We start from the raw sequence: 55,906 nt of genomic DNA, 5'->3' as shown, positions 1-55,906 counted from the left end.
GCTGCAGGGCCGCCTGGTCCGCGTGCTGCCGGACTACCAGACGGACACGCCCTACTTTTCCGCGGTGTATCCGACGTCTCATCGCCTGACCGCCAAGGTCAAACTGTTCCTGGACCTGCTGTCCTCGACATTCTCCATGGAGCCCGAATGGGACAGACGCCTGGGACTGTCGCCCGACACCGAAACCACCCCTGCCCTGGCAAGTTGCTGAATCCATTCTCACCTCCCCGGCAACGACACTGCAGGATCGACCTGCAGTGTCCCTCCACCGCGCGTTGTCTCCCTTTACCGCGCTGCAGTCGCCGATACCCTTGCCGGCAGCGGCTGCGACTTGGCTGAAGGGAACAGGAAGTACGCCAGCGCCGGCAACAGGATCAGTGCGCCGAGCATGTTCCAGATGAACATGAACGCCAGCAGCACCCCCATGTCCGCCTGAAACTTGATGGGCGAGAAATACCAGGTGGCAACCGCGATACCCAGGGTCGCGCCGGTCAGCACCACTATCTTGCCGGTGAACATCAAGGCACGGTAATAGGCCTCGGAAAGGCTGGCGCCCTCACGCAGATACCGCAGCATCACCGTCATGATGTACAGCGCGTAGTCCACCCCGATCCCCACACCCAGGGCGATCACCGGCAAGGTTGCCACCTTGACGCCGATGTTCAGCCAGACCATCAGCGCCTCGCAAAGCACCGACGTCAGCATCAGTGGCAGGACCGCGCAGAGCACCGCGCGCCATGAGCGGAACGTCACCAGGCTGATGAGGATGACGGCGGCGTAGACCAGCCACAGCATCTTGCGATTGGCTTCCTTGACCACCATGTTGGTCGCGGCTTCGATCCCGGCGTTTCCTGCGGCATTGAGGAAGCGGTAGCTTGTGGAGTCGTTGCGTTTGGCAAACGACTCGACGACATTGACCACATCGGTCAGCGTATCTGCCCTGTGGTCGCGCAAATAAACGTACACACTCAGCAGGTCGCAGTTCTGGTTGAACATCTCCCGCGGCGCACGGGTGATGATGGCGTTGAGCATGTCCTGGTTACGCGGGATTTCGTACCAGCGCAGGCTGCCTTCGTTCATCGCGCTGGCGGCGCCCTTGGCCAGGCCGGCCAGGGACTTGGTGCCCTCGACGCCAGGCAGTTGCGACAGCTCGAATTCCAGACGATCGACGGCGCGCACCGTGTCATAAAGCGCGCAGGCGAATTGCGGGGTCTTGACCATCACCACGTAGACATCGCTGCTGGCCGAGTAATGGCTGACGACGAAGGCGTTGTCCTGGTTATAGCGAGAATCGGCACGCAGCTCCGGCGCACCGGGACTGGTATCGCCGATCTTCAATTGACTGCCAACACCGACACCGACCAGCGCCAGGGCAATGCCGGCCAGCAACGCGACGGCGGCCCAGCGACGGTGCGTGAAATGATCCAGGAAGGCCCAGACCGCATGCTTGCTCAGGTAGAGGTCGGCAAGGTCGGTGGAAGCCACCGCCGCCGCTCTCTGCGCGGCCTTCTCGCTGACGCCGATGAACGACAACAGCACCGGAAGCAACATCAGATTGGTGACAATCAGGATGGTGACGCCGATGCTGGCACAGATCGCCAGGTCCTGGATCACCGGGATGTCGATCACCATCAGCACCGCAAAGCCCACGACGTCACAGACCAGCGCCGAAAGTCCCACCAGAAACAACCGGCGAAACGTCAGCCTGGCGGCCAACTGGCGGCTGATCCCGCGCCCGATGTCCTGGGTGATGCCGTTCATCTTCTGCGCGCCGTGGCTCAAGCCCACGGCGAACACCAGAAACGGCACCAGCACCAGATAAGGGTCTAGGACAAAACCCAGGCTGGCGAGCGCGCCCAGCAACCAGACCACCGCCACCAGCGAACAACTGAGCACCACCAGCGCGCTGCGAATACAGCGTGTATAGCCGATGAGAATGACCAGGCAAATCGCAGCGGCGACCAGAAAGAACACCATGACCTGACGCATGCCCTCGATCAGGTCCCCCACCAGTTTGGCGAACCCGGTGATGTGAATGTCGATCCGGGCCGAGGTGTACTGGGTTCTGAGCGCTTCCAGGCGCTGGGACAGGGCCTGATAGTCGATGGGCGCCGCATCGCTGGCACGCTGTTCCTGAAGCGGGACGAGGATGATGCTGGACTTGAAGTCGTCGGCGATGAGCTGGCCGATCTCACCGGATCGTTCGATGTTCTGCCTGACCTGGGCCAGGCTGCGCGCCGAGCCGTCGTAGTCATCGGGCATCACCGGTCCGCCGTCCAGGCCATCCTCGGTCACGGCTGTCCAGCGCACCGCCGGGGTCCAGATCGACTTCATGTACGGCCGATCCACTGCCGGGAGCAGGAACAGTTCATCGGTCAGCTTCTTCACGGTGTCCAGATAGCCGGGATCGAAAATCGACCCCTCCCTGGCCTCCACCACCACCCGCAGCGTGTTCCCCGCGCCAGCCAGTTGCGAGCGGTTCTGCAGGTAGTTGACGATGTAGGGATGGCCGCTGGGGAGCATCTTCTCGAACGCCGCGTTGAGCTCCAGGCCCATGGACTTGTAGCCGAACCAGCACGTCGCAAGCACGCAGGCCAGCAGGAAGAGCCCGCGATGACCGAACAGCAAACGCTCGACCCATGACCCTCGTTGAGCCATCACGTCAACGTCGTCTGCGGCGACCTCATGGTGCGCATTCATAGTTCATTCTCTTTGTTCATGACGAGGGTATCCAGGCGCTTGACGCCTCGCAGGCCAGTCACCACCAGCACTCCATCGGTGGCTTGCACCAGGTCGGTGATGGGGGACCCATCGAGGTCGCGGCTCGGCAGCGGCGCAAAATGCTCGCCATGATCGAGGCTGCGCAGTAGCCGCCCCGCCTCACTGGCGAGCACAAGGCTGCCGTCCTGCAGTTCCCTGCCCGCCGTGAGGCTGCTGCTTTCACGGGTGGCGACCGCGTTCCATTTAAGGGCGTCGGTGCTGCGATAGAGGTTGCCTTTGAGCCCGAACACCAGTGCCTGGCCGGAGCCCAGCTCAAGTGCGCCGAACCAGGTGCCGTGGTAGGGCATCGGGACCTGCCTGAAGGGCGCCCCTAGTCCACTCGCGCGCAGGACAGTGCCCTGCTCTCCAACGATGGTCACGTCTTGGTCGCCTTGAACGATCCGGTAAAGGTGCAGGCCGGCGCGATTGTCCAGCTCGCTGGTCACCGAACGCCAATGCGCCCCGGCATCCTCGGTGAGCATCGCCATCCCGTAGGCGCCCACTGCCAGGCCGTGCTGAGCATCGGAGAAATGCACATCCAGAAACGGCTTGTCGGCGCCATCGGCGACCCACCGCCGGGCGATGTCCAGGTGTCGCTGCGCACCTTCGGCGCCCTGCGCAATTTGATCCTGCGCCGCCTGCTGCTCCAGCCCGGCAGCCAGGTTGCCGTCCAGCTGGCGCTCCCACGTCTCGCCGCCATCGGCACTGTGCAGGATTACCCCGCCATGCCCCACGGCCCAGCCGTCATGGGCATCGACGAAGTCCACCGCCGTCAGCGCAACGCTGCTGGGCACCGAGCGCGCCTGCCGCCAGGTGCGGGCCATGTCATCGGACAGCAGGACGATGCCCCGCTCGCCGACGGCCACCAGGCGCTGATCCGCGCGGGTGATGGCCAGTAGAACCGACTGTTGGGCGTGTTGATCGGGTGCTGCCGGTGTGTCCAAGAGGTCCGTCGAGGCACTGCACGCGAGATCGCACACAGCGCCGGCGAGCACGCACGACAAACCGATGTGTCGGAGCGTCGTCCGCACATTATGAAATTTGAGACTGGTCATCGCTTGATTCCACCGCTCGGTTGGCAAGCGGCCCGCTGACCGGGCCGCGGTCTTCGTGATTCAGCGCACGCCTTCGGCAGCAACTGCGTCACCGGTGAAGTAGGACTCAGGCTTGAGCGGCACCACCCGGAAGTTTTCGCCGTTGAATGCCTGCACGTTACTGACCGTGCCCGCCTGCAGGTTGAACACCGCGACCGGTTTGACCAAGACCGCCGGCACCGACGGCACCACGAACGGCAACACTTGCGAAGTGCGCCACAGCTTGCCCTCGGCGTCATAGCCGTCGAGCAGGGTCAGCAGCCAGGTGTCCTCATCGAAGTAGAACGTGCGCTTGGGCACCGCATGGCGTTTGCCGCTGGCCAGCGTCGCTTCCACGACCCACACCCGGTGCAGTTCCCAACGCAGGGTATCGGGGTTCAAATGGTGAGGCGCAAACGCCTTGTCAGCCGCTGCGGTCACCTGGCCATTGGTGTTGTAGGGGACGTAGATTTCTTTCTTGCCGGCGATTTTCCAGTCGTAGCGATCAGGCATGCCGAAGAAGCCCTGCACTTCGTCGAAGTAGTTGGCGCCGGAGGCCACGAAGTCAGGGGTGTCGTAGGCCACGGTGGGTGCGCGCCGTACTCGCCGCTGTCCGACCAGATACTGCCAGGCCTGGCGTGACTGTTGCGGATCGACGCTGTCGCGAATCACCAGCGTTTCACCGGCCTTGAACGGCGGCGCCGTGGTGCTGAAACGCTGCAGGAAATATTCCTTGGACCAGTTCTGCGCCGAACCCTTCTGGTAGTAGTACGGGTACTGCCAGGCGTTGTCGTTGCGCGTCGCCAGGGTCTGCCCGCCGTCGCTGGTCAGCACCACGTTCTTGAAGCCGTATTCCACCGCCTCGGGTTCAACCCGCAGCAGGAAATTCCAGATCACCTCCAGACCACTCTTGGGCACAGGGAAGGGAATGCCGCCAAAGCAGCCCTCCACCGACTGGCCGTTTTGGGTCAGCTTGCAGTTCTGCGCATTGAGCGCGGTGTTCTTGTACACATAGTCCGGCGCAGAGGCAGTGCGGTGGGTTGGATAGACATCCAGACGGAAGCTTTGCGGGTACTTCTGCAGCAGCGCACGCGTACCCTCGGAGAGCTTGTCGCTGTACTTGGCCATGTTCTCTGCGGTGATTTTCACCACCGGTTTTTCAGTGGAAAACAGGTCACCGGGAATGAAGTTATTCCCCGCCGCCGGGGTTTGTCGGGTGCCGCCGTCCCATGCCGGGATACTGCCGTCGGCGTTGCCGGCTTTCTCCCCACCCAGGGGCGTCAACGCGGCCCCCAGACTCGCCGCTTCCTGCGCACCGACCGCCGCCCAGACCGGCGCGCCTGTCACCAGGCTCGCCACGAGTGAAAAACCAAGGAATGTCTTGTTGTTCATTGTTCTTATCCTTTCGGGTTTAGAAAGTGCGCTGCAACGACACGGAAACGAAATCACGGTCGGCGTAAACCTGATCGCCTGACAGGGCGTTGGATGAATCGACGATCCCGCCCGCGCTGCCGTAGTAGTGGGTAAAGCTGATGCCGCCGCGCCAGGTTTTGCGGTAATCGAACTGCAAGCCCAGGCTTACATCGCCACCGCCTTCCGGCGAGAAGCCGGTGCCCAGCACTGCGGTGTTGCCGTTGATGCCGTAGCCGATACCTATGGGCACGCTCATGTCCACGCCCGGCAGAACCTGGAAATATTCGGGGGTGAACAGCACTCGCAGCGAACTCGCGTTGCGGGTGACGTTGGGGTCCAGTTGGTCGCGGTTTTTATCGACGCTGGTGATGCGGTTGTAGGCCAGCTCACCGAGCAGCGTTGCGCCGTCCCAGAGCGAGTTTCCGGGCGCGACGCTGATCGCCGAGATTTGCGCGTGGAAGGTGTTGCCCACTGGATACAACGGGTCGTGATCGCCGTCGCCTCTTCCGCTGAGGTCCAGCACCACGTTGCCGGTGGCGGCCAGCGGCGTGTTGCGTCGCACCGACGCTTCGGCCGCGACGTTGGTCTCGCCGACCAGGGTGCTGATGCTGGCACCGAAGGTTCTGATGCCCTCGCCGTAGACAAGCTCGTAATCGCCTTGCTCGGGGCGCAGGTAGAACTGCGGAAACCTGTCATGGTAACGAGCGGCGTAGAGGCCGTACTCGAAGTCACCGAACTGCATCTTGACCTCGAAACCATACTGTCCGGAATCGGAGGCATCGATGTCCTTGCCGCGCCGCAGTGCCTGCCCGGGTCCGATGAAGAACTGCTCGCCGCCTTCATCGACAAAGTCGGCGTAACTGAAGTAACTACCGGCCCCCGGCAGGCGTGCAGGCTCCCAGCGGTACTGGTAATAAGCGCCCAGCGTCAGGTTCTGGTTGACCAGCAGCGTGCCGCCCACCTGATTGACCGGTCGGATGATTTCCTTGAACGTGGAGTTGGGCACCGACAGCAACTTGATGATGTCGACCGGCGACTGCGCAACCGCGATGCCGTTGCCGCCGAAGAACAGGCTTTCACCGTAGACCTGGCTGTAGCGCCCTCCCCTGAGCGACAACGACATGTCTCCAAGGGCAAACTTGCCATAGGCGAAGGCGTCGAGCAGTTCGCCGTCCCGGCCCTGCAGATCCCGGGTGTCATGGGTGAACTGATCGTTGCGCACGGACGAGCTGTTGACCGTGTCGCTGTGGTTGTCGTTACCCCGGTTGTAAACATCGTCGTACCAGGCCGCCCCGCTGAGCCGCACGCCATAGGTGTGCCGATAACTCATGTCCAGTTCGGAGAGAAGATCCAGGCGATCAGAAATCAATCCGCGATTGAAGTTGTTGTCGCCGTCATCGAGGTTCGGGTTGTAGGAAGGCCGAACAGCGTGGTCCTGATTCTCCACGCGCCAGGCGGCGCTGTATTTGAGCGTGTTGTCCCACGCCACGGAGAAATCGGTACTGCCGGTATCAATCTGGAAAGCCTGCGCTGACGGGATGCTCTGAATGCCGAACACAGCAGCCGCCACGGCAACGTGCATGTAACATAACGAGGGTCTTGCGGGTACAACGCTGATGTTCGCTTTCACGTTCATAGAGTAACCCTGACTTATAATTTTTATTGTTTGGACACTCGGAAACTTTCTCACTGCCTGAAAGTTTCAGACGAGACAGTACTGCGGTCGCTTTATAGAAAAATCCTTAACGTATTCTTTAACCATCTGATCTTGAATCGAGCGCAACAGCATCCGCTTATGTAGGAGCGCGCTTGCCCGCGACTGCGATAGTTCAGTCAATGACGGTGTGCCTTGAACACCGCCGTCGCGGGCAAGCGCGCGCCTACAGACAATCACGCAGGGCTGTCCGCACAGCCATGCTGCACGCTCGATGGTTACTGCTGCTTATTACGAGTTACAACACTCAGAGGGCGAACGTCATGCACTCACGGCTTCACGCTCTGCAGTATGTTGCAATGGCTTGATCACCCGTCGGCCATTGAGCCTTTCGAAGTCGAGCAAGATTTCGCGCATGACTTTAAGGTCCTTGCCCGCGTGATCGAACATTGCGTTATCACGGGCCCGTTGCGCAGGGTCGCTTTCTTTCATCCAGGTGAAGTTGGCGGTTGCGGTGGGCGAGGTGAACTCGAGGAACACTTTGCGCCGGTCAACCGAATACTCATCCAGCACTTTGCTGGAAGCGCCTTCATTGATGACCGCAATCAACGCCTCGGCCAGATGCTCGGCATCGAGCACACCACCGGACAGCCCCAGCCCGCCCATCGGGTTGGTGGCATGGGCCGCATCACCGGCCAGGATCACCCGACCACGACGGAACTCAGCCGCGCAGCGCTGGTGGACCCGGTACGGGTTGAGGTAGTCGACCCGGTATTGATCCGGCGTCGGCGCGCCGGGCAACAGGCGCTTGAAGCGCTCCGGCAGGCGGCGGCGGACTTCGGCTTCGGAGATGTCCGGGTCTTCGCCGTAGCACACGCGCCACAGTCCGGTCTTGTCGAGCTGAACGACCACGGCCCAGTCCACCGGGTCGTGCACGAAGTTGGCCCGGGAATACCCGTGCAGGGAGAAGTCGTAGAACACGTTGGTGGCAACCAGGCGTTCGCCCCAGGTAATCCCGTCGAACGTCAGCCCGATCTTGCCGCGCACGGTGCTGCGTGCGCCGTCGGTGGCCGCCACCCACTTCGCCCGCAAACGCGCCTTGCCGGCCGGACCGCTGGTTTCCATGGTCACGTAGTCGTCGTCCTGCTCGATCTCCTCGACCTTGTGATTCCAGCGGATTTCGACGTTGGTCAGCTTGCGCAGATGCTCCACGATCACATTGGACACATGGTTCTGCGCCAGCAACAGCATGTAAGGGTAATCGGTGTCCTGCGCCAGAACGGCCCAGTCCATCTTCGCGATCAGTTCGCCGTTACCGTGACGGTAGGCGAAGTCCGGGCACCACACGGCGCGTTTGCGAATGTCGTCGAGCAAACCGAAACGGTCCAGTGCAGCAGCGGTGGGTGGCATGTAGGCGACTGCCCGTGGCGAGGGTGAAACGCCTGATTCGGACTCCAGGACAACTACCCGCACACCGGCCTTGCCAAGTTTCAATGCGGTGAGCAGCCCGACCGGGCCTCCGCCGACAACTACCACGCCCTCTATTGTTTCCATCGTGTGTCTCCTATCACGGCCCATTTGCTGGGAAGGCGCCTGATCCTTCTTGTTTGAAGCTATTAATCAGGCGAGTGACTTCAGACTAATCACCCGACATTGGAGAGGCAATACAGCGACGTTTGGCAAACGCGAACAGACTGATCGGGTTTTGAGAGGACATCGACTTCATCCTGCATGAGATGCCCAACTTAATAGTTCATGAAACCAGCCACTTAGCTCATTCCTGGCGCGTTATTAACACTCAGAACTCTGCCCATTATGTCCGGCGGCGATCGTTCGCCTTTTACAATCACCACGTTTGCGAATCGACAACCTGCTTAGTGTTGTTTTGTCCTCTTGCCCTGCTCATGCTGCATTGAGCAATCGGTAAGTTTTATGACTCGTTGATTGCAGTTTCTTCTAACAATGACGTTTTCAGGAAATTCACATGACCACTAAAATCCAGATCGTTTTCTACAGCTCGTACGGGCACATCTACAAGATGGCCGAAGCCATCGCCGCTGGCGCCCGTTCGGTCGGGGATGTTGAGGTCACACTGCTGCAGGTTCCGGAACTGATGCCGGAAGAAGTCCTGGTGAAAAGTGGCATCAAGGGCTATCGCGCCGCCTTCGCCTCCATCCCTTTCGCGACGCCGGAAAAGCTGGCAGAAGCGGACGCCATCATCTTCGGCACCCCGACCCGCTTCGGCAACATGTGCTCGCAAATGCGTAACTTCCTCGACCAGACCGGCGGCCTGTGGATGTCCGGCGGACTGATCGGCAAAGTGGGCAGCGTGTTCACCAGCACCGCCTCCCAGCACGGCGGCCAGGAAACCACCATCACCAGCTTCCACACCACCCTGCTGCACCACGGGATGGTCATCGTCGGCGTTCCGTACTCCGAGCAAGGACTGGTCAACATGAGCGAAATTTCCGGTGGTACCCCATACGGTTCCTCGACGCTGGCAGGCCCTGACGGTTCTCGCCAGCCAAGCGAAAACGAACTGCAGATCGCGCGCTTCCAGGGCGAGCACGTCGCGGGCATCGCCAAGCGCCTGAAGCAAAACCTCAACTGATTCACTGCGGTGTGCCGCCAGGCCGAGGGGCACCGATCACACAGAGACAACCACGTTCTCACTCACGGGAAGTGGTTGTCCCCCTCCCCCCGCAGGGCACTTCGGCTTGATGTTCACACCGTGAAAAGACAGAGGCCCGACCGGCAAGGCGTCCCAACGGAACCTTGCGGGTCAGGCCTCTGTTTTACGCAATGCGCTCAGTCCTGGACGTCCATCACCACGCTGCCCGCCTCTACGCGAACCTGCACAGAATCCAGCCGCGCGCCCTGACAAGGGCCTTCCACACACATGCCGTCTTCAAAACGAAACATGGCACTGTGATGGGCGCACATCAGGACTTTGCCGCGGTAGGTACAGAAGGTTTGCGGCCGATAGTTCAGGGGCACCGAGAAGTGTGGGCATCGATTCAGGTACACCCACACCGATTGCGCCTGGCGAACGGCAACCAGCCCCGAGGGATGGAGCTGGGCGTGATCCGGCAGCCCCAGGGCGCCGCCATCGGCAATGTCTTCAAGCTGACATAGCGTGATGGTGTTCATACAGAATCCCGCAGAGCCGGGTTGCCCAGGCTCCAGTTCCAGGGGCGAATTTCAATCCGCGAGAACAGCCCGGCCTGGACGTAGGGATCATCCTGCAAGAAGGCTTCGACCTCAGGCAAGCTGGCGGCTTCAATCACCAGCAGCGTGCCATTCATTGCAGCGCCGGCATCATTCAATGTCGGGCCACCCAGGCGCACCACCACGTGATGCATGCCCGGGGCTCGCAGATGCGCCCGGTGGGTTGGCCGCAGCTTCTCACGCAGCGCCTGGGAGCCTTCGTTGTCAGTGGCGAAAACGGCGAAAAACTGTCCCATGACTCAGGCGGCCTCCAGGACAAAATCGTAGTACGCGCGCTTGTACGGATAGGCCATGTCCAGCCCTGCTGCATCCTCGTCGTGGGCGGGGCGATCTTCATAGGTCACCTGCAACGACCCTTTGACGCCGAACACGGCATCGGAACCCAGGTATGGGTCATCACTGTTGAACAGGTGCGTGACCAGCTTGCGATAGCCCGGCGCCTGAATCATGAAATGCAGATGGGCGGGTCGCCAGGCATGACGATTGGCCGCATCCAGCATCTCGCCCACGGGGCCATCGGTGGGAATCGGGTAGCACACCGGCACTGTGGTCTGAATGGCGAAGCAGCCGTCGTTATCGCTGCGGTAGCGCCCGCGCAGGTTGCCGAACGGCTGATCCGGATCTTGCCCGGAGTACATGCCGTTGTCTGCGGTTTGCCAGACGTCGAGAACCGCCCCGACCACTGGCCGGCCCAGCACATCGAGCACCCGGCCATGCACCAGTGCCGGTACGCCGTCGGTCAACGCCATGTTCTCGCCGTAACTGCGATCGGGCATGCCCTCGATGAAGAACGGGCCGAACACCGTTGTCTCGGTGGCGTTGGTGCTCTGCCGATGATTGATCGCATCCACCAGCATCGACACCCCCAGGGTGTCCGACAGCAGGATGAATTCCTGACGCACCTTGCCATCGCACTTCTGTCCGGTCTCGGTCAGAAAACGAATGCCCTCGAACCACTCCTGTTCGGTCAGCTCGACCTCGCTGACGAAGTCGTGCAAGTGGCGCACCAGGCTTTGCATGATCTGTTTGAAACGCGGGTTGGGGCTGGTCTCGAAACTGCTGACAGCCTGTTCGGAGATCAAGGCTTCCACGGCTTTGTAATGATCGGTCATTGTTGTTATTCCGATGGGATTGGGGAAAGCAAAACGCCGGGGCACTGAGTGCTCCGGCGTCGTTTTTCAAGCGGGTGACCAACCGTTCCAGGCCCGCGTCAGCAGCGCCTCGATGGGCGCCTGTTCAAACGGTCTGGGGTTGTAGTACGGGCTGGCGCAGGCGATCTGGGCGGCCTCGGCAGGGCCATCCTTGGGCATTCCCAGCTCTGCCAGCGACAGAGGAATGCCCAGCCTTTCGTTCAACGCAAACAGCAACTGGCCAACGTCCCTGGCCTCGTCACCACCGAGCGCGCGGGCGGCACGTTGCAGGGGCTGCGCCGCCGCCTCGCAGTTGTAGTGCGCCGCGTGCGGCAGCACGATTGCATGGGCCTGAGCGTGGGGCAGGTTGAAGGTACCGCCCAGCGTATGGCAAAGCTTGTGGTGCAAGGCCATGCCCACCGAGCCCAGGCAGATGCCCGCAAGCCAGGCACCGTAGAGGGCCTGGCCTCGCGCCTCGGGATGCTCAGGGTCCTGGACGATCAGTGGCAACGAGGCGGCCAGTGCCCGGATCGACTCTTCGGCCATGAAGCCGATGATGGGATTGGCGTCCTGGGCGTACAGCGCCTCGACCGCATGGGCCATGGCATTCATCCCCGAGCATGCGGACACCTGCGCCGGCAGCGACAGGGTCAGTTGCGGATCGTAGATGACTGTCTTGGGCAACACGCGGATGTCACGCCCGGTGCGTTTCAGTCGATCTTCAGTGAGCCCGTAGATGGGCGTCATTTCCGAGCCGGCATAGGTGGTCGGCACCGCCAGGATCGGCAGGCCCGAGTCCATGGCGATCGCCTTGCCCAGGCCGATGGTCGAGCCTCCACCGACGGCGACGCAGCAGTCGGCGCCCAGCCGGACAGCCTCGATCCGGGCCGCCTGCGCGACTTCGATCGGCACATGCATCACCGCGTTCGGATACACACCCGCCGAGCGCGAACCCAACAGGGCTGCAACCTGCTCGCCCAGGTCCTGTTGCTCCGGCGTGGTCAGAATCAACGCACGTCGCGCACCCAGCCGGTCGATTTCCTGCGCCAGTTCAGACAGCTTGCCCCAGCCGAACACTACGCGCGTCGGCAGGCTTTGGTAGACAAATGGATTCATGGCCGGCCTCAGCGTTTGAAATGAGCGGGAATGGTGGCGTCGACGTTGACCCACACCGAGCGCGCCTCGGTGTAGTCATGCATCGCTTCGAAGCCCATCTCACGGCCATACCCCGACCGCCCTACACCGCCGAACGGGCTGCCTGGACTGACGCGCTTGTAGCAGTTGATCCAGCACATCCCGGCGTGGATCGAATCGGCCATCTTGTGGGCCCGCGCAAGGTTCTGCGTCCACAGACCGCTGCCCAGGCCGTACTCCGTCGAGTTGGCAATCGCCAGCGCTTCTTCGTCGGTTTCAAACCGCAGCACCGTCACGAACGGCCCGAACACTTCTTCCTGGGAGACACGGTCCCCGGGCGCCGCCTCGACCACGGTCGGTTCGACATAGAACCCGCTCGCCAATGCAGGATCGGCAGGCGCCTTGCCACCGGTAAGAACACGGCCGCCCTGCTCGCGGCAGATGTCCACGTACGCCAGCACGCGGTCACGGTGCAGGGCCGAAGTCAGCGGGCCCATTTCGGTGTCCGGGTTCATCGGGTCGCCCAGGCGAATCGACCGCGCCAGGGTGATGAAACGCTCCAGGAACGCGTCAGCGATGTCCTTGTGCAGGATCAGACGCGAACCTGCGATACAGGCCTGGCCCTGATTGTGAAAGATGGCCCAGGCCGCGCCATTGACCGCCGCGTCGAGGTTGGCGTCGGCGAACACGATGTTCGCGCCCTTGCCTCCCAGTTCCAGTTGAACACGCTTGAGGTTGCCCTGGGACGCCTCGACAACGCGGCGACCGGTCGCAGTGGACCCGGTGAAGGCGATCTTGCCGACATCTGGATGCTCGGCCAGACGCTGACCGGCAGTGTGGCCGTAACCGGGCACGATGTTGACCACGCCGTCTGGAAAGCCGACTTCTTTCATCAGCTCGGCGATGCGCAGGGTCGACAACGGGGTGATTTCAGAAGGCTTGAGCACCACGGTATTGCCGGCAGCCAGTGCCGGGCCCATCTTCCAGCTGGTGAACATCAGCGGAAAGTTCCACGGCACGATCTGCCCGACCACGCCCACGGGCTTTCGCTGCACGTAGTTGAGAAAGCCTGGATCGACAGGAATGACCGAGCCTTCGACCTTGTCGGCCATGCCGCCGAAGTAACGGAAACAGGCAGCCGTGCGTGGCACATCGAGCCCGCGCGAGTCGCGGATCGGGTGACCGGTGTCGAGGGATTCAAGTTGCGCCAGCTCTTCGGCGCACTCTTCGATCTTGTCGGCAAGTTTCAGCAACAACCGCCCACGCTGCGCTGCCCCCATCGCCGCCCAGGCCGGAAACGCCCGCTTGGCGGCATCCACCGCCAGGTCAACGTCCACCGCCTCAGCCGCGGCGATCCTGGTAATGAGCGAGCCATCGTGCGGTGAAACCACATCGATCGTGCCGCCGTCCACGGCGTCCACGAATCGACCATCGATAAACAGCTGGTTGTGCATGGTGCATTCCTCGCGCCGCATGACCTGCACGGCGCTTGCAACTGACTGGAAACGGGCCTGACCCGGTCAGGCCCGACAAGGCTTAGAACTCGATCGGGTACGGCGTGAGTTCACCGCTCTCGTAGCGCTCTGGCAGGTTGGGCGTGGCGTTTTCCCAGACCATCAACATCGAGCGTTTGGTCGAGTAACCCTGGTGGCGGATATCGGCCGGCATGGCGCAGATGTCACCAGGACGCATGGTGATGCGCGCACGCGGATTGCCCTCGTCCTTGTCGGCGACGTCCCAGACGATGTCATCGGACATTTGCAGGAACCACTCGACCCGATCGTTACCGTGGAACACCGGCAGCATGAATTCTTCGGTGGTCGGGCAGAACAGGCTGGCCTTGCAGACCGAAGTCACGGAAGGGTTCCAGGTCACGTCGGAGCGCGACAGGTACTTGAACAGGCTGAAGGCATGCAACTGGCCTTCGAAACCTTCAGCCGTGTGAATCTGCGGCTCATCCTGACTGACATCGGCGAAGTGACGGTTGATGTCCAGATCGTTGCGCAGCGGCGAATCATCCGGCATGCCAGGCATGCGTTTGGTGGCGATGCGGAAACGCTCGATGGCTTCGAGGTTTTCACCGTTCTTGCGCCCGAAGGCGGTGCCGGTTTCCTGTGGCGCGGCGAACGGGTCGAAGGTGCAGTTCACCCAGTCGCGCAGCATGGCCTTGAACGTCGCCATGATCAGCGGAGTTTCGAAGTTCTCGGTGTAGTTGACCCCGGCCTCTTTCAACACGCCGTTGAAGGTACCGGCGTACAGATCGACCCTGCCGTAGTAGTTGCGGGTACCGATGACGTTGTCGAAGTTGACCCAACCATAGAAAAAGCCCCAGGCCACGTCACGCATCAGCGCACGCAGAAAGATGTCGGCCGGGATCAGGTGCGAACGGGTTTCGCCCTTGGCGGGCCAGGTGATGCGGGCGAAATACTCATCGCGCGACAGTTCGAAAGCACCGAGCCGGTAGGAGCGATACCCGGTGACCGGATGGGGTGCGCTTGCGCTGACTTCGTCGTCAGCGAACGATGGTGCCTCAACGGCGGTTTCCAGCATGGCCATGGAAAATTCCTCTTGTTCTGGGTAGGGATGAGTGGCGATCAACGAATCACTTGAGGCAGATGTCTGCCCATTTCTCGACCGACAGCGGACCTTTGATGGTCTGCTGCAACAGCACACCCGGGCGGCTGGATTCAAAGCGGTACGCGGTGCCGGCAGGCAGCAGGCACTGATGGCCGCGTTTGAGCAGCACGTATCCCATGGGCTTGCCGACCGGCACTTCACCCGCCAGGCGAGTGCCCTCGCCGTCCACCTGAGGCGTATCCAGCTTGAGGAAGTCGACGCGCACCTCACCGTCCATCACGATGGCGAATTCGTCATGAGCGGCGGTGAACCAGGGCGACTGACCTTCAGCGCGCAGGGTTTCGATCACATAGCCAAGGTTCAGGCCCACCACGACTTTCTGGTAGGGAGGGGATTTTTCAGCCACTTCGAAGATGTTCGAAAATGCATAGTGGCGGGCTTCACCACTGATAATTTCCACCGACCCTTTGGTGTAGTTTTCCAGCGAGCCGAAGACCGTCTTGATTGCAGCAGTACTCATCGCGTTCACCGCACTTGTTGTTATTGAGGTGAAGCCACGGTACGGCGATGACTGACCGGGAACAATTACGCAGGGGCCGACAACAGTGTTTGCGAAACGCGAACACTGTTCGCCGACGAGCCTGGTTCAAACAATCCAGCCGCGCTCCAGCAACGGTCGATCCCAACTGGGTTCATCAGCAAAATGCTCGACCAGAAACTCAATGAGGGTGCGCACTTTCAGGGCCCGTCGCTGAGTGGCCGGGAACACGGCGGAGAAGTTGAACGAAGACAGGTGGTACTCGGGCAGTACGGGAATAAGTCGCCCCGCCAGCAGGTCATCGCTGGCCACCAGCGTCGGCAGGCAAACAATGCACACGCCCGTCTCGGCATAATCACGCAACAAGTGGACCGAGTTGGAACGCATATGCCCCGGCAGGCTGAGATTCAATTGTTCGCCCTCGTGAGTGAACACCCAGCGGTTGCGCGAGGGGTAACCTGCGTACATCGCGATCTTGTGGTTCAGTAAATCGTCGGGATGGCGAGGCACACCAAATTCGGCGGCATATTGCGGGGACATGCAGAACAACCGGCGAACGGAAAACAGCTTGCGCTCGATCAGGGTTTCACTCAGCGGCGGAAACATCTGGAAGGCGACATCGAAGCCTTCCTCGATGGGATCGACCACCCGGTCATTGACCACCACATCGATCTCGATATCGGGGTACAGGCGGTTGAACTCGGCCATCATCCGGCCAAAGTGCCCGATGGCAAAGCCTGGAAGCATCTGGATCCGCAACTTTCCGGTGGGCTTGGCGCGCAGCTCGCGCATGTGCTCGGTCAGTGAGTTGAAGTTGGCGACCATGTCCGAGCATTCCTTGTAATAGGTCTCCCCGACGTCGGACAGGCGCACATGTCGCGTGCTGCGATGAAACAGCGGTGCATTGATGAACTGTTCCAACTGCTGAATGCGATGTGAAATAACCGAGCGGGTCACGCCCAATTGCAATGCAGCCTTAGCGAAATTGCCGGTCTCGGCAACCCGCACAAAGGCTTCGACACTGAGTAAACGATCCATGGCAGGGTCCTGGATTTATCTTATTGTTCTCAAAGAATGAGGGTAAACCGCAGCCGGCCTGATTAGCCATAGCGACAAAGGTCCCAGGTAACAGGGGATGATTAGGGGAACGCCGTTAAACCTGCCCTCTATCAATATCGCGAACCTGGTGTTTGTATTTTGCAAACCTCCCCGCACTTTGCGCCAAGTCACGCCAATGTCGCGCATTTACTAAGTCGTGATCCTTCTGATCAATTAATTAGATAACTTCGTTCGAATTATTTGGCTTTTCCGGTGAGTTCGGGCCGATGTTCATTAGCGGACCGATGAGCCTGAGCTCGTTCGAATACCCTCGGAGGCCGGAACATGATTGAACTACGTCCGTTTAGAAAGTTGGGTGGAGGGAACCACGGATGGCTGGATACGCGCCACCATTTCTCATTCGCCGACTATCAGGATCCCAAGCGCATGAACTGGGGGCGGATGAGAGTCTGGAACGATGACACCATCGCCCCGCAAACAGGCTTTGCCCCTCACTCACACCAGGAGATGGAAATCATCACCTATGTCCGCCAGGGCGCGATTACCCATCAGGACAGCCTTGGCAACAGCGGGCGCACCGCCGCAGGCGACGTCCAGGTCATGAGCGCCGGCACCGGCATCCAGCACAGCGAGTACAACTTCGAAAGCGAAGACACGAAAATCTTCCAGATCTGGATCTTTCCGGACCTCAAGGGCCTGCCGCCAAGCTGGGGCGTGCGGCCTTTCCCCAAGCAACCCTCCAGGGGCAAATTCGAAACACTGGCCAGCGGCTTCGATGAAGACCACGACGCTCTACGCATCCGCGCCGAAGCCCGCCTGGCCGCTGCAACGCTGGATCGAGGCGGCCACGCCGAATACACCCTGGACATCGCGCGCAAGGTCTACCTGGTGGTGGCCTCAGGACAGATCGAAGTCAACGGCGTGATCGTGGGTCCTGGGGACGGAGCGGCCGTACAGAACGAATCAGTGCTCAGATTCCTTGCCCATCGACGCAGCGAGATCGTGCTGGTGGATGTGGCGGGCTGATCCCTGCGGGGAGACGTTCAGGGCATCTTGAGGCACTGGCGCTGGCGAATCGACCTCCTGCACGCGGCACCACCTCATGAAATGTCCTGAATGAGTCCCTCACACAAAAAATTTTGGGTAAGCGGATTAAATGGTTGATCTTACCTTTGCATGAGAGTGAGACAGACCGGCATCTCATCGGATTATCTGGTTGATGCTTCACCTACTGCTGGTGCATGTTTCCTTCGCTAATTCCAGCAAGAACCCCACACGCCTCAACTTCCCGGTCATCGTTGCAACTCGCTCTCAGTGAAACGAGTTGTTTCTCAAGCGCTTGCAGAGCGGTTATCTGCGACCGCACATGAGAGATGTGATCATCGAGCAAGGCGTTGACGGCGGTACAAGGCTGATGAGGGTCGTCCTGATAGCGCTTTAGTTCGTGAATTTCTGCCAGTGACAGATCCAGGATGCGGCAGCGACGAATAAAGGCCAGCCGCTCAACGTGTTTCTCGGTATAGACACGGTAACCGTTGTCCTGCCGATCAGGCGGCGGCAACAAGCCCTGCTGTTCATAGAAGCGGATCGTCTGTGTTTCGACCCCTACCAACTGCGCCAACTGACCAATGCGCATCAGCCTCCTCCCCAACGGATTCTTTACTCTATTGACCTTATAGTAGCTTTATAGTTTTAAATGGTACCACAACATTGTTCAAGTGGAGTCGTATCATGAGCAAATCCTGTGGTGGCGCCTGTGGCGGTGATGCAACGTCCGCAGCGGATACCGATATACAGGCCTCCTCCGAGGCGCCAGGGAGATGGGTCAGTGTTTATGCCGTGCCGAAGATGGACTGTCCATCAGAAGAACGAATGATTCGCCTAGCCCTGAACGGCTTTGAGGAGATTCGGGCGCTGTCCTTCGACTTGTCGAACCGCCGGCTGAAGGTCGTGCATGACGGCGAGGTCGAGCCCGTCACCTCGAAACTGAAGACCTTGGGGCTAGGCGCCTCGCTTCAGGAAACCGTCGCTGCAAATCCGGAGACCATCAAGGCCGCCGAGTTTTCGGCAGCTTCTGCTAAGCAAGAATCCGGGACCCTGCGCTGGTTGCTCGGCATCAATGCACTTCTGTTCGTGGTGGAAATGACTGCCGGTCTGATCGCCCGGTCCACCGGCCTGATTGGAGAATCCCTGGACAATTTTGCCGATGCGGCGGTGTACGGGCTTGCCCTTTATGCGGTTGGACATAGCGTGAAAATGCAGGTACGTGCCGCGCATCTTGCTGGTGTACTGCAACTGATCTTGGCTGTGGGCGTGCTCGTAGAGGTGGTGAGACGCTTTGTATTCGGTAGTGAGCCTGAATCGCTGGTGATGATGGCTATCGCATTCGTCGCATTGATTGCCAATACCAGTTGTCTGCTGCTCATATCCAAACATCGGGAAGGCGGGGCGCACATGAAGGCAAGCTGGATATTCTCGGCCAACGACGTGGTGATCAACCTGGGGGTCATCACCGCCGGCGCCCTGGTCGCGTGGACCGGTTCCAATTATCCGGATCTGATTATCGGCACCATCGCGGGGGGCATTGTACTTAACGGTGCCAGACGCATTTTGGCGTTGAAGGGTTAAATAATGCTCATTATTGGCAAAAAGCTCTCGCCGTATGCCCTATTGTCCATATCGGGCCTGCTGGCAGCGTCTGATCAGGCTGTAAAGTGGCTGGTGCAGCAATCAATGGCCTATGGCGAGTATGTTTCGGTGACCCCGTTCTTTAACTGGGTGCACCTATGGAACACCGGTGCCGCATTCAGTCTTTTTGCGAATGGTGGAGGCTGGCAGCGCTACTTTTTTATCGGAATCGCGGTAGTGGTCTCGATTTTTCTGATCAAGCTGATCCTTGAAAATCGTCATAAAGGAGAAGCCATCGCTTACAGTCTTATCCTCGGTGGCGCCATGGGCAACCTGATTGACCGGGTCTTTCGCGGCTATGTTGTGGATTCCTTTGATTTCTATTGGCGAGACTGGCATTGGCCGGCCTTCAACCTGGCTGATATTGCAATTGTCCTCGGTGCCTTACTTTTCGTTTCCAGCAGCTTGTTGGGTAAAAAAGCAAACACCAATGCCGAGTCGGATGGATCTGACTGACACCTACGCCTATACAACACCATGACCGAACTTCCCGACAACATCCTTCACCTGCCGCAATACCAAGTACTGGGCTGCAAATCAACCGACGACGAAATGCACTTCCAGGTGGACGTGCCCGATCCCATCGCCTGCGAGGAATGCGGCGTGCAGGGTGAGTTCGTACGGTTCGGCAAGCGTGACGTTCCCTATCGTGATCTGCCCATCCACGGCAAGCGGGTCACTCTCTGGGTGGTCCGCCGCCGATACACCTGCCGGGCCTGCAAGACAACATTCAGGCCCCAGCTACCGGAGATGGTGGACGGATTCCGTATGACACTGCGGCTGCATGAGTACGTGGAGAAGGAATCCTTCAACCACCCCTACACCTTTGTGGCGGCACAGACCGGCCTGGACGAGAAGACGGTGCGCGACATCTTCAACGCCCGCGCCGAGTTCCTGGGGCGCTGGCACCGCTTCGAGACGCCCCGCATCCTGGGCATTGACGAGCTATACCTGAACAAGCGCTACCGCTGCATTCTGACCAACATTGAGGAGCGAACCCTGCTCGACCTGCTGGCCACCCGCCGCCAGGACGTGGTGACCAACTACCTGATGAAGCTGAAAGACCGGCAGAAGGTCGAGATCGTCAGCATGGACATGTGGAACCCCTACCGGGCAGCGGTCAAGGCTGTGCTGCCCCAGGCCCGTATCGTGGTCGATAAGTTCCATGTGGTGCGCATGGCCAACGATGCCCTAGAGAGAGTGCGCAAGGGCCTCAGAAAGGAGCTGAAACCGTCCCAGAGCCGGACTCTCAAGGGAGACCGGAAAATCCTGCTGAAACGCGCTCACGAAGTCTCAGACCGGGAGCGCCTCATCATGGAGACCTGGACAGGCGCGTTCCCGCAACTGCTGGCCGCCTACGAGCACAAGGAGCGCTTCTACGGCATCTGGGACGCCACCACACGGCTCCAGGCAGAAGCCGCCCTGGACGAGTGGATAGCCACCATCCCGAAGGGCCAAAAGGAAGTCTGGAGCGATCTGGTCAGGGCAGTGGGAAACTGGCGCGAAGAGACCATGACCTACTTCGAGACGGACATGCCCGTCACCAACGCTTACACGGAGTCCATCAACCGACTGGCCAAGGACAAGAACCGTGAAGGGCGCGGTTACTCCTTCGAGGTGATGCGGGCACGAATGCTCTACACCACGAAGCACAAGAAGAAGGCACCGACTGCGAAGGTCTCTCCTTTCTACAAGAAAACCATCGGTTACGGACTGCCGGACTTCGCAGAGGAACTCAACTACGGAGTCGATCTATCAACCATCTGAGGGTGGTATCAGATTGATGGGGTGAAGGTGCCCCATCAACCATTAAATCCGTATACCCTCACTTTCAAGGGCTGGGTCGCGTACAGGCGATGAACGACTGAGCCCCCCGGCCGCGTGGTGGCACGATGTGAGCCTCCGCATCGTCCGGGCAGTTGCCGCCTTTTCTTTCCAAGGCCTGCCGGTTCTCACCATGGCATTCAGAATGATCAGCAGCTTGCGCATGCAAGCCACGATGGCGACCTTTTTGGGCTTGCCTGCCGCCACCAGCCGCTCATAGCAGGCTCGGATCAGAGGGTTGTGCCGCATGGCTACGATTGCCGCCATGTAGAGGGCGCTGCGCACCGTTGCCCGACCACCGCAGATCATGCGCTTGCCGCGTGACTGGCCCGAGTCCCGATTCATTGGCGCGACGCCGACCAGTGAGGAGATCTGCTTGGCCTTGAGCTGCCCCAATTCTGGAAGCTCGGAAATCAGCACAGCCGTAGTCGCCGGCCCAACGCCTTTGACGCCCTGCAAGAGCTTCGTCAGACTGGCTTGATATTTGGCGAGATGCGCTGCGATGCTCGCGTCGATGTCCTGAACCTGGCGCTTCAGGATGTTCATCAGTTCGATGATCCCAGGCTGCACATCCGAGTGAGAGGCGTACTTGCGCTGACGTTCACTGACTTGCAAGCGGACAAGCTGCCTCCGACGGGTCACCAACGCATGCAGGCGCTGCTGCGTCTCATCTGCCATCGGCCTGGTGAAGCGATCCCGGTCTGGGCGTTTGTCGATCACTTCGGCCAGCTCTGCCAGCATCAGCGCGTCGACGCGATCCGTCTTTGCCAGCCTGCCCATCGCCTTCGCGAAATCTCGCGCCTGTCTGGGATTGACTACCGCCACCCGGAATCCTGCGGCTTGCAGGGCGCAGGCACAGGCAAATTGGTAGCGGCCAGTGGCCTCCATGACGACGAGTGAAATTGGTTGTCTCCTCAGCACTGCCACCAGGGCCTGGTGGCCCTCTTGGTCGTTACTGAAAACGGTGGCTGCGCCATCCCTCCCGATGGCTACATCAAGTGTGTTCTTCGAGATATCGATACCGACGACTATTCCATTGGCCATGATCTCTATGTCCCATCCTTGCAAATGCGAATGTGGTTCCTGCAACTGTTCGGGCTTGCAGAGACCAGTCGCAGACATGCGCTCAGGACTGACGCACGGGCTTGGAAGCACCGAGGGATAACGAGCTACATGCTGCGGCCAATCACCGGTGCCAAACGGCACCGGGCGTGAACGGCCCTCCGATCACGTGGAATGGAAGATACAAGGGATCAAAGCCGGATGGCCGCGACGCGGCACGTGGCGCGGGGTGTAGCCCGCGAGCCCAACGGCGGTATGCCGGGACGCCCAACCTCTCTTGTCAATATGTAAATGACATTGAGGCGCAAATGAGGCACAATGTAGCTACAAAATGCTTGAGGCAGTTATGGCAACCAGTGACGTTGTTCGCGCCCGGATTGACGGGCATATCAAAGAGGAAGCCACAAACGTGCTGGCCGGGATGGGCTTGTCCGTGTCGGATGCCATCCGGATACTGCTGACGCGAATTGCGGCTGATAAGGCGCTCCCTTTTGATGTGAACCGGGGGCAGCAGCAGACGAATACCAAGAAGCCATGAGGCATCGCCTGAAAATAACTAAAAACACTAAATCACGGGCTTGAACCCATGGATCGCTTACAGCAGCTTAATTACGAAAAGGATTTCCGCATCGCCTTCTTGGAATCCAAAGGGGACGGTTTTCAACGTCTGTTCGAGAAGCTGATGTCTAAAGCCCATCCCAATGATTTCATGGCATGCCGCCCGTGGGGCAATGTTGGCGATCGGAAGAATGATGGGTATCTGCCCTCGGCGCGCATCCTTTACCAGAGTTACGCGCCCAATGAATTGACCGCCGCCGAAGCGATCAAGAAGATCAACGAGGATTTCGACGGCGCCAAAGAGCACTGGGAGAAATATTTCGATGAGTGGACCTTTGTCCACAATGCGCAGGATGGCCGTTTGGGCCCTCACATCATCGAAGCGCTGGCGAAACTTGGGCAGGACAACCCAAAGATCAAAATCGGCCACTGCGGCTATGAGGAGATGCTGGCTAAGTTTCGCCAGTTGAGCTTGCAGGATCTCGAATCCTGGTTCGGCCCATCGCTGACGATGGAAGCGAATGTCAATTTGGGGTTTGGCGACCTGGTGGCCGTCCTCACCCACATCAGCATCACTCCCGTGCCCACGGCCAGCGAAGTGAAAGATGTATCGCGCGGCAAGATCGAGGCGAACCTGCTGTCTCAGGCCGTCGCCGACTTTTTGAAGATCGGTATGCAGAAGTCAACGCTCGTGGCGCAGTTCTTCAATAACTGGAAGAACCCGACCTACGGCGAGCAGATCGCGCAGGCGTTCAAAAGTGAATACGTGACGCTGCGAGACCAAGTTCCAGCACTGCACCCCGATGAGATATTCGGCCGGCTCGAAACGTGGGCTGGGGGCACTGCTAACACCACGCCGACACATAAGGCGGCAGTGCTGGCTGTCATGGCATATCTGTTCGACAAATGCGAGATTTTTGAAGACGCTCAAGCGGTGGGGGCTGCATGATTCTGCCCTCCAAGCATCTGCAACAGGATCGAGCACTGTTGACCGTCGGCGCCCATGTTTTGACCTACCTTGTGCGGCCAAAGACCGTCTCTGCGTTGTGGGAGGAACTGAACAAGCATGAAGCAGGCGTAGCCACAATGCCCCGGAAAATTACCTATGACTGGTTCTTACTCGCGCTCGACCTTCTGTACGCCATGGGGACAATTGAACTCGAAAGCGGCCTCGTGGCACGGAGGGCGCCTTGATTCATCACCTTTTCAGCACGCTACCCAGCTTCAAGAGCCTTGAAGACCTGAAACCAGGTCTGAATGTCTTGCTTGCTCAGAAAACCGAGGGTGCAAGCAGCAAGCAGACACGCAATCGTGCGGGAAAAACCAGCTTCGTAGAGCTTGTGCATTTCCTGCTCGGCGCCGACGCTGGTCCTGAATCAATCTTCCGAACCCAGGAACTGGTTGAACACTCCTTCGGCATGGACTTCGATCTGAAGTCGGAGCGCACCGTTGTTGAGCGCAGCGGTGGCACCAAAGCAAAAATCTTTGTGACTGCCCCGCCTGCGGCGAAGGTCAAGTTTTCGGCTACCGAGTGGTGCGCATTCCTCGGCGAGCAGATGTTTGGTTTGAGCAGCCTGGAAGCTGCCGGCAGCAAGCCGCCGTCGTTCCGTTCGCTGTTCGCCTACTTCGCACGCCGGCAAGCGAGTGGCGCCTTCATGACGCCGGAAAAGCAGGCCACGATGCAGGGCACCGGCGACATGCAAATGGCGCTCATGTTCCTGCTCGGATTGGACTGGCAGATTGCGCGCGATTGGCAGGCTGTTCGCGATCGGGAGAAGACGCTGGAAGAGCTGAAGAAGGCGGCAGGGAATGGCGCGTTCGGCTCGATCATCGGCAAGGCAGCCGACTTGCGCACTGAGCTGACGCTGCGAGAGGCACGTCTCAAGAAGCTGCATGCAGAAGTCGAGACGTTTCATGTCCTGCCTGAATATCGTGAGTTGGAAGTCGAAAGCGCCGCACTGACCCGCCAGCTCAATGAGTTGGCCAACGCCAACACCATCGACTTTTCAGCGATCCGGGATCTGGAAAGCGCGCTAGCGTCCGAGGTCCCTCCTGATCTTGAAGACTTGCAGGCCGTCTATGAAGAAGCGGGCGTTGTGCTTCCCGGCCTGGTGAAGCGTCGCTATGAAGACGTGAAGAGTTTTCACGAGTCGGTTGTTCGCAATCGCAAGGACTACCTTTCCAGTGAACTCGAAGCTGCAAAGCTGCGTATTGAACTGCGCGATGGCAAAAAGGCGCAGTTCGACCAACGGCGTGGCGAAGTGCTGGGCATCCTGAAGAGCCACGGTGCGCTGGAACAGTTCCTCAAACTGCAAGGAGAACTAGGCCGCCTGGAGTCCGAAGTGGAATCGCTTCGGCAACGCTTTGAAGCGGCCGAACAGCTTGAAGGCACGAAGAACGAATTGGAGATCGAGCGCAATCGCCTCACCATCCGCTTGCGGCGTGACTTCGCAGAGCAGAAGGATCGACTAGCAGAGGCCATCGTCGCCTTTGAGGAGACTTCGCAGCGTTTGTACGAATCGGCCGGCAGTATGACGGTGGACGAAACATCCAACGGGCCGATTTTCAAGTTTCCGATGCAGGGGCAACGTAGCAAGGGCATCAAGAATATGCAGATCTTCTGCTTCGACATGATGCTCATGCGCCTGTGCGCCAAGCGTCAAATGGGGCCTGGATTCCTGATTCATGACAGCCATCTGTTTGACGGTGTCGATGGACGTCAGGTCATCAGCGCGTTGCGTCTTGGCTCGGAGATTGCGCAGGAGCTTGGCTTCCAGTACATCGTGACGATGAATGAAGACGATGCCTTCAAGGAGACCATTGAAGGCTTCGACCTTAACGATTACGTGCTGCCTAAGCGCCTGACCGACGCTACTGAAGACGGGGGGCTGTTCGGAATTCGATTTGGATGACTTAGAAATACAAGGTCAACTAGATTTGGAGGCCATCGGCACTCCGCTAGCAGCAAGATTTTTCTTATAGGAGGGATAAATGGACAAGAAGACCAAGGGATCGTGGTTGATTCATCACACCAATAAACTCCAGGGAATAACGAATCAGGCCGGTTACGATAAGACCTTTCTCGCGGGCAAGGCTGGCATTTTGCTTTCTGCAATCTCGTCAAACAACCACGCAACACTCAATAACGATCGCTTGAACGTTCTGGCGCAAGCGGCGAACATCAATACGACTTTCGAGCTTCCAAAACTTATCGAAGTTCTGAAACAGCAGCAACTGGTCGACACCGCGAGCGGTGGCGTTGCTGTTCTTGGCGTTACCACAGCGAAGACCCTTCAACACACGTCAGATATATTCGATGCCCTCGCGCCTGGCGCATCCGAGATCGCTTCGATTGCGCTTGCGGAGAAGGCTTCCGTCGAGCCCGTGCTGTCCGACCATGTCTCCACAGAATTGGCCGACTTTTATAAGCTGGCAAAGCCCGATATTCAGCGCCTGATGTCTGATGCTGAACAAATTGGATTCGTGGATGCTGAAGACCTCGGCGCCGGGCAAAGATTGTTGTTTAACGGAAATCTCTTCCGCCGTGAAACTACCCGAAAAATAAAGGCGGTCCTCGATTCGCTTTCATCCGCCGAGCAGACAAAACTCAATGAGTTAACTGATACGCTGAAGAAACGTGCCTGCGTCAGCACGGACTACGCGACACAACTTCTCGGCGAGCCACTTTTCAAAAAGGTGGCGGCCATTGGGTTGTTTGATATTAGCGTTGTCAGCAACTCGACCGAGGATGCTGGGTTCCTGACGCTGCCATCCGCATTCTCGAAGTACAGCAACTCAATGGTCGATGACGCATTTGATCTGGCTAAGGCATTTGTCAGTTCCGTGACCTATGGGATGACGAAGAGCAGCTATTCCAGGGGGCAGATTCAGATGGTTGATGCGCTACTGAGCGCACTGGTTCGAGGTGAAAGCGTGGGGCCGGTAAATGCCATTGCGCAAGACTACAAAGTTCTGGAATTAAAGGGTGTCGTCGAAGTCAAGCATGGCACAAAAAAGGGCCGCAGCGGCCCGATGCTGAAGTTGCTGAAAACGGAAGTTGGTGAACTTGCACTGCAGGCCATCAGGCAAGGCGATGTCAGCGAACATTCTCTCAATTCACTGCCGACTGCGGCAGTCACCATATTCAACGGCCCTGAACACAATCGTGAGAAAGTTCGGCGAGCACAAATCAAGGCAAGCCCGAAGGCTACCAATGACATGCTCTCTATCCTTCGCACAGGAGGAGGCATATGACCAAGGGACAGCAAGTTTTGCTTAAAGGCCCCCGGATGGAGGAGTTGCTGCGAAGCTATTTTCTCAAAGCCGGCTACTACGTGGTGCGAGGAGTTCCGTTTATCTATGAGGGCTTTGACATCACCGATATTGATCTGTGGCTCTACAGTCGTACGTCATCCGTGTCACGTGAAATAACCCTGGTGGATGCCAAAAACAAAAAGACGCCACAAGCGATAGAGCGGATATTCTGGGTTCAAGGGCTTCGCATTGCGACCAAAGCCACCAACGCGGTGGTCGCGACCACGGAGAAGCGTCAGGAAGTAAAGGATTTTGGTCGAGATTTGGGAATCCTTGTTCTCGATGGCACTTTTCTGAGCAAGCTAGATAAGGCAGATGACCCCAATGCGTTGAGGTTTTCCGACGAAGAATTCTTCTCAAAGATTGATGAATATTCTCTAAGCAAGTTGGATGGTGACTGGCGTGGTCGCATAGTTCATTCCAAAAGCTTGCTGGCGAAATCACTTTCGTTTGACAGTTGCAATGAATGGCTTATGCAGGGCAAGTTCTTTGCGGAGCAATCGATAACGAAAAACAATCAGCGCGAGGTTGCTTTGCGCTGCCTGTATATGGTTTGTTCGTTCATTGCGGTCGCAGTTGACTTTTGCATGAAGGAGATTTCGTTCCATGAGCAATCGGAACGCGGTGTGCTCATCAAGGACGGATTCACCTATGGCTCGAAAGGTAGTGCAGGTCTCAAAAAGATATTGAATGTCTCTATGGGACTGATCGAGCAGCACGCCAGCGATGGTGCGGCGACAGCCAGGCAAGTCCGATCCAGCATTGAACGCCAATTGGCGGATCTCAACACGGCTGTCCTTGGCGAGTTTTTTGCAAAGCATGATGTCGCCAGAACGCTCTTCGCTGTAGCGAAAGAGTTCGAGCAATTAGCGATGAGCCGGGACTTTTCTTCCGACGCGACGGCTACGCCTGAGCTCCGTAGCATGCTCTATTGCCTCCTCGACTACTGGGAGGTCGATCGAGTTATGTTTTCAAGCGTTTAAAGGATAGTTAGGACAGTCCCGATGACGGTTGGTCGCCAACTGCTAGGGAGAAAAAGCCCTTAAAAATTAGGATGGACTTCAGAATCGGCTAGGGAGGCTTGATGTATTTGGGCGGTATAAAAATTTCGCGATTTCGGTCTTGCGATAATGTGACTGTCAGCCTCCGGCCTGATCTGACGGTCTTGGTCGGTGAGAACAATGGTGGCAAATCAAACGTCGTAGATGCGATTCGGTTGCTAACCTTGCCGTTGAACGGACGCCGGGAGCGGTATCCGGAGGATGAAGATGTACGACGCCACGCGACAGTCCCGAACTTTCAGATCGAGGGTGTTTTCCGAGACCTCAGCGACACACTGAAAGGACTGCTGATCTCGGCGGTCCCTGATCCCACCAAGAACGAAGCCGTCTTCGGCTATCGGTATGAGGCACGGTCCGAGCGCGCGCCGCGTGGCAAGACCACTGTTTGGGCCGGGCGCTTCGACGCCAACGAACCTGAGGCTGGCTCCTCTGAACTGATCCGGCATGTCTATCTGCCTCCTTTACGCGATGCGCATCAAGCGCTTGGCACAGGTAGCGGTACACGGGTCATGGCGCTACTGCGCAACTTCCTGCCAAAGGATCAAGAACAAGATTTTCTCGCTGGCGTCAGGCGGGCGGATGATCGGCCTGAGATCTTGACAACGATGAACACGGAGATTGGTACCGCCCTAGGTTTGCTGACCAATGGGGTCCGCCCGCAAACAGCAGCTCTGGACTTTGGCGCCGAATCCCTACTTGATGTCGCCCGCGATTTGAGGTTTCGTCTGGCCGATTCCGGTCTAGTGCCCGAAGACATCCGGGCGTCTGGTCTGGGCTACTCCAATCTGCTCTACATGGCAACGGTGGTCGTCGAATTGGCCAAAGCCAAGGAAGCCGACCTCACGATTTTTCTCGTTGAAGAACCCGAAGCACATCTGCACCCGCAGTTGCAGGTGCTGGTGCTCGAATTCCTGTTGGATCAAGCACGCCAATCGGCTAGTCGCGCCATCGAGCCTGGCAAGCCGGAAGGCCGCATCCAGATCGTTGTGACTACCCATTCGCCGAACCTAACAGCATGGGTTTCTCCGATGCATCTAGTGGTCATGCGTTCGCGTCGTCGCGACCAAAACGGGGTGGCGGTATCAGAATCGGTCAGTGTGCCCATTGCTGATATCGGGCTCAAGCCAAAGACTCTGGATAAGATCAGCCGCTATCTGGATGTGACGCGCTCCGCGCTGCTGTTCGGCAACAGGGCAATCCTAGTGGAAGGAATCGCGGAAGCACTACTGTTGCCCGTGTTGGCGCAAAAGCTTGTTCTCGTCGGTGATGCCGATGGATGGCTCCGGTTCAAGGGCACGGTTATCGTGCCGATCGAAGGAGTAGACTTCCGCCCCTACGTAGAGGTGCTGCTACGGCCGCATGGCGATGCACGCATTGCCGACCGGCTGATTGTGATAACCGACGCGGACCCAACGGTGTTGGGCAATCGGAGGGTTGATCTGGAAAACCTCGCTGTAACGCATGGTGCACCCCAGGCACTGACTGTGCTAACCAATCGACACACGTTGGAGCACGAGGTTTTCAGCGCTGGGAACGAAGCCTTTCTAAAGGGCGTGTTTCTTCGTCTGCATCGCAACTCACGGCGTGACTGGGAAGATCGGATCGAGAGAATCCCAGTGCAAGACCGCCCCGATGCGTTTCTTAGACTGATAGAGACGAAGAAAACCCGCAAGGGCGATTTGGCCCAGGCCATGGCTTCACGCATTGCGGCGGGCGAGCCGTTTGTTGTCCCGCCCTATCTCGCAGATGCGATTCGTGGCGCTGCACAAGCATGATTGGCGTTCAGGGTCTAACTGAAGAGCAGGAAGCATTCGCCGCACACGTTGGCGGTGCCTTCGTTCATGCTTGCCCAGGCGCCGGAAAGACCCGCACGATCATTGCTCGTCTAGCAAGGATCGCCGCTACGTTGCCACCACGCCGTGGTGTGGCTGTGCTCTCGTTCACAAACACTGCCGTTGATGAGTTTCGCGAACGCTGCCAGGCGGCAGGGCTAGACCCTCTTTTGAAGCATCCTAGTTTCATGGGAACGCTTGATGCTTTCGTCAGGCGTTTCGTGGTGCTGCCAAGTTGCACTGCAACATGCACGACGCGACCAATCATCATCGATAGTTGGGACACTCTTGGCATCGAGATCCGCTTGTCTGGACAGTTCGCCTTTCGTGGTGATCCGGTAAGCCTGGATCTCTTCGACCCGGAAACCAATGTCATTGATCCAGCAAAGATCGGGCACGCTGGATTGCAAAATCATGTACGCCAGCATCAAGCTCGATATCAGCAAGCTGCGGCACTCCGCCGACGTGGCTTGCTACAGGCAGGCTATTTGAGTGCCGGCGATGCCCGCGTTCAAACACTGCGGTTGATTCGTGACCCAGTGCATGGCGGAGCGCTAGTCCGCGCACTGGCGGCACGTTTCCACGAAGTTATGGTAGACGAAGGCCAGGATTGCAATCCGCTTGATCTGCAGATTCTCTCGTGGCTCAGAGAACATGGCGTGCATGTCACCTTTGTGTGTGACCCTGACCAGGCGATCTACGAATTCCGCAACGGCAATCCTGCAGGTATTCAGGGGTTTAAGGAAACGTTCCCCGTTGACTCGCATCGTAGGTTAACGGGCAATTTTCGTAGCAGCCCTGCGGTCTGTCAGTTAGCGGCCACGCTTAGGAACGCTGGCCAGGTGGACCAGGCTCTCGGCGAAACAGCAAATATTGAACACCCAATTTTGCTTCTGACATATGGTGGTCGAGGCCCAACAGCGACGATCGGTCAGGCTTTCCTTGATCGGGTTACTGAACTAGGCTTGGATTCAACGGACGCGATTATCTTGGCGCATTCTGGCAAGGTCGCGCGACGGGCCGCTGGCACGGCTCCTCACGATTCGAACGGGACCTCACGGATCGAGTCGCTTGCTCGCAAAGTCGCGGAGTTCTGGTCACCAGCCGCGACGGCGAGATCAAGAGAGGCTGTGGTTCAAGTCGTGGAGACGGTTCTACTGGATCTCATGGGGCTACGGCAACCAAACGAGCATTTGTTGAGAACCACCGAACGCCTCGGCATAGATCGTCGAGCACATCGAAGATGTGTGCTGAGTTTCCTAATGAGCCTTCCCAAAAAGTGCGGAAATACTGACGCCGATCGGCTCGCCTGGATAGCCTGTGTGCATGCGGAGACAGAACGACTGAACCTTCCGCTACCGGCTGGTGTTACTGTGCGCAATTTTTTTCGTCGACCAACCAGCGCGCAATGGTCGAACCATCTTCAAGTGCCAATCGCTCTTGGCCTTGCATGTGCCAAGATTCACGAGGCTAAAGGCCGTGAATACGGTGCAGTGTGTGTCGTGATTCCACCCAACCGCGCTCCTGAAAACCGGAGTGAAGCATTGTTCGAGTCGTGGGAAGCACGCGCCGACGCAGAGGCCAAGCGCGTGCTATACGTGGGGTTGACGCGTGCTCAGCATCTCGCAGCACTTGCAGTGCCAGTCGCCTTCGCCAATCGTTGCGTTGCGGTACTGACCGCAGGTCAAGTACCCCACACAAGAAGAGACTTATAAAGCTCGGCAGAGTGCCCTATCGATCATGATAGGGGGAATTCCTGCACCGATCAGCGCGAGTGTTTCATACATATTAAGCCTGATCGACTTGCGATCTAAATCATCTCTTAGCTATGTCGTCACGCTTTTTTATTTGCAGTCGGGCACGTGCGGTTGCTTGCTGTAGCCGCTCTGACAGCATTTCGCGTGGAGGCAAGCTCGTCAGGTATTCGGCAACGTGGATACCTGACTTATCCAGTTCCAGTAGCTCGATCTGTTCGCGCTTTTTACCAGTGCACAGGATGATCCCCAACGGCGAGGCTTCTTCTGCCTCGCGTTCGTGCTTGTCCAGCCAGCGAAGGTAAAGCTCCATCTGTCCTTTATAGGCCGCTTTGAAGTCACCGACCTTCAACTCCACCGCCACCAACCGCCGCAGCTTGCGGTTGTAGAACAGCAGATCAAGGTGGAAATCGTCATCGTCAATTGGGATTCGCTTCTGTCGGGCCACGAAGCTGAACCCCGCTCCCAACTCCAGTAGGAAGGCTTCCATTTCACGGATGATCGCCGCCTCCAAGTCGCCTTCCTGCCAAGTGTCCCGCAGCCCCAGGAAGTCGAGAATGTACGGATCGCGCATGACGAGTGCGGGCGACATACGTTGCGCATCGCGCATCGTCGCCAGTTCCTGCGCGATCGTCTCGCCCGGCTTCTTGGACAGCGCTGTGCGCTCGTACAGCATCGAGTCGATGCGCTCGCGCAGTGTCCGCACGCTCCAGCGTTCGGCGCTGGCCATCTGCGCGTAGTAGTCCCGCTGGAGCGGGTCTTTTAGCGGAATCAAGGCGATGAAATGAGTCCAGCTCAATTGTCGTTTCAGTGATACGACAATCTGTTCGTCGGGGAACGTGGCGGCGAATTGCACCATTCGGCGCAGGTTTTTCATCGAAAAACTGCCGCCGTACTCCTTCACCAACTGCGTCGCCAAGGTCAGCACGACCTCCTCGCCGTAGTCGGCCCGCCGGCCCTCCAAAACCTGCGTGTGGATGCGCTGACCGATGCGCCAGTAGAGCATCGTCAGTTCGCTATTCACTGCCGAGGCGGCGCGCTGCCGCGCCGCATCGATCAGCACGCGAATGTCGCCCAACAGCACCACCGGGGCTGCGGGCGAAGGTGCGGATACCTTGCGGCTGGTCATGCTGTTGCCTCCACTGGTGGTTGCTTGGCACGGGTGATCGTCTTGCGCCGTTTCGCCACCAGTTCGGCAGCCTCGCGCACCGGATCGTCCTCGGTATGGACATAGCGCATGAACATCACGACGGTCTTGTGCGCCGTCAGCGCCATACCGACCTTGACCGGGATACCTGAATTGGCAATGTCGGTCGCAGAGCGATGGCGAATGCCATGCGTCCCTACGTGCGTCGCCCCCGCTGCCTTGAGAGCGCGGCACCAGCCACCGTAATACTCGCCCGTGGTTAGGTGCTGCCCCGGATGGCGTGGCGACGGCAGCACATAGGGATTGCCTTCCCGCCTCGGTGTCGTTGAAAGCAGCCGATAGGCTTCCTCGCTCATGGGCTTGGACATGCCACCGGTCTTGCTGTCTGGCCAGACGACGCGCCGATGCTCCAGATCGACCCATTCCCATTCAAGCGTGACGATTTCGGAGCGGCGGGCGGCGAACTCGAATTGCAGGCGAATCGCCAGCGGGATGACGTAGTTCTCAAGCCCTTCGGCTTCGATCGTGTCGAGCCGCCGGAACAACTTGCCCATGTCCTCGTCGCTGATGAGGTGGGTGGACTTGCCGGCAGGGAACATCGGGACGTGGCGGCAAGGATTGGTGCCGTCTGGCCGATAGCCCCACACCTCCGCCATGTTGAACATCTTACGCAGGATGCTGAACGCCTTGTTTGCCTCGGTCTGCTTGTATGAAAGCTTCTCCATCAGCCCGGCAACGTCCGGCCGCTTCACGTCGTGAACTTTCTTGCGGCCCAGCAGCGGGATGATGCAGCGGTCGATGACCCCTTGATAGCCGACTCGGGTGCTGGGTTTGTTGCGCTTTTTTGAGTAGTCCTCCATGAACTTCTTGCATAACTCCTCAACGCTGGGCGCCTGGCGTGCCTCGGCCTTGTCCGCTGCCGGATCGCCGCCTCGGCGAACCTGGGCCAGCCATTCCTGCGCCAGCGAGCGGGCCTGTTCGACGGTCAGCTCGCCGAACAGGCCCAAGGCCGGCTTGCGGCGCTCGCCGGCGTTCGTTCGGTACTGGAGCATGAACACCTTGCGACCTGCCGGCGTAATCTTGCAGAGGAAGCCGGGAACGAGGGTGTCGCGCAGCTCGATGGCTTGCGCTTGGGGTTGTGCCGCATCGACTGCGGACTTGGTGATCTTGGTCTTAGCCATGATGACTCCTCGGAAAGACCCGATTCCCAGGAGCCTCGTAGGAGCCAGCAGAAGGGAAGCCGGGTCAAGTTTCAGAAAGCACCGGCATATGTTGAACTCGCCTAAGTCCTTGATAAACCTGCGGCAGCTGGTTGTGGCGTAGTCCAGCGAAATGCGGTGCTGGAGTCATCCTGAAATAAAAAAACCGCTCCGGTGAGGGAGCGGTTGCGTAGCGTTAGTCAGCAGACTCTTCCGGATCAGCAACGTCCGGAATGGAATCACGCGGCACCCATGTCCAGGTTGCGACAAATGCGCCATCTTCACACAGCGTTACCTGGGCATCTTCATTGACCTGCAGATCATCATTGGCGATGTTGTCCAGCGCCCATGAACGGTACCGGTCCCTGAGAGCGTTCGAGTCCACTGCCTGCTGATCCGGCTCTTCTTGCGCCAGCAGTTTCTTTTGAGCGAGCTCATCGAGCAACTGAGCAGAGGGAGCGCACTGCGAAAGACCGAAGTGAACTCCCTGGTGCCCGTAGCGTTCGGAGAACTCTTCTGCCGTCATCTTGGCCAGCACCTTCTCGATGCAATCACTGCACAGACCGTGACCAGCATCTTGATTGCCCCACTGCCGACCGGTGGTTCGAGCACCACAGCACGGGCACAACAAGCGCACCGGGGCATCGAGATGCCCAGTCAGGTCGACTTGTGCATAGGGAACATCGCGGAGCTCACAGTAGGCTTTCTCATCGCCATCGGCGTCATACAGCCCCAATGTGCACTCATCCCACTCCTCAGGTTCAGCGATGGACACCTCGATCGAAAGAAGCAGGTATTGACCGTTGCAGAACTCCTTCCGCAAAGCCATGCAACCGCCTCCGGTGTGATAAACCTCGAATCCATACGCCTGTACGGGGTCAACAACAGTTGTTCCGCACGGTGAAAAGTAGGGGTTGCGAATCTCCACGTCGTTGAACATGAAAGCCATCTCCGACGGTGAATACGGCCGCTTGAGTTCCTCGCCATTCGGCAGGACCTCGGTCATGACCATTTCTTGGGTATCAGCTACGTTGCTTGCAATTACGTCCATGGTGCTGCGCCTCTTTGGGTAGTCATCTTGGTCTGAGATGAAGCACAGCCAGCTGTAACGGCAGGCGAAAAAAAGCCGCCCCATAGGGAGCGGCGGTACAGCGGTTTAGATTCGTGCAGAGACCTGGTAACCCTTGCCTCCTTCTGCCTGCGTCACGCCGGCTTCAAGAGTGATGGTCACATCTTGCAGTCCTGCATTCTTGAACATGCTCGCCACAGTTTCGGCTACCGGCTGCATGTCAAACGGCACAACGGTGATCCAAGCTCTCGAAAATTTGCACCATCGGCACCCATATCCAGCGAACCAGCCATTCTCGCGATTTCCAGGAACCGGATCAGGCATTTCCAGGATCTTGTTGATGCGGGTGGCAAAGGCTTCCGGGAATTCCTTCAGAACTGAAGACATAGGAACCTCTCGATCAAGCGGCTTGGTTGTGCTGTTGCTGGCGCTTGCCCAGCTCATTCACGGTGTCCAGTTTTGCGATGAATCGCTCAGCCGCAGTGGTGCTGGCCAACTCAGAGACCGACTCAAAACGGTTCATTCCGCCTGAATAGTCCTTTCGGCCCTCACAGGATCGGTAGAGCACTTTGAGCACTCGATCTGAACCTAGATGAACCATCAGATAGAGATGATCGCTGTGCAGGATCACCTCCCCCATGACTGCGTTTCCGCCTTTACACGACCGAATTTCGTAGCTCGATTCTGGAAGCTTCAGGCGGCCAGCGATCTCTTTGAGCAATCGCTTGCCCGAGCGGTGAAGGGTTTCTTTGGTGATGCGTTTTTCGAGCAGCGCTTTGGGGATTTGCAGCATGACGTTTCTCCTCAGGGAATGACGGTCTCTTGCGAAGACCTGGTCACCGGAGATGTGCAACACAGGCACGCAAAGCAACTGCTCGACCACCGCCAGGAGAAACGCGGACCGATAAATAACACGTACGTATAAGATTCTATTTGCTTTGCATCTAATCCTGACAGTATTATCCGGCCATCCAATTGATATCACCTAACAAGGTCAGGACGAAACAGCCCATGCACAACAATGCAACCCCCTTCAAGCCACGTCTCTCCCTGCTTGTCGCCTCCATCGCACTGGCCATGAACGCAGGCACTGCGCATGCCGCTTACGCCGGCATTGATGTCTACGCACCGACGCTGGGCTCCTCCACTACCACCTACGATCCGCACATCGGTGGCTCGGGTGACGGTTCCACCCTGGTTGGCGCTCAGTACAACCCGAGCACCGACACCACCGAGGCCTTCAAGTGGACCTTGCTGGGCGGTAAGCAGCTGCTGGCCAATCTCGGTACCAACGCCGCCGCATACGCTGTATCGAATGAAGCTGACGTCATCGTCGGTAGCTCCGTAGACAGCCTCACGGACAACGAAACCGCCGTGTACTGGAACAGCACCGGCATTCACAAGCTGGACTTCCTGAATGGTGGTGCCGAGGCCGAAGCTCGCGCTGTTTCGGCTGATGGCAGCGTCATCGCGGGCTCCGCCGACGACGGCCTGACCGGCAACCGATCGGCAGTGACCTGGGACCTGGCTGGCGCCGTGACTCAGCTGGGCTACCTGAACGACGGCACCTACAGTTACGCCATGGGCATCAGCGCTGACGGCAGGGTTGTCGTGGGGTACGCACAGAACGGCGCCGGCAATAGTGATGTAGCCACTCGCTGGGTTGATGGCGGTAGCGCCGAGAGCCTCGGTACTCTGGAAGGCGGTTCACAGTCCATCGCCACGGCTACCAGTGCCGACGGCACCTACATAGTCGGCGCCAGCGAGTCTTCGCTCGCCCTGAGCGAAGCCATGATCTGGTCCGAACTGTCCGGCATGAAGGGCCTGGGCCTGCTGGCCGACGGCACTCTCTCCAAGGCTGAAGGCGTCTCTGCCAATGGCGCCGTGGTCGTCGGTATCGCGGACACCACTGGCAGTGTCTTCTCCGGCTTCCGCTGGACCGCAGAGACCGGAATGCAGTCGCTGGTCGAATGGCTGCAGGACAACGACCCGTCCTACACCCTGCTGGCCAACAACACCCTCAACTCCGCCACTGCGGTATCCGCTGATGGCAACACCGTCTTCGGCCTGGGCTTCCTGAATGGTCGCTCGCAGCCGTTCGTAGCGCGTTCCTACGGCCCAGTCTCCGAGCCTGTGGTCACTACCCCACCGGTGGTAACCACTCCGCCTGAAGAGACCACTCCTGAGGTGACCCCTCCCGTCGTCACCCCGCCAGTTACTGACCCAACGTCGCCAAGCACCGGTGGCTCCTCCAATGCAGGGGACACTTCCACTGGCGGCAGCGATGCAGGCACGGGCACCGGCGCCGGTGGTACCGAAACCGGTGCGGGTGCCGGTGGTACTGGGGGCACTGACACGGGTACTGGTGGTACCGGTGGAACTGGCACTGGCGCGGGTGGCGCTGACGTCACCACTTCACCGACTGGCGTGATCGGTTTGCTGGACCTCGGTGACTCGCTGCAGAATGCGACCCTGTACGCGCAGGCCATGCAGAATCAGCTGCAGGGCTTCGTCCAGGACCAGCTGACCTGCTCGACTTTCGACACCAGCGGCATCTGTGTCAGCGTCAGCAGCCAGATGACTCACCACTCGGGCACTGTCCAGGGTGACAACGTGTACGGCGGTGTTACCGCTGCATATCGACTGACTCCTGACCTGGTTGCCGGCATCGGCTACCAAGGCCCGAGCACCTCGCTCAAGATTAACGATGACCGCGTCGAGGGTGATACCAACACGATCGGTGCTTTCGTCGAGTACGGTAACCGTCTGCGCAAAGGCGTATTCGCCCGGGGCGCCGTGGCTGTTTCCGAAGGCGATGCCACCATCAAGCGCTCCTACAAAACCGGTGCCGGCGACGTGGAGTCGAAAGGCAAGGCCGATGTCAGCCAGCGTGCTGTATCCGGCCAGGTCGGCTACGTCTTCATCCTGCAGGACAACATCGCGGTCATGCCTTTCCTGGGCTTGGACTACCTCAACACCAAGCTGGATAGCTACACCGAGACCAGCGGCTCCTTCCCGGCGCACTTCGATAAGCGTACTGAGGAAAACATCTACGGTACCGCGGGCCTGAACGCCAGCATGAACCTGGCAAATAAAGCCATCGTCTCGGCCAACATCAAGCACGTCAGCCGCCTGAACAACTCGCAAGACGATCTGACCGGTGATGTGATGGGTGTGTCGCGCTTCGACATGAAGCAAGACACCACTGAGCGCTGGAACGAAGTGGGCGTTGGCCTGCAGGTTGCCGGCCCGTTCAAGGCCTCCCGCGTAGGCATCACCTACGGCCACCGCTTCGGCAGCGACAAAGCTGTTGCCTCGGACGTCGCTACGCTGTCCCTGTCGGTCGGTTTCTAATCGGAAACTGATTCACCAAGCGCCCCACTCTGTAGTGGGGCGTTTTTGTTTGTGGGCGGTTTTCGCCAGGCAAAAAAAAGCCACTCCGAAGAGTGGCCGTGGATCATTGGTGTTAGGCAGCAGGCTGCTTGTTCTGTTGCTCCCACCAAGAGCGGAAGCTGCTTACCAGAGAGCAGCCATTGTCTTCAGGCAAGGCGATTACCGCCTTGTTCTGGAGACTGATTTCATGCTCTGGCTCACCATCACGTGAACAGTGGTAGAGCTTGAAGGTGTTACGTGTATCGAGCTGGAAGCAGCACAAAGTGCCCTTCGGCCGTTTGTAATAGACCCGGCAGAAGCCCGACTCAACAGAGTGGAATGCCAACTGCTCAACCGGTGTGACTTCAGCTGGCGGAACCAGGCGTTGACGATGCTCAACGATCAACGCTCGCAATGCCGTCATATCGATCGAGCGTTTAACGCCATCCGGGAAAAGAACGTCGCTGTATAGTGCTGCCAGATCTGAAGCCAAGCTGTCCTCGACAAAGTGGCAATCTGCGATGTCCCAGGCTCGGCCAGAAATCCACTCTCGCTTTTCCTCGGGTGTTTCCAGCTCGTCAACATATTCACGTTGTTCTGCCATGGATTCCGCCACCTTGAAGCAGGCATCATTTTGACTTGTTGCCAACACATATTCGGAATAGGTGCCCTCATCCTGCTGCCCCCAGTTCAGAGTGACTGAGTACATTTCAACTGCGGGGTGATTAGCTTTTACTTCAGTGCTGCTCATGATCAATCTTCCTTTGATAATTGGTATTAACCAGCGAGTTTCATATCTTGCTGAAGCGCAGTTTTGCCTTCATTGAAAGCGTTTAAGAGTTCTGGGATATCAGTCAGGAGTGCATGAGGGGTTTCAGACGCCCCCCAGCCATAGCCCCAGGCAGCATCCTTTGCATCTTGAAATGCATTGGCTGCTAATTGAGTGGTTTCCGGCGATTTCATGAGTAGTACGGCTAGCGCCCATTGAGATCGAGCGTAAGCCGCAAGCTGAAAACAGGTATTCATACGTTCACCAGAGTAGTTTCATAACTATCTGTAATGACGCACACGGACCTGTATTGTATTTGTACTGCGCAGTACACGGGCCGGGACAAATATCTGGATATTGGCTTGAAGGTTTTGAAGCTTTGCTAAAGAATTACTGCATCATGTTCTAGGAATGAAAACCATGCTGCCTGACGCACTGGTAACCATCGGGATGTTCGCCATCGCCTTTTTCGTCATTTGGCTGATGCTGGTGTTCTTGCTCTTGATCCACGAAGCCGGGCATCTAATACCGATGCAGCGGTTTGGTATTAAGCCTGACAAACTAATTATTGGCGGATACAAGCTTTTCTCGTTCCGAAAATCCGGGATCATTCATGAAATTGGTCTGATTCCGCTTTGGGCATATGTGGTCAGCACCGACTATGAAAAGGCGCCCTCAGACCGCCGTGCGATCATCGCTGCAGGCGGCCCCCTCATCTCACTGGCGACCGGCCTGCTGTTCTTCGGGATTCACTACGTCTCGCCGAACTGGCCGACGCTCGTCGCTGCCCAGGGCTCGATCCTCCTGGCAGCGACAAACATCATCCCCCTGCCTCCAATGGACGGGTGGACGATCGTCGAGCATTTCTTGAACCGCCGCGGTATCTACTTTGATGACAGGAACAGGCGGCTCCTCATGGGCGTAGGGTTGGCGACCATAATTGCTATCACCCTCGCCCTCTAGAATTACAGAACTCTGCTCTTCATCTCCTGGTGCAAGTTCAACCCACCAGGAGATGACTCATGACCACCACTTCCCTCGACGCTACCTCACGGCTCCCAGCTGTGCGCCCAGGCTTCTTCGAGGAGGCCTTCCAGAACTACAACGTACCGCCGAGAATCCGCGCATTTGCAGAAGCTTTCTGCATCCGCTTTGACGTTCGCGGCATCTGCGACCCAGCCTATTGTGCAAACTCTGCAGCCCTTAAGCTGAAGATCGGTGATGGTTGCGGGACGTTCGATCACGAGAAAGAACCCGTCGATAACGGCATCCCCCTGATCGGGGAGCAACTGCTGTTCTCATACAGCACCTGCATCCAAAGAGCAGAGCCAGGCACCACCGCCGACGTCATCAACAGCATGGTGAAAGCTGCTCTGGCCGGCGCTACCGTTGAGGAGCTCTTGCCGCCGCCTGCAGCACCCGCTGCTAAGAACTGAACAAACCCAAACCGCCTTTCGAGGCGGTTTTTTTTCGTCGCAAGAATGCAATGATGGCATTTAGATACAGGCGGCGTATGTGTTCATGTATTATTCACGCGTCAAAACCATGAGGGACCAACCATGCTCACGAGCCAGCCCCAGCAAGGCATTTCTTCCCCCGCCCACCTGCCGGCCGCCAGCACCTCAGCGGTTAAGTGGTTCTCCCTGGTCACTGTCGAGCTTTCGTATTGGCACGGGAATCAGAGACTGAAAAACCTGGACCAGTTCGAATGGCATGGTGATGCCGTGATGGCGCCAGCGCTGACCCACGCTCAAAGCAAATGTGATTTCTACCAGATCGACGAATCGTCCTCCCTTGAACTGTGGGCGGTCCGCTCCCAGTGGCAAGTTGCGAAGGTTCGTGACGGCGCCGACCAGCACTGGTCGTTTGCAGACAGCGTCGACCATGACGTGACCAGGGTCTTGGTCAGCCATCATCCAGTCTGGTCATCAAAGCACGGGAAGATGTCCCCTCCTGACACCTGGCCAGGATTCACCGCTACTTTCCAGAAAATCATCTCGGTCGACGCTAGCCGGTCAACCGCTGAACTGGGAGGCCTGGTCACTGCGGCTCTGTGCGTCATCGAGCAAGGTCCTGAAGCTCTGGGGCTCGCGATTACCGATGGTGGAATCCGAGACCTGACTATTACTCGCGTCGGAGCAAACACCCGTAGTGCTGGTTGCGAGTTGTTGATGGTGACGGGGGCAATCGCGGTGGCCATGTCACCCTACCAGGCTGAGCCTGGCTTTGACCAACTGGAAGCAGCCGTCCGCAGCTCAGTCGGCATCAAGCTATCCCTCGTCGACGGAGTCACTGCATCGGGGCACCTCGATGCTGGGCAGCGCTCAACTACCTGGTTCGTCGCAGGACGCAAAACAAAGATAAATACCTAGCGCGTATGTGTACGCGTTATGTACTATTGCCGCGCCGGAACGTGATCATAAGCACTCCGGCTGGCTGGTTTCGGCAGTACCGACTTACGTTTGCCTGTCAGTCATTTCTGTTAGCAAGTTCAACGATTTTTGACCTTTCAGGAGGGCACTGCCATGACCGCAGCCATCGAAAACAGCAGCACCGAACACCAGTTGGATCTGGATTTCCGCATGACCATTGTCACGGGCAACATCAAAAAGGCAATGGAAAAGGGTGACGGCAAGAAGCGCTTCACGGCCGGCGATTTGTGGAATGTGGACCCACGGGTGATCAAGATTATCCCAGGCTACAACGTTCGTGAACGAAACGAAAAGTACTTTGCGAAGGTCAAGCAGATCACGCAATCCATTGTCGATATCGGATTTAAAAAGGACTCGGCTTTATCTGTCATCGTTATAAAAGACGAGGATGGCGGGCAATCGATCTATCTGAAGCGTGGTCATCGGCGTCTTGAGGCCGCTCTCGCTGCTATCGAACTGGGTAAGGATCTCCAAACCGTACCCTGTATCGTAGCAGCGGATGACTGCTCTGAAGAGGATATGACTGCAGACCTGGTCAACAGCAACAACGGAGAACCACTCAGCCCGTACGCCACCGCTGTTGTCTGCAAACGGATGACCCGCTTCAACCCAGACGACCATGCGACGATCGCCAAAAAGCTAGGTCTCTGGCCTGCCCAAGTTTCCGACTACCTGATGATGATCAATGGCCCAGTCGAGATCAGCAACTACGTTCGTGATGAAGTCATTTCATTCACGCTTGCAGTAGAGCTGCTTCAAGAACACGGTCCAAAGGCTCTGCAGGTGATCGAACAAGGTTTGGCTCGTTCAGCTGCCGCAGGTGGCCGCACAGAGAAACTCATGCCTCGTTTCGTGCCAGGCAAAGTCATCAAGAAGGCAATCACCAAAGCAGCGCCAACGATGAAATCGGCAATTCAGGAGATTCGCCAGGACAAAGGCTTCAGCCAGCTTTCCCCGGAGAACCAAAAGCGGCTCGAAGACATTCTCGAACAATTCCGCCTGGCGGAAGAGGAAGAGGAAAAACTGAACGTGAACCCGTCCGCCGAGCAAGAGCTCAACCTCAAAACTATTGAGGAATAACCATGCCTTCCGGGCTGCCCCTACACTCGATGTAGGGGCTTTTTTTTGCCTACCGGAAAATGGCCTTCAACTTCGTCCACCAGGTTGTGTGCACCTCGTGCCGCTTCAATCCCCCGGCAGCTGACCACTCAAGCTGCACCGAACCGGATGAGCCCGTGCACATGATCGTGAATCGAGTGAACGACGCGCATGCCTCACAGGCAGCAAGCCCAGCCAGCTCGAAGCGATCGCCCGGCTGAGGTGTAACCTCCCCCCTCACCAACTCTCCGTTCAAACTACGCTGGCACTGGCCGCAGTCGACTGCGAAGCGGGCCAATTGAGTACCATCTGAAAAGACGATCGGGAGGTGAAGGTGCAAGGGCATCACCCCCCGCCACCGGCTGATCGCACCGTCAATTTTTGAACTGCTACCAACCTCATTACTGCTTGCCACTGACACGGCCCTCATCGATCGCCTTCATGTACACCTGGACCCAACCTGGAATCCGCCGCTGCCCTCTTTCCCAATAGCCTACTGCGGCGTACGCCCATCCCAGCGCATCGGCCAGTTGTGTTTGTGTCCACCCTAGAACCTCGGCCCTGATGCGCCTGATGTCTGCACCGGCCAGGCTCGGTGCGTCGCCTACCAGCTCACCTTGCACTGCAGCCTGGAAGAGCGATCGAGCTGCAGCCGGTATATCGCCCCCTTTCTCCCATTTCGATACCAGCGCGGGTGACACCGCCAACATCGAGGCTATAGCCGCCTGAGTCAGGCCTGCTGCATGGCGCTGGAGGGCAAGATCAGTGTGCACGGGTTGGGCGAACTGGATCTGGTGCTCATTGGCCATGTCGTCGCGGTAGCATTGCGCTGCGCGCTTTGCCCGAGAACGGCCGTGGTAGGCCAGGTCGCGAAAATGGCGATCGGCGACAAACTTCCCATCCTTCATCAGTCGAACACGCCAGCCGGCATCAGAAGGCTTCGATGGGCGGTTATCCCGGGTAATGCCCTGCATGCTTGAGTCAGCGATGCGCCTGGCAGCCGATACTTCGATGCCTGGCGCGGACGTGGAGGTCTCCATAAGCCTCAATCATCCAGGGAGGCGTTCTGACCTGAATCTTGGGCATCATCACCCCCCAGGAACAGCCCATTGCTGGAGAGCAGACCACCACCCAGAACGAGAGCTGACGTAACCGCCAGCGCCGGCACCCCATCCGACTCCCCTGCGTCAGCATTGGCGCCCTTCGGCCGCGGCTTCACCGGAATCGGAATACTCGCTGCCGCAGTTGCCGTGGGAACTTCGAGTGTCAGGGGAGCATCAGGACGCTTTTGAGGTACCGGCTTTGGTAGAGGATTGCCCCGTTCAGGCATGAGCAGTGGCACATCACCGTCCAGTTTGAGCGTGACTTCACTGGCCTGCGCTTTCTCCAGGCTGCTGAAGAACTCATCAGACCGCGCCATCAATTTGCGGAACTGCTTGTCGGTCATGAGTTCCCGCCGGCGCAGCCCACCCATGTTCCGAATAGTGTCTGTAGTGATGGCGTACAGGGCATCTTGAAGCTCGGTGCGCACCTGGTGCGTCATGAATTCACACTTCAAGGACAGTACTTGTTCCGCTCGGCCAACCTGGGTCTCCAGTTTCTCAAGCGCCTGAAGCTGGCGCTGGATCCGCAGTTCTGCTACTTGTGCCGTGGTTCTGGACCGGTTGAACCAGTACCAAGCACCGAGGAGGAAAAGGGCCCCCGCGGATGCAGCCAGGTACGTAGGCAGTTCGCTCGAAGGAGGGTCTGGCACAAGATTTAAACTGAACGAGTCGGCTGAGACCAGGGACAGTGAGAGCACCCCTGACAGAGACAAAAGCAATGGTCGTTTCGCAGTCATATCGGGCTCCAACGCTGACAGCATCAATAGGCATATTTGATACATAACGCGTACGCGTACACGCATAGTATCGCCTTGGATTTAATTGTCACGCTGAAAGAATGAGCTGCCAGGGTTTCCCCTACGGATGACCTATTTTCGGGGTGCAGCTGGAGTACTGCTGATACGGCCGGCAGCGGAAGCGCATGGGCACCCAGGCTCTTGCAAGGATGGTCAACAGCTGTGGCCGATGGGTAGGAGTGAACTTTTCTGTGAAACGCCGCCCCGCTTCACAAAAAAAATGACCAGGCGCCGATCAAAACGGGGCCTGGTATGTCATCTATTTTGTGAACCTACACCTGGCATTACATCTGATCGAGCTTGAATGAACTGGCGCCAGCCACGAGGTCACTTCCTAGGTTGCCGAGGATCGTATCCTGAGAAACGGCTACACCGTGGCCCCTGACGCCGCCTGTGCTAACCCAGTAGACCTTGCCTGTGCCAGCCTCCACCACGCGCTTGTGGAGCTGCACCGAATAGCTGAAAAGCCGCTCACCTGGTTGATAGTCGGCCGTTTCCAGGTAGGCGTAAAGCTTGTAGCCGCCATCCAACTTCACAATCTGCTCTGGCAAGTGGGATGAAATCGTCTCCTTGACCAGGTCCTGAGGGATTTCATTGGCATTGGAAGAAAGCACAAGCTCGACAGCAGAGGCACTGCAAGCGCCGAATGCCGCGATGGCGAAGATGGCCAGTTTTGTCAGTCTGATCATGGGGGCTTACTCAAACAGGGTCGTTTTGGGTTGATGCGTGAGTGGCGCAATCTGCTGGAGAGATGACCTCCCCGCGTAGGTGCAACATCATCGCGTAGATAGCGACATCGAGCGGGTCTCCTTTCTCGACGTGCTCGCGCAGTTCTCTCGATAGGAAATCAGCAGGGCATGTATCGCCTTCATTCCAGCCAGCACGGCCTTTCGCCCGGCTCCTGGCCATCTTCACCTTCATGCTGAGCGCGATGGCGTCGACGGCCGCATCATCGAGCTCTGTCTCACTGAGCTGGTAGGGGGCGTTGTAAATACGAACAACAACGGCCGATCGATCAGGCACCAGTACCCGGACTTGCACCTCACCGACCTCTTCCAAGGCCGCGTGCACGCCACCGGGGTTCTCCCGATGAGCTACCCGGAGCGCATCCAGCCAGATCTGTTCTGTTGCCATGTCGCTGCCGGCTGCGCCTGCAGGCGCAGAGGCCTGGTTCTTCGCGTTGGCCAGAAACAACACGGTATTGCATGCAGGGCAAGGGGTCATCTCGTTATGGCCAATAATGGCCCCCTGGCTCGCCAGGAAGCCATATCCAGCGCATTGAACCGCCCCCCTTACTACCGCGCAGCAAGGGGTGTCGGATGGAGCTGGCCCTGGAAACGCTCCTGAGTCTTGGTGCGCTATTGAGTTCTCTACTTGCACGAATTCACCTGAGGCACCGATCAGAGGAACACCGAAGTGCTGTCCGCTGGGGGTTGTGCTTGGAATGGTTGGACTGCCGGCGACTCACCCGTCGACACTGGAGTCGATGACAGAAGCGCAGACGCTTCCTGCCGGGCTTGGTGGATGACTGCGGGATTGATTGCCTTCCAGTAGCAATAGGCTGATCGGGAGTTCTCGTGCATGGAAAGGTCACGCTTGCGCATCAAATGCTCGATCTCCGAAACCACCCAGTGGCCAGCGCCAAATGCGTGCTCCTTGCCACCGATCCAGTACTGAGCATCAGTGATCTTGAAGAGCATCTCGAAGACGGCCAGCGCCGCAACCGCCACTGGATCAGTCCTGCCCTTCAGGTGAGCCATGATCGGACCGAGAGAGCGTATATGGCCCAGGCGGAGCGAATTGGCCCAGGAAACTGCACGAGTGTGGCCCACCAGCTGGGGCAAGCTGATCTGATAGAAGCCCTTTGCTTGGGGCTTCACCAGGTCGCGGATATGGGCGCTACAATCCCCGCAGAGAGTGCTATTGGCGTAGAGGCGATCCTGCCGGCGCCCGCCCATCCCCGGAGAGGAAAAGCTGAACAGATCAACATGCCCACAAAGGCACTTGGTTGGAGCAGTAATGTGAGCCGCCATAGACACCTCCAGAAAATGCACCGGCGACAACCGCCAGAATCTTTCCGAAGCATAACACGTATGTATAATATTGGCGTTAGCGAATGCTGTGAAAATTCCCCTTTCCTAGGCCGCCGGCAGCAGCGATAGGATCAGGGGACCAAGCTCCTTGGACGTGTAGGCACCAGAGATAGCCATCTTGACACGAAACGGGATGGGTCTACGCCCTGTGCGGATCTGAATGAAATCCTCCAGGGACAGGCCGATACGGGACGCTTGCTCACTGTCACTCAGCCCCGAGATCGCTGCCAAACCATCGAAGAAGGCACTGACCAGGTCTGGTGATCCGCCGGCGTCCAGGCGATCGAAGAAACCATACACCAATGTCTCGCGGACCACCTGTGACTGTTGATTGGCCGCCTCCACTGCCTCTCGAATTGGCTCTGGCAATGCTGCGAGCAGAGTCGACAAGGTCACCTCCACACCCATCGCGCCCAGCGTGCGTATGCGCGCTGGAGGCGGCAAGGGGCGCATGTGCACTCGGCATTGGCGGATCATGGAGATGCTGATGCCAATTTCTTTGCTAAGCCGGGTATCCGCCCAGCCCTGCTCGTCGCGGAACTGGTCCATCAGCTGGGCCCAGGCAACATTGCTCAAACCGCTATCCGCCGATTCGAAAAAGAGATTGCGAGAGCTCATATTGGCTGACGCTTCGGGACTGCTGCCCCCTTCATGAAGGTCGAACATCTATTTGCTTCCGTTAGCATCTGCAGCAGCCTGGTCATCCAGCTCCACAGGAGCGGCCACGTAGGCGCGAATGATGAGGAGCAGCGCTCCACCGACAAGGCAAAGGAATACTCCCTTGAAAATCAGCTTGGGGGAGATCTCCACCAGGCCGGCGCCAACAGCCATGGTAGCCAGCAGGCCCATGACTACGACGACAAGAGCAACCACGACGCGAATGATCAGAGAGTGTGAGGAACGGCTATCCATGACTAGAGCCCTATCGATACGTAACGTGTACTGATAATACTGGATGAGCATAGATCAGCACAACGCCACGTGCGACCCCATGGAACCCATACTTCCGAGCGCAAAAAAACCCGGGCACTTGGCCCGGGCATACAGCTGGTTTACAAACTGGCCATCCCATGCGGGATGATTGGCGAGGTAACGGTATGCAGTCCGAAACCGTTGCCCTCGATGCTTACCGAAGCAGTCTTGATGCGTATAGCACCCAGAATACCGACATCGGAATTGGAGACGATACGCTCCTGGCCAGTCTGCGTGACCGAAACAGGTTCGAAATCGGCGCCCATGTCATTGGCCAGCAACTGATTGATGCGTTTAGCCATTTCGGATGCAGCCTCGTCGGCAAGACCTTCTGCCGAAGCGGAGTCAAAGCAGATACCGATCACCTCTGCATCCGCACCAGACTCCTCGTCGTCCTGGGACAACACGACGTGGGCCGTGGCCTTCAGTTCACTGGAGCTCACCACCTCGGCGATGACTGTCGATCGATACGCTTGCTCAAGCTCAGCGAGCTCAGCGTCACGTACCGTTCCTGCAGGGTACGATCCCACCTGGTGCAGCAGGTGACCGCGGGAATCGACTGCAGCTGCTGCGAGTTGGGCGTATTTGATTGCTGTGTTATGGAAGTTCATGCGTTTCTCTCCTGAAAGGTGGGTGCAAGGCCTTGCGTTGCCTTACAAGCAGGTAATGAGAAACACGGCGTTGTATTCTTGCGTCGGTCCATGACAGGCGCTCCTTGGTTGCGAATCAGCGAGTTACTCGGCTTATATCCAATTTGCCGCTAGTGAAATCAAGATCAAAAATGGCACGACCTATGATTTCCTTATCCGTGACAAACCCCCAGTAACGGCTGTCCAGGCTATTGGGTCGATTGTCACCCAGTACGAAATAAGAATCGGCAGGAACAGTACATGCCAAGCCTGACAGATTTCTCTCACAACCGGGAATAGCAGGAAAATCAGTACTTACACCAAAGTCACTGATACCAGGGTCTTTGATCGTGCCGATTTGTAAGTCGTGAATATTCTCCAGCGCATAATCGACCTGCTTGAGCTTCCCGCTAGCTTCATCTTCGTAAGCATATGGCTTCTCGCCCACATGTACCGCCGGTACATTATTAATGGCCAATACACCGCCTTGATAAGTGATGTGGTCACCTGGCACTCCCACCACACGCTTGATGTAAGGCTTAGACGGATCGAGTGGGAATCGGAAAACCAGAACATCGCCAAATTTCGGGGGTCGACCTTGCGTGATTGGCTTCGGAACGAATGGCAATCTCATCCCGTAGGTGAACTTATCGACTACAACGACACTCCCCACCCCAAGCGTGGGGCGCATCGATGACGACGGAACAAGGTATGGTTCGGCGACAAAGGATCGGAATAGGAGCAGGAAAACGGCAACAGGCGTCAACTCCACCAGAAAGGCCACCACGCCTTGCGTGTAGTGATGCCGGCCCCTAGCTCCCCGATACCGTTCATAGACCCAGAACGGCAGGCCAAGGACTGCTGCAGTCGCGAGCAATGTCGCCATGTCCAAAAATGTGCAAAGCAAAATGTAGGGGCCGAGCACCGCGGCGGCGCACCCTAGGGAGTAAATCCAGGCTGGCCCGTGGGCCTGATACTTTTTGCGACAGAGCGCCGGAGCAGCTACGGTCAAGCCAACTCCGATCAAAAACAGGCTCATAAGTATTTGCCCATCTTTTTATGGTAACGATAGATAGCCAAGCGGCTTATGAACAGAGCAAAAAAGATACCGCCCACTGCCCAGCCAACCACCTTGACCCAGAAGCCGTAGCTGTAGGCAGGGGTGACTTTGAACTTCTCCAGGAGGAATTCAATTAAGGATCCAACCGTCCACAAGAGCGCTGCAACCACCCATCCGTTCATGAGGAGTTGGATATTGTACTTCACGCCTTTAGGCTGCTTCTGTGTAGCGAGCATGTTTACTCCGCGGCTATGAACGACCACCCTGCCCGGCTTAGCGCGCATTTGTATCCGCTCAGCGGCTTGATCAACAGAGTTGACTCAAGTGACACAGCGATACAATCAAAGTGATAGCTGTAATATGAAGAAAGCTTCTCCACGTCCGCACTGAGGGCTCGCCAGTATGTCTCGTAATGCCGGCTGCCTAGAACGGGTGCAGTATTTTCGTATTGGAGAGGAAACGGCTGCAGGGTAAGAAGTGCCAACCGGCATTTTGAACGAAGCCAAGTGCATGAAGCGTCGACGATAGACTGACTCAGCTCTGACGACCTGAATTTATCGCGAACTTCCAGCCGGGTTATAACAAAGACGCTGCCAGCTTCCAGCACAGCGCCGAAGTCCTGATGGCAGGTCCTGACCAGCTCGTGAACCAGCGCCTGGACGGCCTCGCTGACCAGATCGCAAGCATCAGCCAAGGAGTATCGCTTCCCCTCTCCACTGGACAACAAAACCCCGTCCAGGATAGCGACCGGAACAGCCTCTGACTTCAATAGGAGCCAGGCTGTAACCAGTCGCACTTCACACACCGCAGAGCCATCAAATACATCCCCTGAAAGGCTCAGCTCCACGGTATAGCCACCTGCGAGCTCCACGCGCTCAACCACCCCGCGATGCATCGGAATCTCGCTGTAGAAGCCGGTATCGATCAGGCTTCGCACATACGGACGGCACCGAGTGATTTGCGTCAGGCTGGCAGACATGGTGCAGCTCAGCGCAGACCGGCGCCAGCACGAGCCTGCTCAGCTTTGGCTTTTTTACGATCGGCCATTTTCATCAGCTGTACGAAGAGCACTGCCATCACCAGGACCGCGATCAGCACGAAAGCGAGTGTGGGGGTGATGTGGCCAATCTTTGCCCACACAAACACGAAAGCCGCGAGTGCCAAGGCTGCCGGCACTTGGCCAACAATGTTCAACGTCCGCATGGCCCAGAATTGGATTTGCTGCATCTCAAGCTCCTAGATTTGATTTATAACAAGTACGCATAATACTGGATGAATCAAAATACTTCTAGCCATTCGATGTCATGATGCCGCCACAAAAAAGGCCTCAGTTCACAGATATGAACCGAGGCCTTGGCCATCGACCAGGACAGGCTTACAGCGGGATGAAGATCGAGTAGAAACACACGGCCAGTGCGGCTGCGCAGAGGGCCGAGCACAGCCAGATCAGGATATTGACATCGCGCAGCGAACGGTCAGCAAAGCCCTGAATGGCCTGGACCTGCTCAGGGCCAGAGGCGTTTTTCACAGTGAAAAGAGCTTTGCGGCGGTTGATAGCGATCGAAATGATTACGGCCAGCACCACAACGGCGATACGAGCGAGCATGTCGGTAGTGATTGTCATAGCGGTTCCTCAGGTTGGGTTGGATACAGAACAGGTAGTACGATTTGACTGGCGAGAGGTGGCATCACGGCCGCCCCCCTTGTTGAGACATGGTTTTGATGGCTGCTAATACTGGGTCCCTGGGGCCGGTATCCTCGCCCTCGCAATGGGTCCGGTGCTCACCTGGCTTGATCAGGCAGTACCGCCCCACCGGCTTAGCTGCTGCTACCTCGAAGCCACGCTGGGCCCAAGGTTTGAACAGGATCAGGCCGACAGCAGCAACAGCGCAGACAGTGGCAACGGCAGCTATAGCGATGCGCAGAGAGAAGAATCGCCCTCGACTATTCACCGACAGTAAGCTCCACCCCGGTCGACAGGCTGATCATCTGAACTGCAAGGTCTGGGTTTATCAGCCCTTTGGAGGCGAGCCCCCTGATCTGGCCGGAGAAGAACTGCACGAAGAATCGTTGCGAGGCGTGCACGCTTTGCTCAGCAGCACCGTGCTCCTTCACCTGGTCACGGCGCTCGATGGCAGCGGCGGCTGAGGTAGCGATAGCGTTGGCCAAGTCCGCAGCTCCGGCCTCACCTCGGGACGGCAGCCTCGTCACGTCAAGCTGCGCAAGGACATCATGCGGGAGATGCAAGCTCGAAAAACCCTCACCGTACCACCCGTCATACACCGACACCCCGTGCTCGTCGGTGGCCAGCACAGTGAAAAAACGAGAGAGCTGGTGGTGCTGATCGTCACCAACAGCAAGCTTGGGTGGGTTGGCCACCTCGTAGCCGGCGCCGACCTCGAATTCGAGTGTGTTGGCCAAATTGAACGCTCCTATCGGTTCCAAGAAATTACCAGGTACAAGAATACATAACGCGTACGCATACGGCTATAGAGTCGGTGCAAATCTGCCAGCCTCTTGCCGCTCATTGCCCGCAAGCAGCGCCTGGGAGGACACGGCGGCACCGAAAATCAGAACCAAAAAAAAGACCCACCATCTAGGATGGTGGGTCGGATTTAGCGTTACTTTATAGGTAGCTCTGCTGAGCGTTTATTTGGATTGCAGCGGCTTGCTGTTTTGGTCTGCACCGTACTTCACGCGCCTGAACTCATCTTTGATGGCAGCTACAGCCCCCATCAATGGCGCGAAGAAGATTCGTGGTGCCTGCCTTGCAGCGTTAGCGAACTCAGACCCAAATGATTGATTCATTCAGCAAACTCCTTGATTGCCCGGGCTGCCCCAATGCAAATAAAGACGAAGAAAAGACCAGCATCTACAAGCACAATGGCATGTTCGAGAAGCCCGAGAATTAGCAAGGTGAAATCGCTTATCCCAAACTTAGCCAAGTATTGGACCAAATGGTTGAGCAAGACTGCTGGCACCATGATGATCAAGAAGATGATAGTACCGACGAAGCCATGGGCTCCGAAGTGAGCGATCGGGCTCCACCAAGGTTTTTTGTGCGTTTTGGACATCTGTTACTCCTGAAAGGACCTGGGGCGGTCGTTGAGAAATCCCATAGGCCTTCTTGCGGTAGACCTAGCCCCTGGAGATGCGTAACGCGGGTCTGTAATCGGCAGGCACAAAAAAGCCAGGCATAGCCTGGCTGGGTTGATGGGTGGACACATCTCGATCAGCTCTGCCGGGCCTGCCGCAGCCGACCTGGTGTGAATTTGCCTGAGAACGAGAAGCCGAGATCCCTAACTCTCTCACGGACCTTCAGCTTGTTGGATTTGTCACCCCGCTCCTTGTGGAGCTCGACATGCTCTGCCTCCACCTGGAGTAAGAATTCGACGTCCTTCTGACACAGCTCCAAGGACTGCTCCAGTTTTTTTCGGTCCGAAAATTTCTTTCCGATCAGAGCGGCCGAGGCAGCAGCCAGGACAGTACTGGTGACAGCTGCAAATGCATTTATCAAAGCGGATTGAACTGCAGGATCGTTGATTGCGAGAAGCATGATGGCCCCCTGAAAGTTAACTTGCTCCAAGGGGATGCTTCACAGAAACCAGTAAACCACAGGCACAAAAAACCCGCTCGATCGGCGGGTTCTTTGTGAAGGTCAGTGCTTGGGGGTGGTCTTGGTTGAGCGGTCGCCTCCGCCGGCCTTGGCCATTTCAGCCTTGATGGCTTTATAAGCACCCACCAGAGGCGCAAAATAGATGCGCGGAGCCTGTTTTGCAGCACTCAGAAATTCAGAAGTAAAAGTCATCGATTTCATGTTCGCCCCCTCTCTGGGAAAACTAGTGACTAATGTATAGCAAATTAGGTTGACGGCATCAAGCGCCTGAAACAATTTCATCGAGCAAAGAAAAACCCGATTCGCCTAAGCGAACCGGGTTTGAGTAGCGTTTAAGGCGGCACCTCACCAATCAGATCAGTAAAGCCAGTGATCCAGTTTGGAATTTCTCGGGTTCCGCGCAAACCGCCTCGTCCATGCTGGCTTGAGCTGATCGCGACGGAAAGTTAACCACGTTATTGCGGGATGACATGAGTGCCCGCCCTATTTCCTCACCCACTGAAACAAACTTAGGAAAGCAGACGCTCTGACCACATATTTCATGACCAATCGTTTCAGAAACCCCATCGGTTAACCCTGCAGGAATGCCTTTGAGCCTTTCATGTTCCGCTTTAGTAAAGAGCCTGCTGAGTCCTGGATTTTCGGGATGCAATATGAAGGGTTCGGTACTTCTGCCCTTCTTGTACAACCAAGCGTGCCACAACCAGATTCATTTCCTGTTAGTAATTGCCTCGCGAAACCCTTGCCTTCAGCCTTGTCTCTTTTCTCCTTAGTTGCCAAGTATTCATAGGATTTCCAAGATTCGTCGTCGAGAGGAATGTCATCAAGTATTGCATTGATGCATGTCTCTCTCACCTTGTTCACCTTCAGATTTTCAAACGAGAAAGAGTCCCCAATACCGGGAGTTATTGCCACAACGACCAAGCGTTTCCGGTGCTCCAGCGTCCCGTAGTCCCATCCATCAAGGACTGCTTCATGAACTCTGTATCCGAGGTAGATAAACACACTTCGGATAGCCGCCATGGAAGCTGTATTTGCGTACTCCCCAACATTTTCAATCAGCGCAATACAAGGGTTGACATGACGGAGCCAGTTGAGATAGTCCACGAAAAGCGCGCCTGCGTCAGCATGCTCCTCTGCAAAAGTCAGTTTATTTTTAACCTTACCGCTCTTTGACGCTGCTATACATGGAATCCCTCCAAGCAAAACCTCACATTGCGGCGTATTTTCACTTAGATACACATCCCGAACATCAGAGTTGATCGCAATTGAATCCTCTGTCCAAATTTCAGTGTTATTCCGCATTGAGCAGTCGAGATACTCGCTTTCTAGCTCAACACCGACTTGTAAGAACGAGCCTACACCCGACCGCATTAAGCCAGAGTGCACTGCGGCATCTAAGATCCCACCGCCATGAAAAAGACTACATACAGCGAGCTTCTGGCCACGGTCCAACTTTTCTTTCATGCGCTTGAGGCGCTCGCGGATCTTGGTTTGAATCTGCAAAGCAGTGATCACAATCCGGCCACGACGAATCGCAACGCGGACCTTATGATCATCTTCAAAGACTTCACGAATTTGCTCTGAACGCAGGTCGATTACTGGATGAACAACCCCATTGCGCTCACGTTTTGATACGCTGATGCACTTTCCGGCGAAGCCGGATTGAACCTCAATTAGCTCTAGACGTCGGGCAACCTTGTCAGACTTAATCGAGTATTTATTGCCAATCTGAACACCCGCTGTCAGCAGGTGACGGCCCTCCATGAAGACACGTGAAACGCCTTTCGATTCGCCAATTGTTGCGTTGATGATGGTGGTCATTGTGCTGCTCCAAGTAGTCGACACAGCTCCCCTGACGGGGACTGAGCCCGATCGGGGAAATGACAAACTGGTTGTCCGTACACACCTGGAATGCGGAACAAGGCTCCATACTTTTTCGAGCAAAAAAAAGCCCCCGCCACGGCGGAGGCTTGATGTCCTGCTTGATTCAGATGGACGCCGGCACTTCCTCCCCACCCAGCGCGTCGTACAGAGCCGGGAGGAATTCGGCGAATGTCATCATCATCAACACGAACGTGGCGTCAGCCTCAGCCAGGGCATCCTCTCCCCCTTCCTGGGCAGCCTGCTCTTGAAGCAGCTCTTCGAACTTCAAGCGCCTGATCACAAGCTTGTCGTCCAGGACGAAAGACAATTTGTCCTGCCAGGCCAGCGACAGCTTGGTCGCGACCTTGCCAGTGGCCAGGTGATTTTTGATTTCGTCGCTGGTGAGATCCTGCCGTTTACAGCGAACTGATCCCCCATCTTCATGTGTGTCTTGCAGTTCACATTCGTCCAGGACGTGGAAGCCTTCGCTCGCCTGGCCGGTCTTAAGCCAGTCAGTGAGGGTCGCGCTCGGGGCGATCTTCACAGTCACCGGGCGCACCGGCAGGGACCCCATTACTTCACGGAGCGTGGAGAGCAGATCCTCTGCACGTTTGGCGCTCGCATTGTTGACGATGATCAGCCCGAGCTTGGGCGCGATGGCCGCTGTGATCACACCCCGACGGATAAACGCCTTCGGCAGCATGGCCTGGATCGTATCGTCCTTGATCTGGTCACGCTCTTTCTTGTAGACCTTGCGCTGCTGGGCGCTCTCGATCTCCTCGACCTTCTCCTTCACAGCATCATTGACCACGCTTGCCGGCAGGATGCGCTCTTCCTTCCGAGCACTGATCAGGAAGAAATTCCCGCTCTGGTGAACGAGTGGAGCATCCTCCCCCTTGCCCAGCGGCGCGATGAAGCCATAGGTGACCAGCTCTTGCGAACCGCACGGCCGTGCCGGCTTCGACGCCAGGGCGGCTTGGAGCGTATCCGCGGCGAATTCAATATCTTGGGTCAGACGGTAAACG

Annotated in this window: 60 protein-coding genes and 1 pseudogene (2 of these 61 running past the window's edge); 19 read left to right on the top strand and 42 right to left on the bottom strand. The window is 57.6% G+C overall.

All coding sequences use genetic code 11. From position 1 onward, the window contains the following. On the top strand, positions 1–211 hold the final stretch of the coding sequence (locus ACI2KG_RS15905) for a LysR family transcriptional regulator (protein WP_274132577.1). It extends 746 nt beyond the left edge of the window; only the last 211 of its 957 coding nucleotides appear in the window; the start codon falls outside the window, past its left edge; the stop codon is at positions 209–211. Positions 212–285: 74 nt separating this feature from the next. Here the strand turns inward: ACI2KG_RS15905 and ACI2KG_RS15900 are convergent, their stop codons facing one another. The 5 genes from ACI2KG_RS15900 to ACI2KG_RS15880 form a co-directional block, all read right to left on the bottom strand. Continuing rightward, complete coding sequence (locus ACI2KG_RS15900) at positions 286–2,700, bottom strand: RND family transporter (protein ID WP_404662507.1); 2,415 nt, start codon at positions 2,698–2,700, stop codon at positions 286–288. Continuing rightward, a complete protein-coding gene (locus ACI2KG_RS15895; protein WP_404662506.1) occupies positions 2,697–3,704 on the bottom strand; it encodes a WD40/YVTN/BNR-like repeat-containing protein in 1,008 nt (335 codons plus the stop codon). The genes ACI2KG_RS15900 and ACI2KG_RS15895 overlap by 4 nt, the downstream gene beginning before the upstream one ends. Before the next feature lie 171 nt (positions 3,705–3,875). After that, positions 3,876–5,225: a DUF1329 domain-containing protein gene (locus ACI2KG_RS15890; protein ID WP_404662505.1), complete on the bottom strand. Its 1,350-nt coding sequence runs from the start codon at positions 5,223–5,225 to the stop codon at positions 3,876–3,878. A 19-nt stretch (positions 5,226–5,244) separates the two neighbouring features. Further along, complete coding sequence (locus tag ACI2KG_RS15885) at positions 5,245–6,828, bottom strand: DUF1302 domain-containing protein (RefSeq protein ID WP_404662504.1); 1,584 nt, start codon at positions 6,826–6,828, stop codon at positions 5,245–5,247. A 393-nt stretch (positions 6,829–7,221) separates the two neighbouring features. Continuing rightward, the gene (locus ACI2KG_RS15880; RefSeq protein ID WP_274132582.1) at positions 7,222–8,454 is read right to left on the bottom strand and encodes an NAD(P)/FAD-dependent oxidoreductase; all 1,233 of its coding nucleotides are present in this window, start codon (positions 8,452–8,454) and stop codon (positions 7,222–7,224) included. A 430-nt stretch (positions 8,455–8,884) separates the two neighbouring features. Between ACI2KG_RS15880 and wrbA the strand changes: the two genes are divergently transcribed. Further along, entirely contained in the window at positions 8,885–9,511 is a 627-nt protein-coding gene (gene wrbA, locus ACI2KG_RS15875; protein WP_274132583.1) for an NAD(P)H:quinone oxidoreductase, read from the top strand. Between the two features lie 197 nt (positions 9,512–9,708). Here the strand turns inward: wrbA and ACI2KG_RS15870 are convergent, their stop codons facing one another. The 8 genes from ACI2KG_RS15870 to ACI2KG_RS15835 all read right to left on the bottom strand — a co-directional run bounded on the left by ACI2KG_RS15870 (position 9,709) and on the right by ACI2KG_RS15835 (position 16,545). Further along, on the bottom strand, positions 9,709–10,050 hold the full coding sequence (locus ACI2KG_RS15870) for a Rieske (2Fe-2S) protein (protein ID WP_404662503.1): 342 nt from the start codon (positions 10,048–10,050) through the stop codon (positions 9,709–9,711). After that, on the bottom strand, positions 10,047–10,364 hold the full coding sequence (locus ACI2KG_RS15865) for a YciI family protein (protein WP_404662502.1): 318 nt from the start codon (positions 10,362–10,364) through the stop codon (positions 10,047–10,049). Before ACI2KG_RS15865 ends, ACI2KG_RS15870 begins: the two co-directional genes overlap by 4 nt. A gap of 3 nt (positions 10,365–10,367) precedes the next feature. After that, positions 10,368–11,240, bottom strand: coding sequence for an intradiol ring-cleavage dioxygenase (locus tag ACI2KG_RS15860; protein WP_404662501.1), 873 nt, complete (start codon positions 11,238–11,240; stop codon positions 10,368–10,370). 66 nt (positions 11,241–11,306) lie between these two features. Beyond that, complete coding sequence (locus ACI2KG_RS15855; protein WP_404662500.1) at positions 11,307–12,374, bottom strand: maleylacetate reductase; 1,068 nt, start codon at positions 12,372–12,374, stop codon at positions 11,307–11,309. Positions 12,375–12,382: 8 nt separating this feature from the next. Then, on the bottom strand, positions 12,383–13,846 hold the full coding sequence (locus ACI2KG_RS15850; protein WP_274132588.1) for an aldehyde dehydrogenase family protein: 1,464 nt from the start codon (positions 13,844–13,846) through the stop codon (positions 12,383–12,385). Positions 13,847–13,928: 82 nt separating this feature from the next. Next, on the bottom strand, positions 13,929–14,948 hold the full coding sequence (locus ACI2KG_RS15845) for a hydroxyquinol 1,2-dioxygenase (protein WP_274132589.1): 1,020 nt from the start codon (positions 14,946–14,948) through the stop codon (positions 13,929–13,931). A 46-nt stretch (positions 14,949–14,994) separates the two neighbouring features. After that, a complete protein-coding gene (locus tag ACI2KG_RS15840) occupies positions 14,995–15,489 on the bottom strand; it encodes a hydroxyquinol 1,2-dioxygenase (protein ID WP_274132590.1) in 495 nt (164 codons plus the stop codon). Between the two features lie 126 nt (positions 15,490–15,615). Further along, positions 15,616–16,545 (bottom strand): LysR family transcriptional regulator, encoded by a 930-nt coding sequence (locus ACI2KG_RS15835; protein WP_274132591.1) that lies wholly within the window; start codon positions 16,543–16,545, stop codon positions 15,616–15,618. Between the two features lie 345 nt (positions 16,546–16,890). Between ACI2KG_RS15835 and ACI2KG_RS15830 the strand changes: the two genes are divergently transcribed. Next, a complete protein-coding gene (locus tag ACI2KG_RS15830; protein WP_404662499.1) occupies positions 16,891–17,592 on the top strand; it encodes a pirin family protein in 702 nt (233 codons plus the stop codon). 202 nt (positions 17,593–17,794) lie between these two features. Here ACI2KG_RS15830 and cadR read toward each other — a convergent pair whose 3' ends face one another. Then, positions 17,795–18,202 carry a Cd(II)/Pb(II)-responsive transcriptional regulator gene (gene cadR, locus ACI2KG_RS15825; protein WP_010794431.1) on the bottom strand — a complete coding sequence of 136 codons (408 nt, stop codon included), beginning with the start codon at positions 18,200–18,202 and terminating at the stop codon, positions 17,795–17,797. A gap of 95 nt (positions 18,203–18,297) precedes the next feature. On the opposite strand from cadR, the gene ACI2KG_RS15820 reads away from it, so the two are divergent. From ACI2KG_RS15820 to ACI2KG_RS15810, 3 genes are read left to right on the top strand one after another with little or no spacing between them, the layout of a single operon-like run. After that, a complete protein-coding gene (locus ACI2KG_RS15820; protein WP_004364974.1) occupies positions 18,298–19,194 on the top strand; it encodes a cation transporter in 897 nt (298 codons plus the stop codon). Between the two features lie 3 nt (positions 19,195–19,197). Then, positions 19,198–19,710 (top strand): signal peptidase II, encoded by a 513-nt coding sequence (gene lspA / locus ACI2KG_RS15815; RefSeq protein WP_003821921.1) that lies wholly within the window; start codon positions 19,198–19,200, stop codon positions 19,708–19,710. A 21-nt stretch (positions 19,711–19,731) separates the two neighbouring features. After that, positions 19,732–21,021 carry an ISL3-like element ISPpu12 family transposase gene (locus ACI2KG_RS15810; protein ID WP_004574636.1) on the top strand — a complete coding sequence of 430 codons (1,290 nt, stop codon included), beginning with the start codon at positions 19,732–19,734 and terminating at the stop codon, positions 21,019–21,021. 162 nt (positions 21,022–21,183) lie between these two features. On the opposite strand, the pseudogene ACI2KG_RS15805 reads toward ACI2KG_RS15810, so the two are convergent. Then, positions 21,184–22,122, bottom strand: a pseudogene (locus ACI2KG_RS15805) (IS110 family transposase); the annotation flags it as partial. A 364-nt stretch (positions 22,123–22,486) separates the two neighbouring features. On the opposite strand from ACI2KG_RS15805, the gene ACI2KG_RS15800 reads away from it, so the two are divergent. The 8 genes from ACI2KG_RS15800 to ACI2KG_RS15765 all read left to right on the top strand — a co-directional run bounded on the left by ACI2KG_RS15800 (position 22,487) and on the right by ACI2KG_RS15765 (position 31,620). Further along, on the top strand, positions 22,487–22,678 hold the full coding sequence (locus ACI2KG_RS15800; RefSeq protein ID WP_028622339.1) for a type II toxin-antitoxin system RelB/DinJ family antitoxin: 192 nt from the start codon (positions 22,487–22,489) through the stop codon (positions 22,676–22,678). A gap of 48 nt (positions 22,679–22,726) precedes the next feature. Continuing rightward, a complete protein-coding gene (locus ACI2KG_RS15795; RefSeq protein WP_028622340.1) occupies positions 22,727–23,647 on the top strand; it encodes an ABC-three component system protein in 921 nt (306 codons plus the stop codon). Continuing rightward, complete coding sequence (locus tag ACI2KG_RS15790; RefSeq protein WP_028622341.1) at positions 23,644–23,892, top strand: ABC-three component system middle component 6; 249 nt, start codon at positions 23,644–23,646, stop codon at positions 23,890–23,892. Before ACI2KG_RS15795 ends, ACI2KG_RS15790 begins: the two co-directional genes overlap by 4 nt. Beyond that, on the top strand, positions 23,889–25,610 hold the full coding sequence (locus ACI2KG_RS15785) for an ABC-three component system protein (RefSeq protein WP_028622342.1): 1,722 nt from the start codon (positions 23,889–23,891) through the stop codon (positions 25,608–25,610). The genes ACI2KG_RS15790 and ACI2KG_RS15785 overlap by 4 nt, the downstream gene beginning before the upstream one ends. A 79-nt stretch (positions 25,611–25,689) precedes the next feature. Next, on the top strand, positions 25,690–26,952 hold the full coding sequence (locus ACI2KG_RS15780; protein ID WP_028622343.1) for a hypothetical protein: 1,263 nt from the start codon (positions 25,690–25,692) through the stop codon (positions 26,950–26,952). Then, positions 26,949–27,995, top strand: coding sequence for a hypothetical protein (locus ACI2KG_RS15775; RefSeq protein WP_028622344.1), 1,047 nt, complete (start codon positions 26,949–26,951; stop codon positions 27,993–27,995). Before ACI2KG_RS15780 ends, ACI2KG_RS15775 begins: the two co-directional genes overlap by 4 nt. Before the next feature lie 101 nt (positions 27,996–28,096). Continuing rightward, entirely contained in the window at positions 28,097–29,848 is a 1,752-nt protein-coding gene (locus tag ACI2KG_RS15770) for an ATP-dependent endonuclease (protein WP_028622345.1), read from the top strand. After that, complete coding sequence (locus tag ACI2KG_RS15765; RefSeq protein WP_028622346.1) at positions 29,845–31,620, top strand: ATP-dependent helicase; 1,776 nt, start codon at positions 29,845–29,847, stop codon at positions 31,618–31,620. Before ACI2KG_RS15770 ends, ACI2KG_RS15765 begins: the two co-directional genes overlap by 4 nt. Positions 31,621–31,720: 100 nt before the next feature. Here the strand turns inward: ACI2KG_RS15765 and ACI2KG_RS15760 are convergent, their stop codons facing one another. From ACI2KG_RS15760 to ACI2KG_RS15740, 5 genes are all read right to left on the bottom strand, one after another. Continuing rightward, on the bottom strand, positions 31,721–32,788 hold the full coding sequence (locus ACI2KG_RS15760; RefSeq protein ID WP_028622347.1) for a YhcG family protein: 1,068 nt from the start codon (positions 32,786–32,788) through the stop codon (positions 31,721–31,723). Beyond that, positions 32,785–33,987 (bottom strand): site-specific integrase, encoded by a 1,203-nt coding sequence (locus tag ACI2KG_RS15755; RefSeq protein ID WP_028622348.1) that lies wholly within the window; start codon positions 33,985–33,987, stop codon positions 32,785–32,787. The genes ACI2KG_RS15760 and ACI2KG_RS15755 overlap by 4 nt, the downstream gene beginning before the upstream one ends. Positions 33,988–34,201: 214 nt before the next feature. After that, a complete protein-coding gene (locus ACI2KG_RS15750) occupies positions 34,202–35,056 on the bottom strand; it encodes a hypothetical protein (RefSeq protein WP_146226907.1) in 855 nt (284 codons plus the stop codon). Between the two features lie 105 nt (positions 35,057–35,161). After that, the gene (locus tag ACI2KG_RS15745) at positions 35,162–35,461 is read right to left on the bottom strand and encodes a hypothetical protein (protein ID WP_110765427.1); all 300 of its coding nucleotides are present in this window, start codon (positions 35,459–35,461) and stop codon (positions 35,162–35,164) included. A gap of 13 nt (positions 35,462–35,474) precedes the next feature. Next, a complete protein-coding gene (locus ACI2KG_RS15740; RefSeq protein WP_110765426.1) occupies positions 35,475–35,867 on the bottom strand; it encodes a hypothetical protein in 393 nt (130 codons plus the stop codon). Positions 35,868–36,085: 218 nt separating this feature from the next. Here ACI2KG_RS15740 and ACI2KG_RS15735 point away from each other — a divergent pair, with 218 nt between their 5' ends. Further along, positions 36,086–38,428: an autotransporter domain-containing protein gene (locus ACI2KG_RS15735; RefSeq protein ID WP_110765425.1), complete on the top strand. Its 2,343-nt coding sequence runs from the start codon at positions 36,086–36,088 to the stop codon at positions 38,426–38,428. 112 nt (positions 38,429–38,540) lie between these two features. Here ACI2KG_RS15735 and ACI2KG_RS15730 read toward each other — a convergent pair whose 3' ends face one another. Both ACI2KG_RS15730 and ACI2KG_RS15725 read right to left on the bottom strand, forming a co-directional pair. Beyond that, on the bottom strand, positions 38,541–39,197 hold the full coding sequence (locus ACI2KG_RS15730) for a hypothetical protein (RefSeq protein ID WP_110765424.1): 657 nt from the start codon (positions 39,195–39,197) through the stop codon (positions 38,541–38,543). A 26-nt stretch (positions 39,198–39,223) separates the two neighbouring features. Further along, on the bottom strand, positions 39,224–39,472 hold the full coding sequence (locus ACI2KG_RS15725) for a hypothetical protein (RefSeq protein ID WP_110765423.1): 249 nt from the start codon (positions 39,470–39,472) through the stop codon (positions 39,224–39,226). A gap of 154 nt (positions 39,473–39,626) precedes the next feature. Between ACI2KG_RS15725 and ACI2KG_RS15720 the strand changes: the two genes are divergently transcribed. From ACI2KG_RS15720 to ACI2KG_RS15705, 4 genes are all read left to right on the top strand, one after another. Next, positions 39,627–40,178, top strand: a complete 552-nt coding sequence (locus ACI2KG_RS15720; RefSeq protein WP_258373849.1) for a site-2 protease family protein — start codon at positions 39,627–39,629, stop codon at positions 40,176–40,178. Between the two features lie 59 nt (positions 40,179–40,237). After that, positions 40,238–40,651 (top strand): hypothetical protein, encoded by a 414-nt coding sequence (locus ACI2KG_RS15715; RefSeq protein WP_181426713.1) that lies wholly within the window; start codon positions 40,238–40,240, stop codon positions 40,649–40,651. 123 nt (positions 40,652–40,774) lie between these two features. After that, positions 40,775–41,587, top strand: a complete 813-nt coding sequence (locus ACI2KG_RS15710) for a hypothetical protein (RefSeq protein ID WP_110765420.1) — start codon at positions 40,775–40,777, stop codon at positions 41,585–41,587. Positions 41,588–41,740: 153 nt separating this feature from the next. Beyond that, positions 41,741–42,727: a hypothetical protein gene (locus ACI2KG_RS15705; protein WP_110765419.1), complete on the top strand. Its 987-nt coding sequence runs from the start codon at positions 41,741–41,743 to the stop codon at positions 42,725–42,727. Between the two features lie 419 nt (positions 42,728–43,146). Here the strand turns inward: ACI2KG_RS15705 and ACI2KG_RS15700 are convergent, their stop codons facing one another. From ACI2KG_RS15700 to rdgC, 20 genes are all read right to left on the bottom strand, one after another. Beyond that, positions 43,147–43,785 (bottom strand): DNA-binding transcriptional regulator, encoded by a 639-nt coding sequence (locus tag ACI2KG_RS15700; protein ID WP_110765417.1) that lies wholly within the window; start codon positions 43,783–43,785, stop codon positions 43,147–43,149. Positions 43,786–43,790: 5 nt separating this feature from the next. Next, positions 43,791–44,585 carry a hypothetical protein gene (locus ACI2KG_RS15695; RefSeq protein ID WP_146226906.1) on the bottom strand — a complete coding sequence of 265 codons (795 nt, stop codon included), beginning with the start codon at positions 44,583–44,585 and terminating at the stop codon, positions 43,791–43,793. Between the two features lie 344 nt (positions 44,586–44,929). Next, on the bottom strand, positions 44,930–45,334 hold the full coding sequence (locus ACI2KG_RS15690) for a hypothetical protein (RefSeq protein WP_023383725.1): 405 nt from the start codon (positions 45,332–45,334) through the stop codon (positions 44,930–44,932). Positions 45,335–45,344: 10 nt separating this feature from the next. After that, entirely contained in the window at positions 45,345–45,842 is a 498-nt protein-coding gene (locus ACI2KG_RS15685; RefSeq protein WP_054926275.1) for a hypothetical protein, read from the bottom strand. Between the two features lie 203 nt (positions 45,843–46,045). Beyond that, positions 46,046–46,678, bottom strand: coding sequence for a hypothetical protein (locus ACI2KG_RS15680; RefSeq protein WP_023383723.1), 633 nt, complete (start codon positions 46,676–46,678; stop codon positions 46,046–46,048). A 105-nt stretch (positions 46,679–46,783) separates the two neighbouring features. Then, positions 46,784–47,404: a hypothetical protein gene (locus tag ACI2KG_RS15675; RefSeq protein ID WP_054895178.1), complete on the bottom strand. Its 621-nt coding sequence runs from the start codon at positions 47,402–47,404 to the stop codon at positions 46,784–46,786. Next, positions 47,405–47,650, bottom strand: coding sequence for a hypothetical protein (locus ACI2KG_RS15670; RefSeq protein ID WP_135002420.1), 246 nt, complete (start codon positions 47,648–47,650; stop codon positions 47,405–47,407). It abuts the gene before it with no gap. Positions 47,651–47,790: 140 nt separating this feature from the next. Then, positions 47,791–48,321: a hypothetical protein gene (locus ACI2KG_RS15665; protein ID WP_023383720.1), complete on the bottom strand. Its 531-nt coding sequence runs from the start codon at positions 48,319–48,321 to the stop codon at positions 47,791–47,793. A gap of 115 nt (positions 48,322–48,436) precedes the next feature. Beyond that, entirely contained in the window at positions 48,437–49,378 is a 942-nt protein-coding gene (gene lepB / locus ACI2KG_RS15660) for a signal peptidase I (protein ID WP_023383719.1), read from the bottom strand. Further along, on the bottom strand, positions 49,375–49,635 hold the full coding sequence (locus tag ACI2KG_RS15655) for a hypothetical protein (protein WP_023383718.1): 261 nt from the start codon (positions 49,633–49,635) through the stop codon (positions 49,375–49,377). The genes lepB and ACI2KG_RS15655 overlap by 4 nt, the downstream gene beginning before the upstream one ends. 2 nt (positions 49,636–49,637) lie before the next feature. Continuing rightward, positions 49,638–50,378 carry a hypothetical protein gene (locus ACI2KG_RS15650; protein ID WP_181426712.1) on the bottom strand — a complete coding sequence of 247 codons (741 nt, stop codon included), beginning with the start codon at positions 50,376–50,378 and terminating at the stop codon, positions 49,638–49,640. Between the two features lie 8 nt (positions 50,379–50,386). Then, on the bottom strand, positions 50,387–50,626 hold the full coding sequence (locus tag ACI2KG_RS15645) for a hypothetical protein (protein WP_023383716.1): 240 nt from the start codon (positions 50,624–50,626) through the stop codon (positions 50,387–50,389). Positions 50,627–50,774: 148 nt separating this feature from the next. After that, positions 50,775–51,023: a hypothetical protein gene (locus ACI2KG_RS15640; protein WP_023383715.1), complete on the bottom strand. Its 249-nt coding sequence runs from the start codon at positions 51,021–51,023 to the stop codon at positions 50,775–50,777. Positions 51,024–51,343: 320 nt separating this feature from the next. Then, complete coding sequence (locus ACI2KG_RS15635) at positions 51,344–51,820, bottom strand: hypothetical protein (RefSeq protein ID WP_023383714.1); 477 nt, start codon at positions 51,818–51,820, stop codon at positions 51,344–51,346. Positions 51,821–52,048: 228 nt separating this feature from the next. Next, complete coding sequence (locus ACI2KG_RS15630) at positions 52,049–52,207, bottom strand: hypothetical protein (RefSeq protein ID WP_023383713.1); 159 nt, start codon at positions 52,205–52,207, stop codon at positions 52,049–52,051. Further along, complete coding sequence (locus tag ACI2KG_RS15625; RefSeq protein ID WP_023383712.1) at positions 52,204–52,473, bottom strand: hypothetical protein; 270 nt, start codon at positions 52,471–52,473, stop codon at positions 52,204–52,206. Before ACI2KG_RS15625 ends, ACI2KG_RS15630 begins: the two co-directional genes overlap by 4 nt. 158 nt (positions 52,474–52,631) lie before the next feature. Next, entirely contained in the window at positions 52,632–52,955 is a 324-nt protein-coding gene (locus tag ACI2KG_RS15620) for a hypothetical protein (protein WP_041925835.1), read from the bottom strand. A gap of 102 nt (positions 52,956–53,057) precedes the next feature. Continuing rightward, a complete protein-coding gene (locus ACI2KG_RS15615; RefSeq protein ID WP_156342200.1) occupies positions 53,058–53,216 on the bottom strand; it encodes a hypothetical protein in 159 nt (52 codons plus the stop codon). Between the two features lie 369 nt (positions 53,217–53,585). Continuing rightward, positions 53,586–54,839: a DNA cytosine methyltransferase gene (locus ACI2KG_RS15610; protein ID WP_258373848.1), complete on the bottom strand. Its 1,254-nt coding sequence runs from the start codon at positions 54,837–54,839 to the stop codon at positions 53,586–53,588. A gap of 166 nt (positions 54,840–55,005) precedes the next feature. Next, positions 55,006–55,906 carry the 3' portion of a recombination-associated protein RdgC gene (gene rdgC, locus ACI2KG_RS15605; protein WP_023383708.1) on the bottom strand. It continues 20 nt past the right edge of the window, so only the last 901 of its 921 coding nucleotides appear in the window; its start codon lies off the right edge, out of view; it ends in the stop codon at positions 55,006–55,008.

Source organism: Pseudomonas sp. NPDC089407 (assembly GCF_044900445.1).
Classification (GTDB): domain Bacteria; phylum Pseudomonadota; class Gammaproteobacteria; order Pseudomonadales; family Pseudomonadaceae; genus Aquipseudomonas.
This window is presented reverse-complemented; position numbering and strand designations above follow the sequence as displayed.

Coding starts and splice junctions, on each gene's coding strand:
- ACI2KG_RS15900 (WP_404662507.1), bottom strand. CDS start 2,700: ATGAATGCGCACCATGAGGTCGCCGCAGACGACGTTGACGTGATGGCT.
- ACI2KG_RS15890 (WP_404662505.1), bottom strand. CDS start 5,225: ATGAACAACAAGACATTCCTTGGTTTTTCACTCGTGGCGAGCCTGGTG.
- ACI2KG_RS15885 (WP_404662504.1), bottom strand. CDS start 6,828: ATGCACGTTGCCGTGGCGGCTGCTGTGTTCGGCATTCAGAGCATCCCG.
- ACI2KG_RS15880 (WP_274132582.1), bottom strand. CDS start 8,454: ATGGAAACAATAGAGGGCGTGGTAGTTGTCGGCGGAGGCCCGGTCGGG.
- wrbA (WP_274132583.1), top strand. CDS start 8,885: ATGACCACTAAAATCCAGATCGTTTTCTACAGCTCGTACGGGCACATC.
- ACI2KG_RS15870 (WP_404662503.1), bottom strand. CDS start 10,050: ATGAACACCATCACGCTATGTCAGCTTGAAGACATTGCCGATGGCGGC.
- ACI2KG_RS15865 (WP_404662502.1), bottom strand. CDS start 10,364: ATGGGACAGTTTTTCGCCGTTTTCGCCACTGACAACGAAGGCTCCCAG.
- ACI2KG_RS15860 (WP_404662501.1), bottom strand. CDS start 11,240: ATGACCGATCATTACAAAGCCGTGGAAGCCTTGATCTCCGAACAGGCT.
- ACI2KG_RS15855 (WP_404662500.1), bottom strand. CDS start 12,374: ATGAATCCATTTGTCTACCAAAGCCTGCCGACGCGCGTAGTGTTCGGC.
- ACI2KG_RS15850 (WP_274132588.1), bottom strand. CDS start 13,846: ATGCACAACCAGCTGTTTATCGATGGTCGATTCGTGGACGCCGTGGAC.
- ACI2KG_RS15845 (WP_274132589.1), bottom strand. CDS start 14,948: ATGGCCATGCTGGAAACCGCCGTTGAGGCACCATCGTTCGCTGACGAC.
- ACI2KG_RS15840 (WP_274132590.1), bottom strand. CDS start 15,489: ATGAGTACTGCTGCAATCAAGACGGTCTTCGGCTCGCTGGAAAACTAC.
- ACI2KG_RS15835 (WP_274132591.1), bottom strand. CDS start 16,545: ATGGATCGTTTACTCAGTGTCGAAGCCTTTGTGCGGGTTGCCGAGACC.
- ACI2KG_RS15830 (WP_404662499.1), top strand. CDS start 16,891: ATGATTGAACTACGTCCGTTTAGAAAGTTGGGTGGAGGGAACCACGGA.
- cadR (WP_010794431.1), bottom strand. CDS start 18,202: ATGCGCATTGGTCAGTTGGCGCAGTTGGTAGGGGTCGAAACACAGACG.
- ACI2KG_RS15820 (WP_004364974.1), top strand. CDS start 18,298: ATGAGCAAATCCTGTGGTGGCGCCTGTGGCGGTGATGCAACGTCCGCA.
- lspA (WP_003821921.1), top strand. CDS start 19,198: ATGCTCATTATTGGCAAAAAGCTCTCGCCGTATGCCCTATTGTCCATA.
- ACI2KG_RS15810 (WP_004574636.1), top strand. CDS start 19,732: ATGACCGAACTTCCCGACAACATCCTTCACCTGCCGCAATACCAAGTA.
- ACI2KG_RS15800 (WP_028622339.1), top strand. CDS start 22,487: ATGGCAACCAGTGACGTTGTTCGCGCCCGGATTGACGGGCATATCAAA.
- ACI2KG_RS15795 (WP_028622340.1), top strand. CDS start 22,727: ATGGATCGCTTACAGCAGCTTAATTACGAAAAGGATTTCCGCATCGCC.
- ACI2KG_RS15790 (WP_028622341.1), top strand. CDS start 23,644: ATGATTCTGCCCTCCAAGCATCTGCAACAGGATCGAGCACTGTTGACC.
- ACI2KG_RS15780 (WP_028622343.1), top strand. CDS start 25,690: ATGGACAAGAAGACCAAGGGATCGTGGTTGATTCATCACACCAATAAA.
- ACI2KG_RS15775 (WP_028622344.1), top strand. CDS start 26,949: ATGACCAAGGGACAGCAAGTTTTGCTTAAAGGCCCCCGGATGGAGGAG.
- ACI2KG_RS15770 (WP_028622345.1), top strand. CDS start 28,097: ATGTATTTGGGCGGTATAAAAATTTCGCGATTTCGGTCTTGCGATAAT.
- ACI2KG_RS15765 (WP_028622346.1), top strand. CDS start 29,845: ATGATTGGCGTTCAGGGTCTAACTGAAGAGCAGGAAGCATTCGCCGCA.
- ACI2KG_RS15760 (WP_028622347.1), bottom strand. CDS start 32,788: ATGACCAGCCGCAAGGTATCCGCACCTTCGCCCGCAGCCCCGGTGGTG.
- ACI2KG_RS15755 (WP_028622348.1), bottom strand. CDS start 33,987: ATGGCTAAGACCAAGATCACCAAGTCCGCAGTCGATGCGGCACAACCC.
- ACI2KG_RS15750 (WP_146226907.1), bottom strand. CDS start 35,056: ATGGACGTAATTGCAAGCAACGTAGCTGATACCCAAGAAATGGTCATG.
- ACI2KG_RS15745 (WP_110765427.1), bottom strand. CDS start 35,461: ATGTCTTCAGTTCTGAAGGAATTCCCGGAAGCCTTTGCCACCCGCATC.
- ACI2KG_RS15740 (WP_110765426.1), bottom strand. CDS start 35,867: ATGCTGCAAATCCCCAAAGCGCTGCTCGAAAAACGCATCACCAAAGAA.
- ACI2KG_RS15735 (WP_110765425.1), top strand. CDS start 36,086: ATGCACAACAATGCAACCCCCTTCAAGCCACGTCTCTCCCTGCTTGTC.
- ACI2KG_RS15730 (WP_110765424.1), bottom strand. CDS start 39,197: ATGAGCAGCACTGAAGTAAAAGCTAATCACCCCGCAGTTGAAATGTAC.
- ACI2KG_RS15725 (WP_110765423.1), bottom strand. CDS start 39,472: ATGAATACCTGTTTTCAGCTTGCGGCTTACGCTCGATCTCAATGGGCG.
- ACI2KG_RS15720 (WP_258373849.1), top strand. CDS start 39,627: ATGAAAACCATGCTGCCTGACGCACTGGTAACCATCGGGATGTTCGCC.
- ACI2KG_RS15715 (WP_181426713.1), top strand. CDS start 40,238: ATGACCACCACTTCCCTCGACGCTACCTCACGGCTCCCAGCTGTGCGC.
- ACI2KG_RS15710 (WP_110765420.1), top strand. CDS start 40,775: ATGCTCACGAGCCAGCCCCAGCAAGGCATTTCTTCCCCCGCCCACCTG.
- ACI2KG_RS15705 (WP_110765419.1), top strand. CDS start 41,741: ATGACCGCAGCCATCGAAAACAGCAGCACCGAACACCAGTTGGATCTG.
- ACI2KG_RS15700 (WP_110765417.1), bottom strand. CDS start 43,785: ATGGAGACCTCCACGTCCGCGCCAGGCATCGAAGTATCGGCTGCCAGG.
- ACI2KG_RS15695 (WP_146226906.1), bottom strand. CDS start 44,585: ATGACTGCGAAACGACCATTGCTTTTGTCTCTGTCAGGGGTGCTCTCA.
- ACI2KG_RS15690 (WP_023383725.1), bottom strand. CDS start 45,334: ATGATCAGACTGACAAAACTGGCCATCTTCGCCATCGCGGCATTCGGC.
- ACI2KG_RS15680 (WP_023383723.1), bottom strand. CDS start 46,678: ATGGCGGCTCACATTACTGCTCCAACCAAGTGCCTTTGTGGGCATGTT.
- ACI2KG_RS15675 (WP_054895178.1), bottom strand. CDS start 47,404: ATGTTCGACCTTCATGAAGGGGGCAGCAGTCCCGAAGCGTCAGCCAAT.
- ACI2KG_RS15670 (WP_135002420.1), bottom strand. CDS start 47,650: ATGGATAGCCGTTCCTCACACTCTCTGATCATTCGCGTCGTGGTTGCT.
- ACI2KG_RS15665 (WP_023383720.1), bottom strand. CDS start 48,321: ATGAACTTCCATAACACAGCAATCAAATACGCCCAACTCGCAGCAGCT.
- lepB (WP_023383719.1), bottom strand. CDS start 49,378: ATGAGCCTGTTTTTGATCGGAGTTGGCTTGACCGTAGCTGCTCCGGCG.
- ACI2KG_RS15655 (WP_023383718.1), bottom strand. CDS start 49,635: ATGCTCGCTACACAGAAGCAGCCTAAAGGCGTGAAGTACAATATCCAA.
- ACI2KG_RS15650 (WP_181426712.1), bottom strand. CDS start 50,378: ATGTCTGCCAGCCTGACGCAAATCACTCGGTGCCGTCCGTATGTGCGA.
- ACI2KG_RS15645 (WP_023383716.1), bottom strand. CDS start 50,626: ATGCAGCAAATCCAATTCTGGGCCATGCGGACGTTGAACATTGTTGGC.
- ACI2KG_RS15640 (WP_023383715.1), bottom strand. CDS start 51,023: ATGACAATCACTACCGACATGCTCGCTCGTATCGCCGTTGTGGTGCTG.
- ACI2KG_RS15630 (WP_023383713.1), bottom strand. CDS start 52,207: ATGAATCAATCATTTGGGTCTGAGTTCGCTAACGCTGCAAGGCAGGCA.
- ACI2KG_RS15625 (WP_023383712.1), bottom strand. CDS start 52,473: ATGTCCAAAACGCACAAAAAACCTTGGTGGAGCCCGATCGCTCACTTC.
- ACI2KG_RS15620 (WP_041925835.1), bottom strand. CDS start 52,955: ATGCTTCTCGCAATCAACGATCCTGCAGTTCAATCCGCTTTGATAAAT.
- ACI2KG_RS15615 (WP_156342200.1), bottom strand. CDS start 53,216: ATGAAATCGATGACTTTTACTTCTGAATTTCTGAGTGCTGCAAAACAG.
- ACI2KG_RS15610 (WP_258373848.1), bottom strand. CDS start 54,839: ATGACCACCATCATCAACGCAACAATTGGCGAATCGAAAGGCGTTTCA.